This window comes from Mycobacterium bulgaricum (assembly GCF_041287165.2).
Classification (GTDB): Bacteria; Actinomycetota; Actinomycetes; order Mycobacteriales; family Mycobacteriaceae; genus Mycobacterium; species Mycobacterium bulgaricum.
This window is the reverse complement of the sequence record NZ_JBGGKV020000008.1, coordinates 1-57,241: the sequence shown is the minus strand read 5'-3', so window position 1 is coordinate 57,241 and position 57,241 is coordinate 1. Positions and strand designations below refer to the sequence as shown.

52 protein-coding genes, 1 tRNA gene, 3 rRNA genes and 1 pseudogene (1 of these 57 cut by a window edge) are annotated in these 57,241 nt (G+C 65.8%); 22 read left to right on the top strand and 35 right to left on the bottom strand.

Annotated elements, in window-relative coordinates:
• A protein-coding gene (locus ACAG24_RS20425; protein ID WP_370474244.1) for a cobalamin B12-binding domain-containing protein crosses the window boundary here: on the bottom strand, positions 1–254 show its 5' portion. 145 nt of this gene lie to the left of the window's left edge; the window shows 254 of its 399 coding nt (coding positions 1–254); the start codon lies at positions 252–254; its stop codon lies off the left edge, out of view.
• A 19-nt stretch (positions 255–273) separates the two neighbouring features.
• Complete coding sequence (locus tag ACAG24_RS20420) at positions 274–1,863, bottom strand: methylmalonyl-CoA mutase family protein (RefSeq protein ID WP_370474243.1); 1,590 nt, start codon at positions 1,861–1,863, stop codon at positions 274–276.
• Positions 1,864–2,038: 175 nt separating this feature from the next.
• Between ACAG24_RS20420 and ACAG24_RS20415 the strand changes: the two genes are divergently transcribed.
• The 4 genes from ACAG24_RS20415 (at position 2,039) to ACAG24_RS20400 (ending at position 6,385) form a co-directional block, all read left to right on the top strand.
• Positions 2,039–2,905 (top strand): SDR family oxidoreductase, encoded by an 867-nt coding sequence (locus tag ACAG24_RS20415; protein WP_370474242.1) that lies wholly within the window; start codon positions 2,039–2,041, stop codon positions 2,903–2,905.
• Complete coding sequence (locus tag ACAG24_RS20410; RefSeq protein WP_370474241.1) at positions 2,902–4,413, top strand: class I adenylate-forming enzyme family protein; 1,512 nt, start codon at positions 2,902–2,904, stop codon at positions 4,411–4,413. The genes ACAG24_RS20415 and ACAG24_RS20410 overlap by 4 nt, the downstream gene beginning before the upstream one ends.
• 9 nt (positions 4,414–4,422) lie before the next feature.
• A complete protein-coding gene (locus tag ACAG24_RS20405; protein WP_370474240.1) occupies positions 4,423–4,725 on the top strand; it encodes a hypothetical protein in 303 nt (100 codons plus the stop codon).
• A gap of 199 nt (positions 4,726–4,924) precedes the next feature.
• Positions 4,925–6,385, top strand: a complete 1,461-nt coding sequence (locus ACAG24_RS20400) for an adenylate/guanylate cyclase domain-containing protein (protein ID WP_370474239.1) — start codon at positions 4,925–4,927, stop codon at positions 6,383–6,385.
• A 72-nt stretch (positions 6,386–6,457) separates the two neighbouring features.
• Here the strand turns inward: ACAG24_RS20400 and ACAG24_RS20395 are convergent, their stop codons facing one another.
• The 3 genes from ACAG24_RS20395 to ACAG24_RS20385 are packed head-to-tail and all read right to left on the bottom strand — an operon-like array spanning position 6,458 to position 8,717.
• A complete protein-coding gene (locus ACAG24_RS20395; protein ID WP_370474238.1) occupies positions 6,458–7,270 on the bottom strand; it encodes an SDR family NAD(P)-dependent oxidoreductase in 813 nt (270 codons plus the stop codon).
• Positions 7,267–7,680: a nuclear transport factor 2 family protein gene (locus ACAG24_RS20390; protein WP_370474237.1), complete on the bottom strand. Its 414-nt coding sequence runs from the start codon at positions 7,678–7,680 to the stop codon at positions 7,267–7,269. The genes ACAG24_RS20395 and ACAG24_RS20390 overlap by 4 nt, the downstream gene beginning before the upstream one ends.
• Positions 7,680–8,717 carry an alcohol dehydrogenase catalytic domain-containing protein gene (locus ACAG24_RS20385; RefSeq protein ID WP_370474434.1) on the bottom strand — a complete coding sequence of 346 codons (1,038 nt, stop codon included), beginning with the start codon at positions 8,715–8,717 and terminating at the stop codon, positions 7,680–7,682. The genes ACAG24_RS20390 and ACAG24_RS20385 overlap by 1 nt, the downstream gene beginning before the upstream one ends.
• 97 nt (positions 8,718–8,814) lie before the next feature.
• Between ACAG24_RS20385 and ACAG24_RS20380 the strand changes: the two genes are divergently transcribed.
• Positions 8,815–9,732 (top strand): helix-turn-helix domain-containing protein, encoded by a 918-nt coding sequence (locus tag ACAG24_RS20380; RefSeq protein ID WP_370474236.1) that lies wholly within the window; start codon positions 8,815–8,817, stop codon positions 9,730–9,732.
• Here ACAG24_RS20380 and ACAG24_RS20375 read toward each other — a convergent pair.
• The 4 genes from ACAG24_RS20375 to ACAG24_RS20360 are packed head-to-tail and all read right to left on the bottom strand — an operon-like array spanning position 9,662 to position 14,534.
• Positions 9,662–10,078 (bottom strand): Zn-ribbon domain-containing OB-fold protein, encoded by a 417-nt coding sequence (locus tag ACAG24_RS20375; RefSeq protein ID WP_370474235.1) that lies wholly within the window; start codon positions 10,076–10,078, stop codon positions 9,662–9,664. The two genes, ACAG24_RS20380 and ACAG24_RS20375, sit on opposite strands and share 71 nt — an antisense overlap.
• Before the next feature lie 2 nt (positions 10,079–10,080).
• A complete protein-coding gene (locus ACAG24_RS20370; protein ID WP_370474234.1) occupies positions 10,081–11,289 on the bottom strand; it encodes a thiolase family protein in 1,209 nt (402 codons plus the stop codon).
• A 12-nt stretch (positions 11,290–11,301) separates the two neighbouring features.
• A complete protein-coding gene (locus ACAG24_RS20365; protein WP_370474233.1) occupies positions 11,302–13,524 on the bottom strand; it encodes an acyl-CoA dehydrogenase family protein in 2,223 nt (740 codons plus the stop codon).
• Positions 13,521–14,534, bottom strand: coding sequence for an NAD-dependent epimerase/dehydratase family protein (locus ACAG24_RS20360; RefSeq protein ID WP_370474433.1), 1,014 nt, complete (start codon positions 14,532–14,534; stop codon positions 13,521–13,523). The genes ACAG24_RS20365 and ACAG24_RS20360 overlap by 4 nt, the downstream gene beginning before the upstream one ends.
• Positions 14,535–14,640: 106 nt before the next feature.
• Here ACAG24_RS20360 and ACAG24_RS20355 point away from each other — a divergent pair, with 106 nt between their 5' ends.
• Complete coding sequence (locus tag ACAG24_RS20355) at positions 14,641–15,228, top strand: TetR/AcrR family transcriptional regulator (protein ID WP_370474232.1); 588 nt, start codon at positions 14,641–14,643, stop codon at positions 15,226–15,228.
• 30 nt (positions 15,229–15,258) lie between these two features.
• Here ACAG24_RS20355 and ACAG24_RS20350 read toward each other — a convergent pair whose 3' ends face one another.
• On the bottom strand, positions 15,259–16,521 hold the full coding sequence (locus ACAG24_RS20350; protein ID WP_370474231.1) for an amidohydrolase family protein: 1,263 nt from the start codon (positions 16,519–16,521) through the stop codon (positions 15,259–15,261).
• Between the two features lie 54 nt (positions 16,522–16,575).
• Here ACAG24_RS20350 and ACAG24_RS20345 point away from each other — a divergent pair, with 54 nt between their 5' ends.
• Positions 16,576–17,418: an AraC family transcriptional regulator gene (locus ACAG24_RS20345; protein ID WP_370474230.1), complete on the top strand. Its 843-nt coding sequence runs from the start codon at positions 16,576–16,578 to the stop codon at positions 17,416–17,418.
• Between the two features lie 3 nt (positions 17,419–17,421).
• Here the strand turns inward: ACAG24_RS20345 and ACAG24_RS20340 are convergent, their stop codons facing one another.
• Complete coding sequence (locus tag ACAG24_RS20340; protein ID WP_370474229.1) at positions 17,422–18,057, bottom strand: TetR/AcrR family transcriptional regulator; 636 nt, start codon at positions 18,055–18,057, stop codon at positions 17,422–17,424.
• Positions 18,058–18,152: 95 nt separating this feature from the next.
• On the opposite strand from ACAG24_RS20340, the gene ACAG24_RS20335 reads away from it, so the two are divergent.
• A complete protein-coding gene (locus ACAG24_RS20335) occupies positions 18,153–18,425 on the top strand; it encodes a WhiB family transcriptional regulator (protein WP_370474228.1) in 273 nt (90 codons plus the stop codon).
• 4 nt (positions 18,426–18,429) lie between these two features.
• Here ACAG24_RS20335 and ACAG24_RS20330 read toward each other — a convergent pair whose 3' ends face one another.
• Entirely contained in the window at positions 18,430–19,320 is an 891-nt protein-coding gene (locus tag ACAG24_RS20330; protein ID WP_370474227.1) for an alpha/beta fold hydrolase, read from the bottom strand.
• Positions 19,321–19,531: 211 nt separating this feature from the next.
• Between ACAG24_RS20330 and ACAG24_RS20325 the strand changes: the two genes are divergently transcribed.
• Both ACAG24_RS20325 and ACAG24_RS20320 read left to right on the top strand, forming a co-directional pair.
• Entirely contained in the window at positions 19,532–19,783 is a 252-nt protein-coding gene (locus ACAG24_RS20325; protein ID WP_370474226.1) for a hypothetical protein, read from the top strand.
• Positions 19,784–19,914: 131 nt separating this feature from the next.
• On the top strand, positions 19,915–20,529 hold the full coding sequence (locus ACAG24_RS20320) for a hypothetical protein (RefSeq protein ID WP_370474225.1): 615 nt from the start codon (positions 19,915–19,917) through the stop codon (positions 20,527–20,529).
• A gap of 137 nt (positions 20,530–20,666) precedes the next feature.
• On the opposite strand, the gene ACAG24_RS20315 is transcribed toward ACAG24_RS20320, so the two are convergent.
• Positions 20,667–20,752 (bottom strand) — tRNA-Leu (locus ACAG24_RS20315).
• 191 nt (positions 20,753–20,943) lie between these two features.
• Between ACAG24_RS20315 and ACAG24_RS20310 the strand changes: the two genes are divergently transcribed.
• The 3 genes and pseudogenes from ACAG24_RS20310 to ACAG24_RS20300 all read left to right on the top strand — a co-directional run.
• Positions 20,944–21,336 carry a hypothetical protein gene (locus ACAG24_RS20310; RefSeq protein WP_370474224.1) on the top strand — a complete coding sequence of 131 codons (393 nt, stop codon included), beginning with the start codon at positions 20,944–20,946 and terminating at the stop codon, positions 21,334–21,336.
• Entirely contained in the window at positions 21,333–21,677 is a 345-nt protein-coding gene (locus ACAG24_RS20305) for a DUF3817 domain-containing protein (protein ID WP_370474223.1), read from the top strand. The genes ACAG24_RS20310 and ACAG24_RS20305 overlap by 4 nt, the downstream gene beginning before the upstream one ends.
• A gap of 41 nt (positions 21,678–21,718) precedes the next feature.
• Positions 21,719–22,840 (top strand): annotated as a pseudogene (locus tag ACAG24_RS20300) (acyltransferase family protein); the annotation flags it as partial.
• Positions 22,841–22,866: 26 nt separating this feature from the next.
• Here ACAG24_RS20300 and rdgB read toward each other — a convergent pair.
• Genes rdgB through clpS form a run of 11 tightly spaced genes read right to left on the bottom strand, consistent with a single transcriptional unit; the run spans position 22,867 to position 30,286 of the window.
• Positions 22,867–23,475 (bottom strand): RdgB/HAM1 family non-canonical purine NTP pyrophosphatase, encoded by a 609-nt coding sequence (gene rdgB / locus ACAG24_RS20295; RefSeq protein WP_370474432.1) that lies wholly within the window; start codon positions 23,473–23,475, stop codon positions 22,867–22,869.
• Positions 23,472–24,254 carry a ribonuclease PH gene (gene rph, locus ACAG24_RS20290; protein WP_370474222.1) on the bottom strand — a complete coding sequence of 261 codons (783 nt, stop codon included), beginning with the start codon at positions 24,252–24,254 and terminating at the stop codon, positions 23,472–23,474. Before rph ends, rdgB begins: the two co-directional genes overlap by 4 nt.
• A 34-nt stretch (positions 24,255–24,288) precedes the next feature.
• A complete protein-coding gene (locus tag ACAG24_RS20285; RefSeq protein ID WP_370474221.1) occupies positions 24,289–25,062 on the bottom strand; it encodes a cyclic nucleotide-degrading phosphodiesterase in 774 nt (257 codons plus the stop codon).
• A 58-nt stretch (positions 25,063–25,120) separates the two neighbouring features.
• A complete protein-coding gene (murI, locus tag ACAG24_RS20280; RefSeq protein ID WP_370474220.1) occupies positions 25,121–25,945 on the bottom strand; it encodes a glutamate racemase in 825 nt (274 codons plus the stop codon).
• A gap of 2 nt (positions 25,946–25,947) precedes the next feature.
• Complete coding sequence (locus ACAG24_RS20275) at positions 25,948–26,625, bottom strand: rhomboid family intramembrane serine protease (RefSeq protein ID WP_370474219.1); 678 nt, start codon at positions 26,623–26,625, stop codon at positions 25,948–25,950.
• Entirely contained in the window at positions 26,622–27,584 is a 963-nt protein-coding gene (locus ACAG24_RS20270) for a cysteine synthase (protein ID WP_370474218.1), read from the bottom strand. The genes ACAG24_RS20275 and ACAG24_RS20270 overlap by 4 nt, the downstream gene beginning before the upstream one ends.
• A gap of 10 nt (positions 27,585–27,594) precedes the next feature.
• Positions 27,595–27,876 (bottom strand): MoaD/ThiS family protein, encoded by a 282-nt coding sequence (locus ACAG24_RS20265; protein WP_370474217.1) that lies wholly within the window; start codon positions 27,874–27,876, stop codon positions 27,595–27,597.
• Between the two features lie 21 nt (positions 27,877–27,897).
• Positions 27,898–28,311 (bottom strand): M67 family metallopeptidase, encoded by a 414-nt coding sequence (locus ACAG24_RS20260; protein WP_370474216.1) that lies wholly within the window; start codon positions 28,309–28,311, stop codon positions 27,898–27,900.
• Between the two features lie 22 nt (positions 28,312–28,333).
• Positions 28,334–29,356: a P1 family peptidase gene (locus tag ACAG24_RS20255; RefSeq protein ID WP_370474215.1), complete on the bottom strand. Its 1,023-nt coding sequence runs from the start codon at positions 29,354–29,356 to the stop codon at positions 28,334–28,336.
• The gene (gene aosR, locus ACAG24_RS20250; RefSeq protein ID WP_370474214.1) at positions 29,353–29,937 is read right to left on the bottom strand and encodes an oxidative stress transcriptional regulator AosR; all 585 of its coding nucleotides are present in this window, start codon (positions 29,935–29,937) and stop codon (positions 29,353–29,355) included. The genes ACAG24_RS20255 and aosR overlap by 4 nt, the downstream gene beginning before the upstream one ends.
• A gap of 34 nt (positions 29,938–29,971) precedes the next feature.
• Positions 29,972–30,286, bottom strand: coding sequence for an ATP-dependent Clp protease adapter ClpS (clpS, locus tag ACAG24_RS20245; protein ID WP_370474213.1), 315 nt, complete (start codon positions 30,284–30,286; stop codon positions 29,972–29,974).
• A 52-nt stretch (positions 30,287–30,338) separates the two neighbouring features.
• On the opposite strand from clpS, the gene ACAG24_RS20240 reads away from it, so the two are divergent.
• From ACAG24_RS20240 to ACAG24_RS20230, 3 genes are all read left to right on the top strand, one after another.
• On the top strand, positions 30,339–31,703 hold the full coding sequence (locus tag ACAG24_RS20240; RefSeq protein WP_370474212.1) for a nicotinate phosphoribosyltransferase: 1,365 nt from the start codon (positions 30,339–30,341) through the stop codon (positions 31,701–31,703).
• A gap of 6 nt (positions 31,704–31,709) precedes the next feature.
• A complete protein-coding gene (locus ACAG24_RS20235; protein WP_370474211.1) occupies positions 31,710–33,689 on the top strand; it encodes an ATP-dependent DNA helicase in 1,980 nt (659 codons plus the stop codon).
• Positions 33,690–33,811: 122 nt separating this feature from the next.
• On the top strand, positions 33,812–35,269 hold the full coding sequence (locus tag ACAG24_RS20230) for a neutral zinc metallopeptidase (protein WP_370474210.1): 1,458 nt from the start codon (positions 33,812–33,814) through the stop codon (positions 35,267–35,269).
• 97 nt (positions 35,270–35,366) lie between these two features.
• On the opposite strand, the gene glgP is transcribed toward ACAG24_RS20230, so the two are convergent.
• Positions 35,367–37,997 (bottom strand): alpha-glucan family phosphorylase, encoded by a 2,631-nt coding sequence (gene glgP / locus ACAG24_RS20225; protein WP_370474209.1) that lies wholly within the window; start codon positions 37,995–37,997, stop codon positions 35,367–35,369.
• A 237-nt stretch (positions 37,998–38,234) separates the two neighbouring features.
• Between glgP and ACAG24_RS20220 the strand changes: the two genes are divergently transcribed.
• Both ACAG24_RS20220 and glgB read left to right on the top strand, forming a co-directional pair.
• Complete coding sequence (locus ACAG24_RS20220; RefSeq protein ID WP_370474208.1) at positions 38,235–40,325, top strand: alpha-1,4-glucan--maltose-1-phosphate maltosyltransferase; 2,091 nt, start codon at positions 38,235–38,237, stop codon at positions 40,323–40,325.
• 4 nt (positions 40,326–40,329) lie between these two features.
• Complete coding sequence (gene glgB, locus ACAG24_RS20215) at positions 40,330–42,543, top strand: 1,4-alpha-glucan branching protein GlgB (protein ID WP_370474207.1); 2,214 nt, start codon at positions 40,330–40,332, stop codon at positions 42,541–42,543.
• Positions 42,544–42,564: 21 nt separating this feature from the next.
• On the opposite strand, the gene ACAG24_RS20210 is transcribed toward glgB, so the two are convergent.
• From ACAG24_RS20210 to ACAG24_RS20200, 3 genes are all read right to left on the bottom strand, one after another.
• Positions 42,565–43,461: a tetratricopeptide repeat protein gene (locus ACAG24_RS20210; RefSeq protein ID WP_370474206.1), complete on the bottom strand. Its 897-nt coding sequence runs from the start codon at positions 43,459–43,461 to the stop codon at positions 42,565–42,567.
• Between the two features lie 13 nt (positions 43,462–43,474).
• Positions 43,475–43,861 (bottom strand): DUF3817 domain-containing protein, encoded by a 387-nt coding sequence (locus ACAG24_RS20205; protein WP_370474205.1) that lies wholly within the window; start codon positions 43,859–43,861, stop codon positions 43,475–43,477.
• Positions 43,862–43,923: 62 nt separating this feature from the next.
• Complete coding sequence (locus ACAG24_RS20200; RefSeq protein WP_370474204.1) at positions 43,924–45,105, bottom strand: acetyl-CoA C-acetyltransferase; 1,182 nt, start codon at positions 45,103–45,105, stop codon at positions 43,924–43,926.
• Between the two features lie 102 nt (positions 45,106–45,207).
• Here ACAG24_RS20200 and mce point away from each other — a divergent pair, with 102 nt between their 5' ends.
• Positions 45,208–45,687 carry a methylmalonyl-CoA epimerase gene (gene mce / locus ACAG24_RS20195; protein ID WP_370474203.1) on the top strand — a complete coding sequence of 160 codons (480 nt, stop codon included), beginning with the start codon at positions 45,208–45,210 and terminating at the stop codon, positions 45,685–45,687.
• Here the strand turns inward: mce and ACAG24_RS20190 are convergent.
• Positions 45,684–45,977 carry an Rv1322 family protein gene (locus ACAG24_RS20190; RefSeq protein WP_370474202.1) on the bottom strand — a complete coding sequence of 98 codons (294 nt, stop codon included), beginning with the start codon at positions 45,975–45,977 and terminating at the stop codon, positions 45,684–45,686. The two genes, mce and ACAG24_RS20190, sit on opposite strands and share 4 nt — an antisense overlap.
• Entirely contained in the window at positions 45,977–46,648 is a 672-nt protein-coding gene (nucS, locus tag ACAG24_RS20185) for an endonuclease NucS (RefSeq protein WP_370474201.1), read from the bottom strand. Before nucS ends, ACAG24_RS20190 begins: the two co-directional genes overlap by 1 nt.
• Positions 46,649–46,695: 47 nt before the next feature.
• On the opposite strand from nucS, the gene ACAG24_RS20180 reads away from it, so the two are divergent.
• Positions 46,696–48,306, top strand: coding sequence for an adenylate/guanylate cyclase domain-containing protein (locus ACAG24_RS20180; protein WP_370474200.1), 1,611 nt, complete (start codon positions 46,696–46,698; stop codon positions 48,304–48,306).
• Here ACAG24_RS20180 and ACAG24_RS20175 read toward each other — a convergent pair.
• Positions 48,293–48,919, bottom strand: coding sequence for a DUF3159 domain-containing protein (locus ACAG24_RS20175; protein WP_370474431.1), 627 nt, complete (start codon positions 48,917–48,919; stop codon positions 48,293–48,295). The genes ACAG24_RS20180 and ACAG24_RS20175 overlap by 14 nt on opposite strands.
• Positions 48,920–49,006: 87 nt before the next feature.
• On the bottom strand, positions 49,007–49,639 hold the full coding sequence (locus tag ACAG24_RS20170; RefSeq protein WP_370474199.1) for a TetR/AcrR family transcriptional regulator: 633 nt from the start codon (positions 49,637–49,639) through the stop codon (positions 49,007–49,009).
• 134 nt (positions 49,640–49,773) lie between these two features.
• Here ACAG24_RS20170 and ACAG24_RS20165 point away from each other — a divergent pair, with 134 nt between their 5' ends.
• Together ACAG24_RS20165 and ACAG24_RS20160 are read left to right on the top strand one after the other, a co-directional pair.
• On the top strand, positions 49,774–51,261 hold the full coding sequence (locus ACAG24_RS20165; RefSeq protein ID WP_370474198.1) for a DNA-3-methyladenine glycosylase 2 family protein: 1,488 nt from the start codon (positions 49,774–49,776) through the stop codon (positions 51,259–51,261).
• A complete protein-coding gene (locus ACAG24_RS20160) occupies positions 51,261–51,764 on the top strand; it encodes a methylated-DNA--[protein]-cysteine S-methyltransferase (protein WP_370474197.1) in 504 nt (167 codons plus the stop codon). Before ACAG24_RS20165 ends, ACAG24_RS20160 begins: the two co-directional genes overlap by 1 nt.
• A 62-nt stretch (positions 51,765–51,826) precedes the next feature.
• Here ACAG24_RS20160 and rrf read toward each other — a convergent pair.
• The 3 genes from rrf to ACAG24_RS20145 form a co-directional block, all read right to left on the bottom strand.
• Positions 51,827–51,939, bottom strand: a 5S ribosomal RNA gene (gene rrf / locus ACAG24_RS20155).
• 110 nt (positions 51,940–52,049) lie between these two features.
• Positions 52,050–55,168: ribosomal RNA gene (locus ACAG24_RS20150) — 23S ribosomal RNA — on the bottom strand.
• 392 nt (positions 55,169–55,560) lie between these two features.
• Positions 55,561–57,068, bottom strand: a 16S ribosomal RNA gene (locus ACAG24_RS20145).
• Together the 16S, 23S and 5S rRNA genes form the textbook arrangement of a ribosomal RNA operon.
• Positions 57,069–57,241: the final 173 nt, after the last annotated feature.

Below are 57,241 nucleotides of genomic sequence, written 5' to 3'. Positions count from 1 at the left end.
ATGTCGCCTGCGTCGGCCGCCCGCAGTGCGTCGACCGTCCGGGCCGTCAGCGTGACATGGGCCCCCGAGAGGATCGAAAGGCCGACCAGCGCAACATCTTCCTGAAGGGCGATCGACACGATGTCTTCGATGCGCTGCCGGATGCCGGTGTAGATCACCTCGAAACCCGCGTCGCGCAGCGTGCGCGCGACGATCTTGGCTCCCCTGTCGTGGCCGTCCAGACCTGGCTTGGCCACCAGAACTCGAGCACTCATCGTTAGAACAGCTCCTCCATTAAAAGACGACAGGCTGCTGGAACTCGCCCCACACCGACTTCAGGGTCGACACCATCTCTCCCACTGTGCAGTAGGCGTTCGCGCAGTCGATCAGCTTGTGCATCAGGTTGTCATCGCCTTCGGCGGAGCGGGCCAACGCGGCCAGTGCTTCCTTCACCGCCACGTCGTCGCGCTCGGCCTTGACCTTCGCAAGACGCCGGAGCTGCTTGTCGCGCCCCTCCGCGTCGAGCTCATAGGTGGCCAGGTCGGGCGGCGGTTCGTCGACGACGAACTTGTTGACGCCCACGACGGGGCGCTCCCCCGATTCCACCTCCTGATGGATCTTGAACGCCTCGTCGGCGATCAGGCCCTGAAGGTAGCCATCCTCGATGCAGCGCACCATGCCGCCGTGGGTCTCGAGATCGTGCATGATCTCGATGATCTTCTCCTCGGTGGCGTCGGTGAGCGCCTCCACGAAGTAGGAGCCGCCCAGTGGGTCGGCCACCTTCGTCACACCCGTCTCGTAGGCCAGGATCTGCTGGGTGCGCAGCGCCAGCGTCGCCGATTCCTCCGAGGGCAACGCGAACGGCTCGTCCCACGCGGCGGTGAACATCGACTGCACGCCGCCGAGCACAGCGGCCATCGCTTCGTAGGCGACACGGACCAGGTTGTTCTGCGCCTGCGGGGCATACAGCGACGCTCCACCGGCGACACAGCCGAAGCGGAACATCGAGGCCTTGTCGGTGGTGGCGCCGTAGCGCTCCCGCACGATCGTCGCCCAGCGCCGGCGCCCGGCCCGGTACTTGGCGATCTCTTCGAAGAAGTCGCCGTGGGTGTAGAAGAAGAACGAGATCTGCGGCGCGAACTTGTCGATGGTCATGCGGCCGCGCTCGACCACGGTGTCGCAGTAGGTGACGCCGTCGGCCAGCGTGAACGCCATCTCCTGCACGGCGTTGGCACCTGCGTCGCGGAAGTGTGCGCCGGCCACCGAGATCGCGTTGAACCTCGGCACCTCGGCGGCGCAGAACTCAATGGTGTCGGCGATCAGGCGCAGCGACGGTTCCGGCGGCCAGATCCACGTCCCGCGGGACGCGTACTCCTTGAGGATGTCGTTCTGGATGGTGCCCGTGAGCTTCTCGCGGGGCACCCCCTTCTTCTCGGCCGCCGCGACATAGAACGCGAGCAGGATGGCAGCGGTGCCGTTGATCGTGAAGCTCGTGCTGATCTTGTCCAGCGGTATGCCGTCGAACAGGATCTCCGCGTCGGCCAGGGTGTCCACGGCGACACCGACGCGGCCGACCTCCTCGCCGAACTCTTCGTCGTCGGAGTCATAGCCGCACTGCGTCGGCAGGTCCAGGGCTACCGACAGTCCCGTACCGCCTTGATCCAGCAGGTAGCGGTAGCGGTTGTTCGACTCCTCGGCGGTGCCGAAGCCCGAATACTGACGGAAGGTCCACGTCTTACCGCGGTAACCGGACGCGAAGTTACCGCGCGTGAACGGATACTCACCGGGTGGCGGCGGTTCGGCCGCCCGCTCGCCCGGCCCGTACACGGGTTCCAGCGGGATACCGGAGGGGGTCTCGACCCGAGGCACGACTTGCTCGCTCATCGTTGGATAACGTACTTGCAAAAAATGAGAATGCCAATACCGTCTGAGGGAAAGCCGCACGCTGCAGCATGTGCGACACCCCCAATAACCGAGTCGAAGCCCCGGTACACAGCGATTATGGGATTCGCCTAAAATGAGAACGGCACTATCTAGCGCCGACGAGGAGGGCCGACGTTTGCCTGGACACGACACGACGGACAGCACGACGGACCGGACGTCGTTCGCCGACCGGACCATCGTGGTCTCCGGAGGGAGCCGAGGGATCGGTCTGGCCATCGCCTTGGGCGCCGCCCGCCGCGGCGCCAACGTCGTGCTGCTGGCCAAGACGGCCGAGCCGCACCCCCGGCTTCCCGGCACCGTGCACACCGCCGTGGCAGAGGTCGAGGCGGCCGGCGGCAAGGGCGTCGCGGTCGTCGGCGACGTCCGCAAGGAAGAAGACGTGGCGCGCGCGATCGACACCGCCGTCGAGCACTTCGGCGGCGTGGACATCGTCGTGAACAACGCCAGCGCGATCGCCACCGAGGCGACCGATCAGCTGTCGGTCAAGAAGTTCGACCTCATGATGGACATCAACGTCCGGGGCACCTTCCTGTTGACCAAGGCCGCGCTGCCGCATCTGCAGCAGTCGCAATCCGCGCACGTGCTCACGCTCGCGCCGCCGCTGAACCTGTCGGCCAAATGGCTGGGCGCCCACCCCACCTACACGCTGTCCAAGTACGGAATGACGCTCCTGTCGCTCGGCTGGGCTGCCGAATACGCGGACGCGGGGATCGGCTTCAGCTGTCTGTGGCCGGAGACGTACATCGCGACCTCGGCGGTGACGAACCTCGCGGAGGGGGACGCGCTCGTGAAGGCGTCCCGGAGCCCGGAGATCATGGCCGACGCCGCGGTGGCGATCCTGTCGCAGCCCTCGGCCGACGTGAACGGGCAGACCTTCATCGACTCCGAGGTCCTCACCAAGGCGGGCGTGACCGACCTGTCCCCCTATGGCGGCGGTGACGACCCGATCCTGGACATCTTCGTCGACGAGCGCACCTCATGAGCATCTCGCTGCTGCTGGAGATGGCGTGCGACGCCGGTCCCGACCGGACGGCCATCGTGGCCGACGACTTGCGCCTCACCACGGCGGAACTCAGCGGCCTGGCCGACGGCGGCGCCGGCGTCATCACGGCATCAGGGGCCCAGCACGTGGCCTATGTCGGCACGGGCGGCGCGCTGCTGCCGCTGCTCCTGTTCGCGTCCGCGCGAGCCGCGATACCGGTCACGCCGCTGAACTACCGGTTGTCGGCCGACGGTCTGCGCGCGCTGCTCGACCGGCTCCCCGACCCTCTGGTGGTGGTCGACGACGAGTATCGCGACGCGGTCGGTGACGGATACCGGACGATCGGCTCGGCGGAGTTCCTCGAGCAGGCCCGAACGGCCGAGCCTGCCGCGGAGTTCGCCGACCCCGACAGCGTCGGCGTGGTGCTTTTCACCTCGGGGACGACGTCCAAGCCCAAAGCCGTCGAGCTCACCCACAGCAACCTGACCAGTTACATCATGGGCACCGTCGAATTCGCCTCGGCCGAGCCCGACGATGCCGCGCTGATCTGTGTGCCGCCGTATCACATCGCCGGGGTCAGCGCCGCCCTGTCCAACCTGTACGCGGGCCGAAAGATGGTCTACCTCACCAACTTCGACGCACAGAAGTGGGTGCGGTTGGTGGCCGAGGAGGGCGTCACGTCGGCGACGGTGGTGCCCACCATGCTCGACCGCATCGTGACGGTCCTGGAGGCGGAGAACGCCACCCTGCCCACGCTGCGCACCCTCGCCTACGGCGGGTCCAAGGTTCCGCTGCCGCTGGTCCGAAAGGCGTTGTCGCTGCTCCCGGCGGTCGGGTTCGTCAACGCCTACGGTCTCACCGAGACCAGCTCGACCATCGCCGTGCTCACCCCCGACGACCACCGCGCCGCGCTGGCCGCCGCCGACGACGCCGCGACGCGGCGGCTGGGCTCGGTGGGACAGCCCGTGCCGGGTATCGAGGTCGAGATCCGCGGCGAGGACGGCACCGTGCTGGGCCCCGGCGAGACCGGTGAGCTGTTCGTCCGCGGGGAGCAGGTGTCCGGGAAGTACACCGACATCGGTTCCGTGCTCGACGAGAACGGGTGGTTCCCCACCAAGGACGTCGCCCACCTCGACGAGGAGGGCTATCTGTTCATCGGTGGCCGCTCCGACGACACGATCATCCGCGGCGGCGAGAACATCGCACCCGCCGAGATCGAGGACGTCCTCGTCGAGCATCCCCACGTGCACGACTGCGCCGTCGTCGGCGTCGACGACCCCGGGTGGGGCCAGATCATCGTCGCCGTCGTCGTGCCGCAGCAGGGCACCGTCCCCGATGTGGAGGACCTGCGCTCCTATGTGCGCTCTCAGTTGCGCGGCTCCCGGACTCCCGACCGGGTGGTGTTCCGAGAAGAGCTGCCCACCAACGCGACCGGCAAGGTGCTGCGCCGCGAACTCGTCAGCGAACTGAACCAGGACCGATTGCCGGCGCAACCGGCCGCGACATAAGGAGCCCGCATGATCAAGAACGGCACCCGCCTGCAGAGCCAGGTCTGCGACACCCAGGTGATCGTCGTCCGCAGCGCCGAGAGCCTCGACGACCTGAGGGTCGGAGGGGCGCCGGTGATCCCGGTGGGCGGCGAGGTTGATTCGAGCCTCTCTTTGGACGACTCGCTGGCCGACGGCAATCTGATGGGCAAGCGCTACGTCGACGACGGCGGCGCCGAGGTTCTCGTCACCAAGGCGGGCAAGGGCACCATCAGCATCGGCTCGACCCCGCTCTCACTCAAGGAAGCCAAGCCGCTGCCCGCCAGCGACTAGACACGCCGGCCATGACGGTGTCGCCACCGCGTTGTGGAGCGCCACCGGGTCCGGTAAGGCGATCGCCGCGTATGTGATTGCGGTGTCGGTGGTCTCGGCCGTGGCGGTCTGCTTCCTGCCCGGCAGCTGGCGAGCGGCGCCCGACACGGCTCGTCGCGAAGCGCATTCCATTCCGGCACCCGACTGATACGTTCGGCCGGTGAGGCCACGCCGCCTGCTCGTCAAGTACGCCGCAGGCCTCACGTTCGCCTACCTGCTGACGGTCGCCGAAGTCGTGGGCATCGTCGTCGCGCTGGCCGGCCGCGGCGTCGTCACCCTCGGCAACATCGTCACCCTGTCTGCGGTCGGACTGATCGGCATCACCACGGTCAGCCTCGGGGCCGTACTGATCCTGCGGCCGTCCCTGCGGTGGCTCAAGGCAGGCAGACGTCCCACCCCGGCCGAGATCCGGACGACGGCGCGGATCATGCGACGGCAATCCGCCATCACACTTGCGCCCTGGCTCCTGACGGCGGCGGTCCTCGTCCCGCTGAACTTGCACGCGGAGGCGACGGTGTTCGTCGTGCTGACCACCGCGTTGCTGTTCGGTGCTATCGCGACGGTGTGCACCGGATTCCTGTTCACGCTCCGCACACTTCGGCCTGTGCTGTCCGCAGTGCCCGCCGATGCCGAACGACCACCCGCGCCGGGGGTTCGGGCCCGGCTGCTGATCATGTGGGTGGTCTGTACGGCCCTGCCGGGGTCCGCGATCGCGGTCCTGCTGGTCATGAGATACCGGGAATGGCTGCTCGACCGATCGTCACCTATCGAACTCGCGCTGCTCGTCCTGGCACTCGTCGCCGTCGTCCTGGGCCTGCGAGCGATGATCCTCGTGTCGATGTCCATCTCCGATCCGGTCAACCAGGTGGTCGACGCGATGGCCGACGTCGAGAGGGGCAAGATCGACCGCACCATCGACGTGTACGAATGGTCCGAGATCGGCCGGCTGCAAAGCGGTTTCAACCGCATGGTGGCCGGTCTGCGGGAACGGGACAGGGTGCGCGACTTGTTCGGGCGCCACGTCGGTGAGGAGGTCGCCCGCCGGGCCGTCGACGAGGCCGCCGAGCACGAGGCCGCCGGTGATGAGCGCGAAGTGGCCATCCTGTTCATCGACCTGGTGGGTTCGACGGGGCTAGCCGTGGAGCGAGAACCCCACGAAGTGGCCGAGATCCTCAACGACTTCTTTCGGATCGTTGTCGCGGAGGTCGACGAGAGGCATGGCCTTATTAACAAGTTCCAGGGTGACGCCGCGCTCGCCGTCTTCGGTGCACCACTGCGAATCCCCGACCCGGCAGCGGCGGCGATGGCCACCGCACGGGCCCTCGCCCTCGAACTACGCAGGCTTCCGGTCGATTTCGGAATCGGCGTGTCCGCGGGACCGGTGTTCGCCGGCAACATCGGCGCCGAGAACCGCTACGAGTACACCGTCGTCGGAGATGCGGTGAACGAGGCGGCACGACTTGCCGACCACGCCAAGCAGTTTCCCGGTCGAACCCTGTGCTCTGGCACCGCGCATGCACAGGCACACGACGACGAGCAGTCGTGCTGGGCAGCAGATGGCCGGACCATCCTGCGCGGACGTGCACAGGCCACCGACATCTTCACGCCGTCGGCACGTTAGTCCGGCGCAGGCCAATCTGGTTGTCCCGCCGCATGACGACACTTCGAAGCCGCTGTCGGACATGACTGAGCGTCAGTCCCCCATGGCTGCTGCGCTCGCCTGCATGATGAAGCGGACCGCGTCGTTGCGTGAGATCGAGCCCATCATCTGCGCGGCCGCGCGCATCTCCTCCCCCACGATCCAGGTCGGGCCGTTGGTCAGGTTGTCGAACGCCTCGGTGATGACGTCGTCGACGGACGCGGTGCCCTTCGGGCGCTCGTCCACGGTCGCGATGGTGCCTCGTGAGTGCTCGAGGCGACGCAGCGCGGGTGTGTCTGTCTTGCTCAGGATCAGCCCGAGCACGTCGACGCCCTTGCCGTGCAGTTCGGTCCACAGCGCTTCGGCGAACACCATGTCGAAGGCTTTGGTGGCGCTGTAGGCCACCATGTTCGGGCCTCCCGCAAAACCCGCACCGGAGCCGAACAGGACGATGCCGCCGCGCCCTCGCGACACCATGCCCTCGGCGAAGTGATGACTGAGTTGCATCGGTACCAGGCTGTTGCGTCGCAGCATGGCCTCCGCGGCGCTGATCGGTTGGGACAAAAAGGGTTTGAAGTCGGGGTCGGCGCCTGCGCAGTAGACGAGCATGCCGACCTCGAGGTCACGCGTCGCGTCGATGACCGTTGCCGCGGCGGCATGGGAGGCGAGATCGGCCGGCAGCACGCGCGTCTGGACACCGAATCGGTCCTCGATGGTGGACGCCAGTTCGGCCAGCACAGACTCGCGCCGCGCGACGAGGACCACGTTGAGTCCCCGCTGCGCGAGCGCCTCGGCGAAGGCGGCCCCCACCCCATCGGAGGCACCGGCGACGAGCGCCCACGGACCGTACCTGTCGGCGAAGCTCATCCCGCCGTGACCGTCCGCACGATCACCGTCGTGAACCGTCTGCGCCGGATCCGCCAGCCCGTGTCGGTGCGGACGAACTCGTCGTCGTAGAAGCCCGCCGCGTTGACTCCGGACGTGTTGTCCTGGGACATGATCAACGCATCGACATATGCTCGCGCCGTCGCGGTGTCGCCGTCGACCGTCACCGCCTGGTTGCTGATCCGGTGCAGGGTGTGCCCGGCCATCTCGTGCGCGGCCACCATGAAGTCGACGACGGCGTCGACTCCGTGCCAGCGGCCGATCTCGCCGTAGTCGAGTTCACAGTCGTCGGCGAACACCGTGCGGAACAAAGTCCAGTCGCGGCTGTCGATTCCGGTGCCGTAACGCACGAGGACGTCGCTGATGTCCTGGCGGTCTTCGCGGTTACTCATCAGATGTCTCCGTTCGGGTGGACCACGATCCGCGGCGGACCGTCGGACCTGCGTGCGAGGTCGATGGCGTCGGGCACCTCGTCGAGGCCGATGACCTTGCCCACACACGGCAGCGGATCCAGGCGCCCGTCGACGACCGCGTCCAGCGTGCCGTACCAGTCTTGCGGCATCGGCCCGCCACCGAACTGGATGGTGACACCTGCTCGGGTGGCCGCGGTGATGTCGAGACTGTCGCCGGTGTACCACCCTCCGGCGCAATAGATCCGAGTGGCCATGTCCGACGAGTCGACCAGCTTCTGGATCAGTCCGGCCGCGCCGACGCACTCGAAGATCGCGAGGGCTCCCCACAGGTTGTGCTCGATGCGCGCTTCGCGCCACACGTCGAACGGTGATCGCTGCGCCGGGTCGACGGCGATGTGCGCGCCGAAGTGGGTGGCCAGTTCGCGACGGTCTGCCTTGTAGTCGGACACGATGATCGGTTCGACGCCGCGGCTGCGCAGCGCCGCGATCGCGGACAGGCCGATGGCTCCCGCACCGATGACCAGGGGTACTTCCCCTGGCTGCAGCCGGGCCGATCGAACGTAGAATTCGCCGACGGCGAATGCGTCGACCACCGCGATCGCGTCGCTGGAGACCTCACCGGGGGCGGACCTGGCGATCGCCTCGGCCACGACGACGAGTTCCCCGAAGCTGCCCTGCGCTTCGGGGTGCTGACCGATGATCCGTGCACCACCTCTGCCGCCGTCCACCAGACGGATGGGTATCGACGTCACGCGGGTTCCGACGGGGAATTGGTCGGTGCATCCAGGTCCGTGGCCGATGACCTCACCGACGAATTCGTGGCCCAGGACGATGTCCTGCTCGGCGTCATAGAGTGAGCGGCCCGTCGGATCGTCCACGCCGGCTTCCGGGTGATCCATGAAGTGCACATCGGAGGCGCAGATCGCGGTACTCAGCGTTCTCAGCAGCAATTCGCCCGGCCCGGGCACAGGATCCGAGACCTCGCGAGCCTCGAGGCGGCCCCGCCTCAATGCCACTGCCCGCACAAGCGCTCCTTGCATCTCTCGAATATTCGAGATATGTTCTCGACAATCTGGCGTCACTATAGGAAGGCGCTCGGCGAAAGGTCAAGGGATGGCCGGTTCCGCTCCGACTGGACGGGTGGTCGACATCGTCGAGCTGCTCTCACATCCGGGCCACGAGCAGCTGCGCTTCTCGGACGTCGTCGACAAGCTCGGTCTGACCCAGGCCACCGCGCACGCGATCCTGACGACACTGTGCGAACGGAACTGGATCACCCGCGACCCCGCATCCAAGACCTACTCGCTCGGCCCGGCACTGGCGGCGGTCGGCGCTCGCGCGGATCTCGCGCGCCCGCTCATGCATGCCGCGCGCTCTGCCACCCATCAGTTGCGCACCGAAACCGGCTATGCCAGTTCAGTTCTCGAACGTCTCGACGACACCCTGATTGTCGCGGCACACGTGAGCGTGGACGCCGCCACACCGGCGCTGGGACCCGGCGACCGTATTCCGCACACGCCTCCGTTCGGGGTCGCACTGGCCGCCTGGGACACCCCGGCCGGACAGCGGGAATGGCTGCGACGCGCCGGTGACGACGCCGAACTCGTCGCGCGGCTGGAAGCGGTGTTGACCAAGACGAGACAGCGTGGCTTCGACGTCGACTGGACCACGCCGGCGATGGCTCAGGCCGCCGCGCTGGTGGTCAGGTTGCAGCGAGAGGGCGTACCGGCGCAGGTCGCCGAGGTCATGAACCGGCTGCTGGTCGAGTGCACCGCGGTGGGCCTGCTCGACGACGACGACGAGACCGCGCGGCTGGCGCATCCGGTGGCGACCGTCGCCGCTCCCATCCTCGACGAGCAGGGGTTTGCGACGCTGATCCTCGCCGTTCATCCTCTTCAACCGTTGCGCGGCAGGCAGATTCGCTCACTGGGTGAGCGCGTCAGCGCCGTTGCCGCCTCACTCAGCGGTCAGCGGGCGCGTACCGCAGCATCGTCACGTCGTGATCGGGATAGTCGAAGAACACCGGCTTGACCCGCATACCGATCGTGACGTCCTCGGGTTCGACGTCAACGAGCTCGGTCGAAAATCGCGGCCCTTCGTCCCATTCGACGATGGCGAGCAACTGCGGCACCGCATCAACGAAGTGCAGGCCGACGGGCCGCCGGGCCACTGTGAACGAGTAGAGCGTCCCCATTCCGGAGATCTCTCGCCACTCCAGGTCGTCAGCGAGCGTGCGGGGCGCACGAACACGCGGATAGAACACGTACGACTGCGATGACGGGGAGTACTGGATGACCACACGATGCTCGGCCAGTCCATCCCAGAATGGGGCTGTCGTCGGCGTTTTCACGGGCATCGGCCGCTCAAGACCGGTCACGGTCAGTCCCCTTCCAGAACGAGCGTGGTCTGCTCGGACAAGATTCCGCCGTTGCCCGAAACGAACGCCCGGTGGCAATCGGCAACCTGGGCGGCCCCCGCGCGCCCCATGATCTGCCTGGTCGCGTCGCACACATGGTGCATGCCCCCGGCGTTGCCCGCCTGGCCGAAGCCCAACTGCCCTCCGGCGGTGTTGAGGGGGAAGTCGCCGCGAAAGGTCAGATCGTGCTCGGTGACGAACTCCATGCCCTTCCCTTTCTCGCAGAAGCCCGCATCTTCGAGGCTGAGCAGCACGGTGATCGTGTAGCAGTCATAGATGGAGACCATGTCCATCTGCTCGCGCGTCAGGCCGGACATCGAGAATGCGGTGTCGGCAGCCCGCGCGATCGGAGTCTGCAGCAAGTCCTCGGCGTAGGTCGGCGTCTTGTAGGGCACCTGCTCGCCGAATCCCTTGATCCACACCGGCCTGTTCTTGGCCTTGGCGGCCACATCCGCGCCGGCCACCACCACCGCCGCGCCCCCGAGGCACGGCATCACGATCTCCAGCATGTGCAGAGGGTCGGCGATCACCGGGCTGGCCAGCACATCCTCGATGGTGAGCGGCTTGTCTTTCCAGATCGCGCCTTCGGTGTGGTTGGCGTTGACGCGCTGATCGACCACGATCTTGGCCATCGCCCGCTCGTCGTAGCCGTACACCGAGGCATAGCGCTGCGCGACCTGCCCATACGGCCCGTTCTGGCCCAGATTGCCGTAGGGAATCTCGAATTCGGCCTGTGGAGAACCGAACTGGTTGCTCGATGCGCCGAAGTAGACGGCGTCGATGAGCGGCTTGGGTTTCTTCTCCGATGTCGGGGTGAGGTAGCGCGCGGGAATGGCGCACAGCACCACGTCACAGATACCGAGTTCGATGGCGGCGGCCGCACGCCACACCATGCCGACCGCGCTGGCGCCCCCGAGATCGACGAGTTCGGCGAAACCGGCACGCACACCCAGGTATTCGGCGACGGTCGACGGCACGAAGATTTCGGACTCGGCCAGGTGGGAGGTCACGATACCGTCCACCTGCTCGCCTGAGAGCCCGGCGTCGTCGAGCGCAGCGGATCCGAGTTCGGCCCACTGCTCCAGCGTGAACGGCGCGACGCCGGCCTTGTTCAGCCGTTCCGGCGGCAGTTCCACATAGCCGACGATCGCGGCTTCACCGCGCAAACCCATGTGCTGCTCCTGTCATTTGCGGGGCAATCCGAGAATCATCTGGGCGATGATGTTGAGCTGAATCTCTTTGGTACCGCCGCCGATCAATTCGGCGGGTAGATGGAAGTACGGTTCGACGATCGCCGGATCGGAATCCTCCACGAGCGCCGACGGTGCCGTGAGCCCCAGGGTTGCCGTGAAGGTGCGCCGCAGCATCACATTCATCGCGACCTTGGCGATACTGGATGCCGGCCCTGCCGCCTGCCCGTCGAGGAGTCTCAGCACCTCGCGCACGGCGAGCACCTTGATCGCGTTGGCGTAGGCGTCGGCCTCACCGAGAGCCGCGAGCACCCGGGCTCTGTCCGGCCGTTCTTCCTCGGCGAGACCGCGCAGAATGCTCGCCCTGTCGAAGTTCACGTAGCCGCTGATCGCAACCCGCTCCTGGGCCATCGTCGCGATCGCGAGGTTCCAGCCATCGGTGGGGCCGCCGAGAAGAAGTTCGTCGGGGACGAAGACGTCCGACAGGAACACCTCGTTGAAGTGCGCCTCCCCGGTGGCCTGGCGAATGGGTTGCAGCTCAATGCCTTCGGAGCGCATGTCGACGATGAAGTAGCCGATGCCCCGGTGCTTGGCCGCGTCCGGGTCGGTGCGCGCCAGCAGGGCGCCGAAGTCCGCGGTGTGGGCCGACGACGTCCAGATCTTGTGGCCGTTGATCCGCCAGCCGCCCTCCACCTTGGTGGCGCGCGTCGCGAGGGCGGCAAGATCGGAACCCGCGCCCGGCTCGCTGAACAATTGGCACCAGCCGAGCTCACCGCGTTGAGTCGCCGGGATGAACCGCTCCTGAAGGTGTTCCGGCGCCGAGCTGATCAGCGAAGGGAGGATCCACTCGGAGATCCCCAGCGACGGCCTGACCAGATCGGGTCTTTTCGCGAACTCCTCGTCGATGATCAGCTGCTGCAGCTGGGTCGCTTCGACACCCCACGGTCTCGGCCAGTGCGGCGCGATCAGACCCGCGTCGGCGATCAGGGTGCGCTGGGGTCCGGTGGCGAGATTCGGGTAATCGCCCTGCCTGCCGGGTCGGTCGTTGGACAGCGTGAGCGCCTCGTCGAGCACCGCCGCGACGTCTCGGCGGAAGTCGGCGTCGAGGTCGCCGAGTTTGACCGACACGTCCCGGGTTTGGGTCCGTGTCAGATCTCCGAGCTGTTCGGCGAAACGTCCAGCGGGGCCGATCGATGCGGCCAGGCTCGTCGCCTTCCGCCAGTACAGATGGAGGTCGTGCTCCCACGTATAGCCGATCGCGCCGAACATCGTGAGGGTGTCGAGGACCAGATCCGGTGCGGGCGCGACGGCCATCAGCGCGGCACCGGACGCGGCGATCCGATACTGCGCTGGATCCTCCGACAGCGAGCGCACGGCATCCCACGCCGCCGAAACCGCCAATTCGCTGCTGACCAGCAGCATGGCGGCCTGGTGCTGCAGGGCCTGGAACGTGCCGATGGGCTTGCCGAACTGTTCGCGCGTGCGCAGATGCTCGGTGACGGCCTGCACGCACCAGCGGATCGTGCCCGCGGCCGCACTAGCCGTCAGAGCCAGTGCGACGCAGCGGGCGTGGTCGTCGTCGATACCCTGCAGGACAGCTTCTTTCGGACACGTGTACCCGTCGAGGCGAATGACTCCGATGTCGACCGTCTTGTCGGTGCCGTTGCGCGCTTCGACCTCGACCCCGCCCTGCGACGGATCCACGATGAGCCACACGGGTTGGCCGTCTGCATCGGCGGCGGCGAGGATCACCTGTGCCGAGCATGCGGCCGGTGTCGGCCCGCAGGTGCCGGTCACCGACCAGCCATGCGCTGTGGACGTGACCCTGAAGCTATGGTCGCCGGGCAGGATGACAGCGGCCGGCGCACCGCCGGCCAAGCGCCTGAGAAGTTCCACACGCGCCGGGGTGTCGTCGGCGAGCAGGGCGATCGCGCTCGCCGTCACGCTCTGCAGCACCGGCCCGGGCAACATGGCGAGCGCGGCAGCCTCCAGTACGCACGCGGTGTCCACGAGAGTGCCGCCCTGCCCACCCATCTCCTCGTCCAGATGGACAGCGTGAAAACCGTTGGCGACGAAGTCATCCCACCACTGGGGTAGCTCACCTGCGGCCAGCGCCTCGAACGACCCGCGGGTCTTGTCGATCGGAGCGTGTCGTGCGGCGAACTGGGTGACAGCGTCGGCCAAGTGAAGTTGCTCGGGCATCAGTCCGATCGTCATCGCGCCCCCTCGGCGGCAGGGCGCCGCAGGCCCCGGAAGAAGTGGGCGGCGGCCACAACGGCCTCCGCTGTCGGCCGTGGCGTCCAACCGAGCTCACGTTCGGCCTTCGTGTGGTCCAGAGGGGTCATGATGTGCATGAGGCGGATATTGAGCGGCGTGAGCATCGTGTCCTTGTTCCGGATTCGCGCTATGGCCGCGCTGACGTGACCTGCCGCCGACATCGCCCGGATGGGGATCCCGATCTTGGGCGCGGCGATTCCGACTGCGGCACAACCGATTTGATGGATCTCCCGGGTACTCATGAACCGTTCGGACACGATGTAGCGCTCCCCCACCCGACCGTGCTCACCGGCGAGAATCATGGCGCGAGCCGCGTCTTCGATGCCGACGACCTCGGCCTCGTATCCGTCGATGTAGAAGGGAAGCTTGCCTCTGACCGCGGCCGCGAGCATGCCACCGTGCGGGGTGGGCAGGAAGTCGCCGGCACCATAGGTGTTCGCGACGCACATCGCCACCCCGGGCAGCGCCCTCTCCGCGCAGTAGCGCATCACGAGTTCTTCGGCGGCGACCCTCGATCGAATGTATTCGCCTCCGATGTCGAGCCAGTTGTGGCGGGTCGTCTCGTCGGCGAGCCCGCCGTCGACGAGACCGATCGTGCCGATGGAGCTGGTGAAGACGAAGCGGTAGAGGTCGGCGTCGGCGGCGACGTCGAGTACGTTGCGCAGGCCGTCGACGTTGGTCCGCCACAGCGGCCGCGGGTCGCGCAGCCAGGGGCGCGCGTCCACGACGCAGTAGTAGACGATGTCGCATCCCGCCATCGCGTCGCGCAGCGCCTGGACGTCGAAGATGTCGCCGTAACGGATGTCCACGGGAAGCCCGTCGATTGCCCGCGTGGAGCTCGTGGTTCGGATGAGCACACGGATGTCCGTCTCGCCGTCGGCGAGCAGCTGTTTGACGACGTGCGAGCCCAGGAAGCCGCTGGCGCCGATCACCAGCTTCGTTCCCACCACCGCGACCTCCAGCTTCATCCAACTGCAGTCAAACGAGACGCAACGTCTCGTCTTGTGGCACACTACGGGCGATGATCGGGCGTGTAAAGCCGGGCGGGGGCCCCTGATGGCCGCCGACACCACGGCGCCTAGACGGCGCAGCGAGCGTTCACGCATGGCCATTGTCGGCGCGACCCGAAAGCTGCTGCTGGAACGCGGCTTCGACAAGCTCACCATCGAGGCCGTCGCTGCGCGGGCCGGCGTAGGAAAACAGACGATCTACCGCTGGTGGCCCAGTAGGCACGCGCTGGTCGCCGACGTCATCCTCGAAGACGCCGACCGAATCCTGCGCCCCGTCACGCCCACCGAGGACGTCGCCGCAGACGTCTGCGCCTGGGCCGTCAAGCTCGCCACGGCACTCACGACGACGCGAGGCAACGCGATGCTGCGCATCCTGACGACCGCGGGAATGGAGCACCCCGACACGGCGGCCCGGCTCCATGAGGGCTTCACCATGCCGCTGCACGACACCGTGCGAAACCGATTGACAGCAGCCGGATTCGGGACCGCAGCCGCCCAGGACGCCGCCGATGCCATCGTCGGGGGCATCGTCTACGCCATTCTGAGCGAGGGCCGCGCATTCGCACCCCATCGGGCCGAATCCATCACCAGAACCGTCATCGCAGGCGTTGCGGCGATCCGGAGCCAGGCCTGATCAGGATCAAGCGGTCTCGCCAGGGCTGAATCAGGCTCGGGCGAACTGCTTCTCGTCGTATAGGCGAGCCCATTCGGCCCGAGGCCGGATCGACACGTCGACGTCAGCTCCCTTGATCCGAAGCGCTCCCGCGGTGGCCTGCTCTTTCGGCGTCAACTTGAAGGGGTCCCACCCGAAGAACCGGCACGAGTTCTCCCAGGTGATCTTGTTGATGTCGGAGTCTGAAGCCCCCGCGGCGTTCAGCTCCGCCAACACCTGCTCGGGCGCGTCCGGCCAGAAGCAGTCCGAGTGCGGGTAGTCGCACTCCCACGCGATGTTGTCGATACCGATCTCATGACGCAGCTTCAGCGACGTCTTGTCGGTGACATAGCAGGCCAGCGAGTGCTCTCGGAACACGTCGCTGGGCAGCTTGTCGCCGAAATCGCGGCGCAGCCACTTCTGGTTCGTGTAGTGGCGGTCGCTGCGATCGAGATAGAAGGGGATCCAACCGATTCCGCCTTCGGAGAACGCGAACTTCAGGTCCGGATAGTTGCGCATGGCCGGGCCCCACAGCAGGTCCTGCGCGCACATGGCCGACACCTGCGTGGCCAGGATGATCAGGTTGTCGATCGGTGCATCCTTGGCCATCGAGATCGCGCCGAAGCCCGTCCCGATGTGCAGACACATCACCACGTTCTCTTCGGACAACGTGCGGAACACCGGACCCCAGTAGTCCTCGTCGAAGTAGCTCGGAAGGCCTTCGAGATGCGGCAGTTCCGGCATCGTGACCGCGTGGCAACCCTTCGCGGCGACCCGGCGGATCTCCTGGCACATCGCCTCGGGGTTCCACGTCGGCAGGATCGCGATCGGGATGAAGCGGTCCGGGTAGGAGCCCGCCCACTCGTCGATATGCCAGTCGTTGTACGCCGAGACCATGACGAGAGTGGCCTCCTCGCGGTGCATGTTGAGGTGGCGGGCCGAGAAGCCGGTGAACGTCGGGAAGCACATCGAGGCGAGGATGCCGTTGCGGTTCATGTCGCGGACCCGCTCGTGGACGTCGTAGACGCCGGGGCGCATCTCGGCGAAGCCGGCGGGATCACGGCCCCACTCCTCGGCGGGCCAGGACACCACGGCGTTGAGGCCGCTGACACCTTGTGGGCGCCCCTGGTACATCCATTGGTCGACGCCCTTGTCGTCCGTGACGACGATCGGCGCCTCCTCCTTGTACTTCGCCGGGACGTGGCGCAGGAACATGTCGGGCGGCTCCACGACATGGTCGTCGATGCTCACCAGGATCAAGTCGTCTTTGTTCACTTCTGCTCCTCACATCCGCCGGCGTACCTGACTCCAGTAGTACCGTCTGTAGGCGTGACCGTCTCCGCGTCTTCGGACAAGCTCTTGTCCGAATCGGCCAAGATGCCCGCCCGTCGGGTGATAGAACTGCGCCGCGGCGGATGTGCGCTCGGGGGCAGCTATCTCTATGAGGGCGACGCGCTGATCACCGGATGGCACTCGCACGAGGTGCACCAGATCGAGTACGCGCTGCACGGGGTGGTCGAGGTCGAGACCGATTCGGCCCACTACCTCCTGCCGCCCCAGCAGGCCGCGTGGATTCCGGCCGGACTCGAGCATCAGGCCGTGATGAACCCTGACGTGAAGACCGTCGCGGTGATGTTCGACAGCACACTGATTCCCGATGGCGGTGACCGGGCGCGGATCCTCGCGGTGTCCCCCCTGATCCGAGAAATGATGATCTACGCGCTGCGGTGGCCGATCGACAGAGCCCGCGGCGACGAAACCTCCGACGTCTTCTTCCGCACGCTCGCGGCACTGGTGTCCGAAGCGCTCGACCACGAGGCTCCGTTGAGCCTGCCGACGTCGGACAATCCGATCGTCGCCGCTGCCATGGATTACACCAAGCAGCACCTCGACACCGTCACTTCGGACGAGGTCTGCCGCGCCGTCTCGGTGTCCGAACGGACATTGCGCAGGCTGTTCGCCGACACTCTCGGCCTGCCGTGGCGAACGTACCTGCTGCATGCGCGCATGCTGCGCGCGATGGCGCTGCTCGCCGCGCCCACACAGTCGGTTCAGGAGACTGCGACGGCCGTGGGCTTCGACAGCGTCAGCTCGTTCACGCGTGCCTTCGCGCAATTCTGCGGTGAGACGCCGTCGGCGTACCGCAAAAGGGTTGCCGACGGCGCGGAGTGAGCGTTATTCGGCGCCGGGACGCCGGAACAGTCCTTCGCGCAACAAGGAGTCGACCGCGCGCTGCCACCGTTCGAGCTGAGCCGGCGAGGTGAGCGGTTCGGCGAGGTGCCGGTCGAGATGCGGCTTGAGGCTGATCGCACCGAGCGCGAGCACCAATCCGTTGATCGCGGCCCAGGTGATGTCGACGTCGGGGCGCACTTCGCCCCGGTCGATGCGCTGTTGCCACCGCGCGACACCGACGGCGAGCAGGGTGTCGAAGATCCTGGCGCCGACCGCACTGCCGTCGGCCAGGGCGCGTCCCACGTACGCGGCCATGTCCGGATATTCGGAGAAGAGGTGGGTGACTCGGCTGCCGATCTCGGCCACCGAGTCGACGGGAGGCTCGGGCAGCGGTCGCGACATCGTCGTCACGAGCAGGTCGACGACGTAGTCGTCGACGGCCTTGGTCAAACCCGCTTTGGTGGCGAAGTGGTGTTGCACCAGCCCCAGGGAGACGCCCGCCCCCGCGGCGACTCCTCTCATCGTCGTCGCCGCGGCGCCGTGCTCGCCGAAGCTGCGCAGTGCGGCGGCGCGGATTCTCTCGATGGTGCGCGGTTCGCCGGTGCGCAGCCGGTTGGGCTCAGGTACCACAGTGGCCACGGTAGACAACGTCACTCCCTGGCACGTTCGACAATACAGCTGTATCGCCACTACGATACAGCCGTATCGCCGAGCACGGAAGGGAACGGGGGTCCATGTATCCGCTATCGATCGACGAAGAACCATGGACCGCGCCGTGTACGCGCGATCCGGACCGCTGGATGACCACGGCCGACGACGGCGCGAAAGCACTCTGCCGGGCGTGCCCGCGGCGGTGGCAATGCGCCCGGGAAGCCTGTGTCACGCCCGGCGCAGTGGGGCTGTGGGCGGGCATCGTGCTGCCCGAAGGCGGCCGCAACCGGCAGTTCGCACTGAAGCAGCTGAGGTCGTTGGCCGAGCGCAACGGGCTGTCGGTCAAGAGACGCTGAGCCGTCAGACGATCGGCGATCGGACGACCGCCGTCGAGGTGTCGTTCGACGTCGTCGCGATGAAATCGTCGATGAGGTCGACGACGTCGTTCGGCGTTTCGACATGCGGGAAGTGTCCGACGCCGGGAAGCACCTCCAGACGGCACCCCGGACGGTGTTCGTCGAGCGCGTAGCCGTGCTCGACCGGGATGATGCGGTCCTGGTCGCCCCAGATGACCAACAGCGGCAGTTCGGATGTCAGGTGCAGGCGGTTCAGAGCGCTCACCGCCTGCCCTCGGTAGTCGACGACCGACCGCAGCGTGCGCAGGAAGGCGTGACGCGTCTGCGCATCCGACAGCGACGAGTAAGCACTCCACATCTCGGCGCCCCGGGGCGACTGGATGTTGGCGGCGGAAAACCACGAGCGGACCTTGTTGCCGAGCCGGACCACCGGGGGCGGTGCGATCACCGGCATCAACAACTCGGCACCGGGCGCCGACAGTAGCCGTAGCGTCCACCCGACATCCTGGCCGAGCCCTCCGCTGCTGATCAGCACCAGACGTTGGCAATAGTCGGGATGCTGGTACACGAACTGCATCGCGACACCGCCGCCGAGAGACTGCCCGACGACGGTGACGCGCGAGATACCGAGTTCGTCGAGCAGGTCTCGCAGCCATACCGCGAACGCGCCCAAGGAGTAGTCGCCCCTCGGCTTCGCGGACTGGCCGTGGCCGAGGAGATCGGGCGCGACGACGCGGTACCGCTTCGCCAGCTGCGGAATCACGGCCCGCCAGGTGTCGGAGCTGCCGGCCATCCCATGGAGGAGGAGCAGCGTTTCGCGCCCCTCTCCACCGGACCCGACATCTCGATAGGCGACGCGGTCGCCGTGCAGATCGAGATACTGCAGATCACTCATGAGAAACGTGTCCCCCGTATTCAGCGGATTACTCGCCATGGTGGCAGAGGGACCGTCCCGGCAGGCAGCCCAGTGCCCAGTCCCACCGCGGTGCGCCGCAGTGAGCGAGATCACCGAGCGCGGCATGCAGTTAACCAGGTTTCGTAGCACCGCCGCCGGGTAACACCGGTGTCAGTTTTCGAGCAGTCCGTCGCTCTTCGAAGGAGAAGCCATGGCCGAGATCGCCGAAGGAGCTCCCCGCTCCGACGATCCGTTCCACGAGACCGTCGCCACCACCGGGCTGTTCCTTATTTTCACCGCCATCATCTCGGTGGCATTTGCGCTCGCGAGCTGGGGGTTGTCGGAATCGGTCATCGCCATGTTCGCCGGTGCCGTGGCACTGGTGAGCTTCGCGGCCAGCATCCTGTGCTTCACGACACAGGCGACCGAGGCAGCGCCGCAAACGAACGAGGCTTCCGCCTGATCCTCGGGGGCCACACGTAACCCTCAAACCGCTGACCTGTTCGGCGTGCTCTCCATACTTAGCTGTGCGTAATATACGGTGTCGTCAATACCGACGCGCCGCTGAACGGGCACGAGATCGAAGAGGGGCGCATGGACCTGGCGGGCACCTACCTCGTCAACACCTCCGATCTGGACGAAGCCGCGACGATTCTGGGGTCGGAGTTCGGCACCATGCGGATATCGCGCGTGAACCCGCAGGCTCCGCCGTGGATCCGAATCTGGCGGACCCGGGTGGGCCCGACGACGCTGGACGATTGCGACATCATCTCCGATGTCCGCTACGAGATGGATGCGCCCGCGGGAATCCTCGTATGCCGGGTTCGTGCCGGCGCCGTGGAATTCACCGCAGGCGAATCCTGCAGAACCTTTCGGCGCGGTGACATGGTGGCCGTCGTCGGCGACGGCACCGCGATGACCGCGGTCATGCGGGAAGCCCGGTGCGACCTCATCACCGTCGCTCCCTGGCTTCTGACCGAGATGGCGGCCATGGACGACGAAAGTCGTTGTGGCACAGCATTGAATACGTTCTCGGACCCGATCAGCCCATCCGCCCAACAGCAGGCCGCCGATGTGATCGACCACATCCGCACGTTCATCGCCAACAACCCGCTCGCGGCGCACGATCCGCTCGTGGCGGGTAGTGCAGCCCGCTACCTTGTCGCCTCCATATTGACCGCGTTTCCCCTGGAGGCACTCGCCTCGTGACACGCTCGGGCTCGCCGCGGCGCGTCCGCCCCGAGGGCCCGAGACCGCGGTCGTGAGTCCGTGGCGGTGAACGCCTCACAGGTGATGTGGCATAACGTCGAAATTCGGATCAGCGCGACGATGAGTCGTGCCGATCATGGTGCGGGCGGGGGGATTCGAACCCCCACGCTCTTTCGAACACGGACACCTAAAGACCGCGCGTCTGCCATTTCGCCACGCCCGCAGCGGCTGCGATCGTACCAATCGCGACCTGTCGGAGTCGGGCCACAGCTTGGTGTGAAGGACTCGGGTGACCACAGCTCGGCATACCGTGGCGGCGGCCGAACAGGTACACGGTGTCCATCAGCGCAAGGGCCGCGACCGCGCGCTTGGACGAGTTCATCGGACCGAAAGATCGCGCGGTACCGTTGACGAATGTCCACTACACGGCGTAGGAGGCCGGCGCTCATCCTGCTGGTGACCGCCGCCGCCCTCGGCTGCCTTGCGCTCGCGTGGTGGCAGTGGACGCGCTGGGAGTCCAGTTCGGGCAGTTTCCAGAATCTCGGCTACGCCATGCAGTGGCCCTTGTTCGCCGGGTTCTGCTTCTACGCGTATTTCAAGTTCGTGCGCTACGAAGAAGCCCCGCCGGAGCCGCACCCGCAGGACACTGTCACTGAGATCCCTGCCGGGCTGTTGCCCGAACGACCCAAGGCAGGTGCGGCGCAGGATGTCGACCCGACCTTGCGCGACTACAACGTCTACCTTGCCGACCTGGCCAAGGCCGACGCAGACGCCGACGACCACAAACACAGAGGAACCGGTACGTGACCGCACCCGAATCCCCCGCCCCCCTCACGCCCGTCGAATCGATCCGCAAGGCGCTGACCGGCTACCGCGTCCTGGCCTGGGCGACAGGCCTGTGGCTCATCGCGCTCTGCTACGAGATGGTGATGAAGTATGGCTTCAACGACGACTCCCTGGGATGGATCGCCGTGGTGCACGGCTGGGTGTACTTCGTCTATCTGCTCTTCACGGCGAATCTGGCCGTGAAGGTCCGGTGGCCGATCGCCAAGACGGTCGGGGTTCTTCTGGCAGGCACGATCCCGTTGGTCGGCATCATCGTCGAGCACTTCCAGACCCAGAACATCAAGGAACAATTCGGGATTTAGCCCGGGGCCGAACACCGCGTTCGTCGCTAGACTCGAATCCGATGTCAGCCAGCCTCGGCGAGCGCTGCGGCGCCGCCCCGGCAACACCGTGCAGTGCTACTCGTCCTTGTGAAGCGGGGCCTTCCCGAGATCCCGCGCTCACAGGCCTGCGCGCGGTCGCGGCTCTGCTTGTCGTCGGCACCCATGCAGCCTTCGCAACCGGGTATCTCGCGCACGGATATCTCGGCGGGATATACGCGCGCCTTGAGATCGGCGTCGCCATCTTCTTCGTGCTCTCCGGTTTTCTGCTGTTCCGCCCATGGGTGCGCGCCGCCGCGCACGGCGGGCGGGCGCCGTCCGTCGGCCGCTACAGCCGGCACCGGTTCCGTCGCATCGTGCCCGCCTACCTGGTCACGGTCATCGCGGCATTCGAGATCTACACCGTGTTCACACCCGGCCCCAATCCCGGGCAGACCTGGCACGGGTTGCTGCGCTACCTGACCTTCACGCAGATCTACGAGGACGACTACCTGGGCACCATGCTCCATTCGGGCCTGTCCCAGATGTGGAGCCTGGCTGTCGAGGTGTCGTTCTACATCGCATTGCCCGCGCTGGCGTACCTCATCCTGCGGGTGCTGTGCCGCGGGCAATGGCGACCCGGCAGAGCTCTGACCGGCATCGCGATACTCGCTGCGGTTTCGCCGATCTGGATCCTCGCAGTACCCATGCTCGACGGTCTGCCGAGCTCGGCCGGCATGTGGTTACCCGCTCATCTCGCGTGGTTCGCAGGGGGGATGGCGCTGGCCGTGGTGGAGGTGAGCGGTGCGCGCTGTCCCGCACTCTTCGCCATCCCCGTGGCGGTCGCGCTCTACCTGACGGTGTCGACGTCGCTCGGAGGCACACTGGCCGGACCCGATCCGGTGTGGACACCGGTGGTCAAGTCGCTGCTGTACGCCGTGATCGCCACGCTCGCGGTTGCCCCCGTAGCGCTGGGCCGGGATTCCTATACGCGCGTGCTCGCGAGCAGGCCGATGGTATGGCTGGGCGAGATCTCGTACGAGATCTTTCTGGTGCACGTCGTCGTGATGGCTCTGACGATGGACCTGGTGCTGCGCTGGCCGCTGTTTACCGGCTCGATGCCGGGCCTCATCGTCGCGACACTGGCCATCACGGTTCCGGTGGCCTGGCTTTTGCACCGCGTGACGCGACCTCAGACGAGTGCGCGCAATGACGGAAGCAGCGCCGCCAGCGCTCTTCCCCGGTGCGAGGCAGCGTCTTTCTCCGCCGGGGTCAGCTCGGCGGCGGTCCTGTCCGACCCCGTCGGCAGGAACACCGGGTCGTAACCGAATCCGCCGTCCCCGCGCGGTTCGTGCACGATGCTGCCCGGCCACTCTCCGCGAACCACCGCGGAGTCTGATTCGCCGGGTCCGAAAACCAATGCGCACGCCGACACGAATGCGGCGCCGCGGCGCTCCACCGGGACGTCGCGCAACTGACCGAGAAGCAACTCCGTGTTGGCGGGATCGTCACCGTGGCGCCCGGACCATCGCGCGCTGAGCACACCTGGCATCCCGTTGAGCGCGTCCACTTCGATGCCCGAATCGTCGGCCACCGCGGGCAGTCCCGTTGCCGTATGCGCGTCACGGGCTTTGGCCAATGCGTTCTCCTCGAACGTCGCGCCTGTCTCCGGCGCCTCGTCAAACGCGGGCACATCGTCCAGGGACAGCAGTGTCAGCCCCGAAACCCCGGCCGCGTCGAGGACGCGGCGCAGCTCGGCCAACTTCTTCGGGTTGCGCGAGGCGACCAGTAGGCGGGTCAGCTTCCGAACGCCTTCTTCGCGGGCTCTCCGGATTCCGGCAGCACCCCCGGGTACGGCTGTTCCAGCGCGGCGCGCTGGACCTCGAACAGCTGATCGCACGCCGCCATCGCGGCATCGAGCATCTTGTCCAGAGTCGACCTCGGGAACGTCGCGCCCTCGCCGGTGCCCTGGATCTCGACGAGCGTGCCGGTATCGGTGGCCACGACGTTCATGTCGACCTCGGCGCGCGAATCCTCGGTATAGGGCAGATCGACCCGGACACGACCGTCGACGACGCCGACGCTGACAGCGGCGATCGCGCAGGACAGCGGCCGCGGATCGGACAGTTTCCCCGCCGCGCCCAGGTAGGTGACGGCGTCCGACAGGGCGACGTATGCGCCCGTGATGGCGGCGGTGCGGGTTCCGCCGTCGGCCTGCAAGACGTCGCAATCGATCGCGATGGTGTTCTCGCCGAGCGCGCCCAGGTCGATGCAGGCGCGCAGCGACCGGCCCACAAGACGGCTGATCTCCTGTGTGCGTCCGCCGACGCGGCCCTTGACCGACTCCCGGTCCGAACGGTCGTGGGTGGCGGCGGGAAGCATCGCGTACTCGGCAGTCAGCCAGCCCTGACCGGAGCCCTTCCGCCAGCGCGGCACGCCTTCTGTCACGCTCGCGGTGCACATCACCCGGGTCTGGCCGAACTCCACCAGCACCGAACCGGCTGGATGAGTGGTGAAACCGCGCGTGAGGGTGACCGGGCGCAGTTCGTCGTCGAGGCGGCCGTCTTCTCGTCTGGACACGGGCCAACCCTAGCCGGTCACCCCGACACGCCCTTCAGGAGCGGGAGACCTCGAAGGTCTCGTTGCACACCACGGCGTGCACCGGACCGTCGAATTCGGCTTTGGCCTCACTGATGACGTCTTCGCGCGACGTCCACGGCGGGATGTGGGTGAGCAGCAGCTCTCCGACGCCGGCGCGCGCCGCCGCACGGCCTGCCTCGGTGCCCGAGAGGTGCAGTCGCGGCGGACGTGACGGCGAATGCGTCCACGACGCTTCGCACAGGAAGACGTCCGCGTCGCGTGCCAGGTCGATCAGCTGATCGCAGTACCCGGTGTCGCCGCTGTAGACGAGAGTGGCTCCCGACGGATCGGTGATCCGCATGCCGTAGGACTCGGTCGGGTGGCACACCTGGCGGGCGAGCACACTCAGCGCGCCGATCTCGACGGACTGGTTGTCCACCCAGTGCCGGATCTCGAAGATGTCGGTGAAGTCGTCGATCTCGCCACCCTCGGGCGACGAGGCGGCGCCGAGCCGCGCCCAGGTGTTCGCCGGTCCGTAGACGACCCCGCGCTCCTGGGCCGGTGTCGGGTGATAACGCCGCCATACGAACAAGCCGGGCAAATCCAGGCAGTGGTCGGCGTGCAGATGCGACAGCAGCACGTGCACCGCGTTCGGATCCGCATGGCGTTGCAGGGCGCCGAGAACGCCCCCGCCGAAGTCGAGAACCAGGGGCGGCGTGTCAGGCGCGGTGACGAGATATCCGGACGCAGGCGAATCGGGACCGACAACACTGCCGGAGCAACCGAGTACGGTGATTCGCACGCTCACTAGCTTGCCATGCCCAGGAACGCCATGGCGAAAACATCGCAGCTTTGGGCGACGAACGTCATCTTCCTGCGCCGGCGTGACGTTGAACAGGCCGGATACGGTCGAGTGTGGGTCCGAGAAACCGGGCCGCGAGGGCGGTGAACGCGTCCGGATCGCCCGTCGCCTCGAAGACCCGGCGCACGGGCGATGCGGAGCCGTCGGGATGCGGTTTCAGCAACTCCCGTTCGCTGAGCACACGCAGCAGGTCCTTGGCCGTCTCCTCGGCGCTGGAGACCAGCGTCACGTGATCGCCCATGGCCAGCTGAATCAGACCCGACAGCATCGGATAGTGCGTGCAGCCCAGCACCAGCGTGTCGACCTCGGCGCGCTGAAGGGGTTCCAGATAACCCTCGGCCAGACCGAGCACCTGACGCCCACTGGTCACGCCGCGCTCGACGAAGTCCACGAACCGTGGACACGCCACCCCGAAGACCTCGATGTCACGCGCCGCGGCGAACGAATCCTGATAGGCGCCCGAGGCAATGGTGGCAGCTGTGCCGATCACGCCGATCCGGCCGTTACGGCTCGCGGCCACTGCCCGGCGCACGGCGGGCAGGATCACCTCGACGACGGGGATCGGTGCGTAACGCTCCCGGGCGTCCCGCAGGCACGCCGACGACGCCGAGTTGCACGCGATGACCAGAGCCTTCACGCCGCGTCCGGCCAAATCGTCGCCGATCGCCAACGCATGGGCGCGGATCTCGGGGATTGTCAGCGGGCCGTACGGACCATTCCCGGTGTCGCCGACGTAGATGATGTCTTCGTCGGGCAGCTGGTCGATGACCGCTCGGGCCACCGTCAGCCCTCCCACACCGGAATCGAAGATCCCGATCGGCGCGCCCATGTTCACGTGTTCAGCGACGGCGGCTGCACTGGGCGCCGCAAGGCGCGGCTCTTACGTTCGGGACCCGACAGCAGATAAGCCGCCACGAGGCCGGCCACCGCGCCGCACAGGTGGCCCTGCCAGGAGACGCCGAACGTACCGGGCAGGACACCGAGCAGAATGCTGCCGTAGATGAACAGCACCACGACACCGGTGACGATCTCCCAGATCTTGCGGGTGAAAAACCCGAACACGATCAGGAACGTCAGCCATCCGAAGATCAGCCCGGATGCCCCGATGTGATTGGTTTCGACGACCATCCCGTTGTAGGTGGGCGCACCGATGTTGCCGATCAGCCAGGTGCCGAGGCCGCCGAGGATCCAGATGATCGCGGTCGCGAACAGGAAGCGCGACAGACCCGCCAGCGTCATCAGGAACCCGAGCACCAGTGCGGGACCCGTGTTGGCGACCAGATGTTCCCAATTCGAGTGCAGCAGCGGCGCGAACAGGATGCCCGTAAGGCCGTCGGTCTCCAACGGGCGAATCCCGTTGCTGTCGAGGCGATGTCCGGTGACCGAGTCGTAGGCCTCGATGACGTAGAGCAGGGCGACGAACGACAGGATGGTGAGACCGCCGACCATCCACGCGGGCCGCTTCTTGGGCTGTGCGGGAAGCGCGGAATACCCACCGATGTTCGTCATGCCCAAAGTTGCCCTTCCAGCGCGTCCTCCGCGTCATCCAGGCTACCGGCGTACGCACCGGTCGACAGATACTTCCACCCGGCGTCGCACACCGTGAACGCGATGTCGGCGCGCTCGCCCGCCTTGACGGCCTTGGCCGCCATGCCCAGCGCGGCGTGCAGGATCGCGCCCGTCGAGATACCTGCGAAGATGCCCTCGACCTGGACCAGCTCGCGGGTGCGCTTCACGGCGTCGTACGAGCCGACCGCAAAACGGGTGGTCAACACGTCGGCGTCATAGAGCTCGGGGATGAAGCCCTCGTCGATGTTGCGCAGCGCATACACGCCCTCGCCGTAGCGGGGTTCGGCGGCGACGATCTGCACACCCGGCACGTTCTCACGCAGAAAACGGCCGGTACCCATCAACGTCCCGGTCGTGCCGAGGCCGGCCACGAAATGCGTGATCTCGGGCAGGTCGGCCAGCAGCTCCGGTCCGGTGCCGTCATAGTGCGCGGCCGCATTGGAGGGGTTGCCGTACTGGTACAGCATCACCCACGAAGGGTTCTGCGCCGCAAGGTCTTTCGCGTGTGCGACGGCGGTGTTCGAGCCGCCCTCGGCAGGTGAGTAGATGATGCGCGCGCCGTAGAGCTCAAGGAGCTGCCTGCGCTCGATCGACGTGTTCTCGGGCATCACGCAGATCATCTGATAGCCCTTGATCAGGGCGGCCATCGCCAGCGAGATTCCGGTGTTCCCGCTCGTCGGCTCCAGGATGGTCGCCCCCGGCGCCAGCCTGCCTTCGCGCTCGGCGTCCTCGATCATCCGCAGCGCGGGCCGGTCCTTGATGGAGCCGGTCGGGTTGCGATCCTCCAACTTCGCCCACAACCGGACGTGCGGAGCGCCGTCCCAGGCAGGTGACAGCCGCGGCAGCCCGACCAGGGGCGTGCCGCCGAGCGCCTGGAGCAGGGAGTCGTACCGGGTCATGGCCTCCGACTCACCCGCCTGCCACGGCGGGGAGGATCGTCACCGAATCCCCGTCGGCTATCGCAGTGTCCATTCCGCCGGAAAAGCGCACGTCTTCGTCGTTGACGTAGACGTTGACGAACTTGTGAAGTTTGCCTGCGTTGTTGGAGTCGACGAGGCGCTCCGAGATCCCCGAGTAGTTGGCTTCGAGGTCGGCGATGACGGCCTTCAGGGTCTCGCCGGAAGCCGACACGCGCTTCTCGCCGCCGGTGTGGGTGCGCAGGATCGTGGGGATGGACACCGAAACAGGCATGGACAGGCTCCTTTGATTCTTTCAGTACTTCTCGACGATGGTGACAGGCTCTTCGGTGACGACCCCGTCCACGATGCGATAACTGCGCAGCTCGTGTTCGTCGGGGTCGCGGGTCGACACCAGGACGTAGTGGGCTTCTGGCTCGGACGCATACGAGATGTCGGTGCGGCTCGGGTAGGCCTCGGTGGCGGTGTGCGAGTGATAGATGACGACGGGCGCCTCGTCGGCCTCGTCCATGGCCCGCCACACCTTGAGCTGCTCGCCCGAATCGAAGCGGTAGAACGTCGGCGACCGCTCGGCGTTCACCATGGCGATGAACCGCTCGGGGCGGTCCGAACCCTCGGGTCCGGCGATGATGCCGCACGCCTCGTCCGGATGGTCGGCGCGCGCATGCTTCACCATCGCGTCGACCAGGTCGGCACGGATTGTCAGCACTGCGCTCCTCTCTCCTGCCGTCTCATTCGAACGCTCCCGGCAACAGTCCACGGTATGTCGGTATTCCTGCAACCGACTCGGCGGCCAGCACTCCGACCATCACCGCGCGCGCCAGGACGTCGGCCGCGGCGGCACCGACGGCGGTGACCAGGGGCAGTTCCGGGGTCATCGACGCCGGGGTCGTCGGGTCGGGATTCACCTCGACAGCGCCGGTGGCCAGCGCGAAGATCGTGTCGCCGTCGAGCGGCATGTGACAGGGGTTGATGGACCGCGCGAGCCCGTCCTGCGCCGCGACGGCCACCCGGCGGCAGGCCGCTTTGGTGAGCGCGGCATCGGTGGCCACCACCGCGATCGTCGTGTTCAGCGGGCTCAGCTCACCGTGCCGGTCGGCGTAGGCGGCGCGCTGGTCCGCCGGCGGCGCCACCAACCCGAATTCCTCGATGTGCGAGGCGAGCCACGGTAGACCCGTGCCGGGGTCGACGACATCGCCCGCCGAGTTCACGACAACGAGCGCGCCGACAGTGACGCCGGAGTCGAGCATCACCGACGCGGTGCCGACACCGCCTTTGAGGACGCCCGCGCGAGCCCCGACGCCTGCCCCGATGGTGCCGATGCCGACATCCGTGCTCGCCGCGACCGCCGCGCGATACCCGAACTCCGCGTCGGGACGGCACTTCCAGCCGCCGACGGGAAGGTCGAAGATCACCGCGGACGGGACGATCGGCACCACCCCACCGTCGAGTGCGACACCGCGGTCCTGTTCCTCCAGCCACGTCATCACGCCGTCGGCGGCGGCCAGACCGAACGCGCTGCCTCCGGTGAGCACCACCGCGTCGACGTGTCGAACCGAATTGCTCGGATCCAGCAGGTCGGTCTCCCGAGTACCCGGTGCGCCGCCGCGGCCGTCGAAGGCACCCACCGTCCCCGGGGGTGTCAGGACGACGGTCGTCCCGGTCGCCCACCCGGAGCCGAGTTCCGCGTCGGGGTCGATCTTGTGATGGTGGCCGACCCGAATGCCGCCGACGTCGGTGATCGATCCGCTCACGATCGTCTGTTCATCAGGCAGATCACCAGATACTCCTGCAGAACCGTCAGCCACTGGTACACATCGAGATGTCCGGCCATCGGGTGGTCACCGGGCAACCGGTCAGGGCCGTCGGACCCGATGTCGAGCATCGTGCCCAGCGCCAACCGGACGTCGTTGACCGCCGACGCCCATGCGTGCGCGTCCGCCTCGGACAGTTCGAACTTGCCACCCCCCGACGGAACGGTGTCCAACAAACGTTGCGCCGCTTCACGTTTGGCGTCGAGGATCTCGGGCTCGTGGAGGCTGCGCAGGGCGCTGTTGAGGCTTTCCGCGGTGCCCGACCCGGCGGGGTGCTCGGTGGCGGGACGATAGAAGTCGGGCAGCAGCCGCTTCATCGTATCGTCTTGTGGCGGAACCGAATTGCCCGTCCGCATACCGGTGAGCTCAGCCAGTTCGTCGACCGGCGCGGATGACTCCCGATCGTCGAGCATTCCCAGTAGCGATGCGACCAGACTGCTCAGCAGTTCGGCTTCGTGGGCGGCCAGCGCCGATCGGAACCGAGGGCCGCCGGGGCTCTCGACCCGCTTCCATTTACGCACAGTGTCTTTTTCGCTCCTCGCGTGCGCGGTGTCTTCAGCGGTCCTGTTGTAGCGTCGCCCACAACCCCGCGGCGTGGAGCTTGGACACGTCGACTTCCATCGACTCTCGACTGCCGGCGGAGACCACGGCCTTGCCCTCGTTGTGCACCTGCATCATCAACTTGGTCGCGTGCGGTTCGCTGTAGCCGAACAGCTTCTGGAAGACGTACGTCACGTAGGTCATCAGGTTCACCGGGTCATCCCAGACGATCGTCACCCAGGGGGTGTCGGCGGCCTCATCCGTGTGGTGGCCCTCGTGGACGGCAGTCTCCTCACGAGTCCCCGGTCGTGCCTTCGCCGGCGTCACCATGGGGCCAGACTACCGGGGCCGAACCTGTACTCCGAACCGATACGGTTGGGCTGTGAACCCCTCGCCCCGCGAGACACCGTCGCCGGCAGCTGCCCCTCCTTCACCTTCTGTGGCGTTGCTGACCGACAAGTACGAACTGACGATGCTGGCCGCGGCGCTGCGCGACGGCACCGCATACCGGCGAAGCTCCTTCGAAGTGTTCGCCCGCCGCCTTCCCGAAGGCAGACGCTACGGCGTCACCGCAGGCACCGGGCGGTTCGTGGAAGCGTTGCAAGCGTTCAGGTTCGGCTCCGCCGAACTGCGGTCGCTGGAAGATTTCCTCGACGCGGACGTCCTCGAGTACCTGGCCGCCTATCGCTTCACCGGCGATGTGGACGGCTACGCCGAGGGCGAGCTCTACTTCCCCGGCTCTCCCGTGCTGTCCGTGCACGGAACATTCGGCGAGTGCGTGATCCTGGAGACGCTGGCGCTGTCGATCTTCAACTACGACACCGCCGTTGCCTCCGCCGCGGCACGCATGGTCAGTGCCTCGGCGGGACGTCCGCTGATCGAGATGGGCTCGAGGCGAACCCATGAGCAGGCCGCAGTCGCCGCCGCCCGCGCGGCCTACCTCGCGGGCTTCGCCGGCTCGTCGAACCTCGAGGCCCAGCGCCGGCACGGGGTGCCCGCACTGGGCACCAGCGCCCACGCCTTCACGCTGTTGCACACCGCAGACGGCACACCGTCGGACTGGGAGAAGGCGGCGTTCCGCGCCCAGTTCGACAGGCTCGGCGTGGGCACCACCCTGCTCGTCGACACCTACGACATCACCGCGGGCGTGGCCAATGCCGTGGAGGTGGCGGGTCGCGAGCTGGGCGCAGTGCGGATCGACTCAGGTGATCTGGGCGTCCTGGCCCGGCAGGTCCGCGAGCAACTCGACAGCCTCGGCGCGACGAAGACCCGCATCGTCGTGTCCGGCGACCTCGATGAGTTCGCGATCGCCGCGTTGCGCGCCGAACCCGTCGACCTCTACGGGGTCGGCACGTCGGTGGTCACCGGATCCGGCGCCCCGACTGCGGGCATGGTCTACAAGCTCGTCGAGGTGGACGGCATCCCCGTCGAGAAACGCAGCAGCCACAAGGAGTCCCACGGTGGACGCAAACAGGCGCTGAGACTGTCCAGGCGTTCGGGCACCATCGTGGAAGAGCTGGTTCATCCCGCCGGCCACTCGCCGGACGTCCCGGCGGAGCTCGAGAGGCGACCTCTGACCGTTCCGCTCGTCCGCAACGGCGAAGTCGTCGCGGATCTGGGGCTCGATACCGCGCGCAGCACCGTCAAGGAGGGGCTGCTGAGCCTGCCGTGGGACGGCCTCGCACTGTCGAAGGGCGATCCCGCGATCCCGACGCGCATCATCGCGCCGACGCCCGGCCGAGGCTAGACGTCCATGGAGGTCACCGATCTGCTGGCCACCGCGGTCACCGCACTGGGCGGCGCCGAACGTCAAGGCCAGATCGCGATGGCGCAGGCCGTGGCTCGCGCCTTCGCCACCGGTGAGCACCTCGCCGTCCAGGCGGGAACGGGTACCGGCAAGTCGCTCGCCTACCTGGTACCTGCGATCGCGCACTCGCTCGCGGACAACCGTCCCGTCGTGGTGTCGACGGCCACCATCGCGCTGCAGCGCCAGCTCGTCGACCGCGATCTGCCCCGGCTTGCGGACTCCCTCACGGGGACACTGCCGCGGCGGCCTGTCTTCGCGTTGCTGAAGGGCCGGGGAAACTATCTGTGCCTGAACAAGATTCACAACGGTTCGGCCGGCGGTGAACCTGACGACGTGCCGCAGGAGGAACTGTTCTCACCCGTGGCCGCCAGCGCGCTGGGACGCGACGTTCAGCGCCTGACCGAGTGGTCGGAGTCGACCGACACCGGTGACCGCGACGAACTGAAACCCGGCGTGCCGGACCGGTCGTGGTCACAGGTCAGCGTGTCATCCCGGGAGTGCATCGGGGTGTCGCGCTGCCCGTTCGGCACGGACTGCTTCTCGGAGCGGGCCCGGGAACGCGCGGGGCAGGCCGATGTGGTCGTGACCAACCATGCGTTGCTCGCCATCGACGCCATAGGGGACCTCAACGTGCTGCCCGAGCACGAGCTGCTCGTCGTCGACGAAGCACACGAACTGGCCGACCGGGTCACCAGCGTCGCGACGGCGGAACTGTCGGCCACCTCGATGGGCGTCGCGCACCGTCGGGCCGCCCGCGTGATCCCGGGCGAGCTCGCCCAGCGGCTCGAGGCCGCGATCGCCACATTCTCCTCGGCGATCTTCGACGCCCGCCCGGGACGCATCGACGTGCTGGATCAGGAGATGGCCAGCTACCTCACGGTGCTGCGCGACGCCGCGCACGCCGCGCGCAGCGCGGTCGACACCTCTCGCAACGACCCCAAGACAGCGTCGGCCCGCGCCGAAGCCGCCACCGCGCTCTCCGACCTCGGTGACACCGCCGCCCGTGTGCTGGACTCATTCGTCCCTGCCATTCCCGACCGCACCGACGTCGTCTGGATCGATCAGTTCGACGACAACCGGTCCGGCAGCCGCACGATCCTGCGTGTCGCACCTCTCTCGGTCGCAGGGCTGTTGCGTGCCAGGCTCTTCGGGCACAACACCGCGGTGCTGACGTCGGCGACGCTGACCATCGGCGGCAGCTTCGACGCGATGGCATCGGCATGGGGTCTGGCGGGCGGCGACACCCCTGAGGCGGGATGGCGCGGGCTCGACGTGGGCTCGCCGTTCGACCATGCCAAATCCGGCATTCTCTATGTGGCAGCCCATCTGCCCCCACCGGGGCGCGACGGCACCGGCTCGGCCGAGCAGCTCGACGAAATCACCGCGTTGATCGAGGCGGCAGACGGCCGCACCCTCGGCCTGTTCTCCTCCATGCGCGCAGCCAAGGCAGCCGCGGAGGTGCTGCGCGAGCGACTCTCGACGCCTGTGCTCTGCCAAGGCGACGACACCACCTCCGCACTGGTTCAGCGATTCGCCGACGACGAACAGACGTCGTTGTTCGGCACGCTGTCGTTGTGGCAGGGGGTCGACGTCCCCGGACCGTCGTTGTCGCTCGTGCTGATCGACCGGATTCCGTTCCCGCGCCCCGATGATCCCCTGCTGACGGCCAGACAACGGGCGGTCGCATCCAGGGGCGGTAACGGCTTCATGGCGGTCGCGGCCAGTCATGCCGCGTTGTTGCTCGCTCAGGGCGCAGGGCGGCTGCTGCGCCGCGTCGACGATCGCGGAGTCGTCGCCGTGCTCGATTCGCGGATGGCCACCGCGCGTTACAGCGGATTCCTGCGTGCTTCCCTGCCGCCGTTCTGGGCCACCACCGACAGCGCGGCGGTACGTGCGGCGCTGGTGCGGCTACGCGGCACGGGCTGATCCCCCGAGTCGTCCGATATGCGCAGCAGGCGACGCGGATTCACTATTCTGTCCGGAAAGTTCGGCGCGCGCCCTCGCGGATGGCCGTCCGCGTCTGCGCCCACTACCGAAAGGCGGCGTCCATGAGCCCGTCGAGAAACCCGAGGCGCCTGCTTGCCGCCGCGATCGCCGCCTGCACCGCCCTGGCGGGCACCGGATGCTCAACGACTTTGCAAGGCAACGCCGTATCGGTCTTCGCCGATCCCTTCAGTGTGGCCGGCATGCCGGCGACGGATGGTCCGACGGGTCTTCGCCCGGACGCGGAACCACCCGCGCGCGACGTCGAGGGGACCGACGGCGGGGAGATCGACGAGCTGGCCGCGAGCGCGATCAGCGATATCGAGGACTACTGGGCGGTCGCCTACGAAGAGGCGTTCGACGAACCCTTCAAACCGGTGGCCGAGCTGATCTCCTGGGACGCCAACGGCTTCGACGGCGAGTTCTGCGGCGACGACACCTACGGACTGGTCAACGCGGGCTACTGCTATGGCGACAGGACGATCGGCTGGGACCGCGGCGAACTGCTGCCCGGTCTGCAGCGCGCGTACGGGGATATGGGTGTGGTGATGGTGTTGGCGCACGAGTACGGGCACGCGGTCGGCCGCCTCGCCGCGCTGTCCAAGAACGACACCCCGACGCTGGTCGCCGAGCAACAGGCCGATTGCTTCTCGGGTGCCTACATGCGCTGGGTTGCCGAGGATTCGTCGCAACGTTTCACGCTGAGCACCGGCGAGGGCCTCAACAACGTGCTCGCAGGCGTCATCTCGTTTCGCGATCCCCTTCTCACCGAAGGTGATCCCGATGTCGGCTACGACGAGCACGGTTCGGCTTTCGAACGCCTCTCGGCGTTTCAGTTCGGCTTCGCCGACGGCCCCTCGGCGTGCGCCACCATCGACCTGCGCGAGATCGGCCAGAGGCGCGGCGATCTGCCCGTGCTGCTGCCCGAAGACCAGACCGGCGAATTGCCGGTCACCGAGGACTCCGCCCGCTCCATCGTCGACGCGATGGGAATCCTGTTCTCGCCCAAGACCCCCCCTGCGCTGAGCTTCGACACGGACGAGGCCAAGAACTGCGTCGACGCACGGCCGAGTCCACCCGCGTCGTTCTGCCCGGCGACCAACACGATCATCGTGGATCTGCCCGGGCTGCAGGATCTGGGCGCGCAGTCGGATCCCGATGACGGGGCCACTCTGGTGACCGGTGACAACTCCGCGTACTCGGTGCTGGTGTCCCGCTACATGCTGGCGATCCAGCAGGAACGCGGCGGGGTGGCACTCGACAACGCCGAGGCCGCGCTGCGGACCGCGTGCCTGACGGGCGTGGCCACGGTCAAGATGACCAAGGAGGTCGAGACGCCCGACGGCAACACCATCGCACTGACGGCGGGCGACGTCGACGAGGCTGTGTCCGGCATACTCGTCAACGGCCTCGCCGCCAGCGACGTCAACGGCGACTCGGTCCCGTCAGGCTTTTCGCGGATCGACGCGTTCCGGCTCGGAGTCCTCAGCGACGCGGACCGGTGCTTCAAGCGCTTCCCCTGAGCCGCGGGGCGCCCGCCCGCCGCCCGCGAAATATCATTCCGGGTCGCGGTCGGCGCTGAAACGACAGCCGGGAATGATATTTCGCGGCAAGCCTGGGTCAGGCCAACGCGACGAGCCCGAGTTCGTTGTCCCCGGCCAGCAGTCGGTGATGCGGTAGCACCCGCACGGTGTAGCCGACCGAACCGGCAAACGGCAACGGCGTCGTCATGGCGAAGATCTCATTGCCGGTCTCCGCCGTGCCGCTGTGGCTCATCGGCAGTGCGGCCGGGTCCACCAGCACGTCCCCGCCGTCCACGCGCCCGAGCACCGCCTGGACCGTCACCTCGTCGGGACGAAGCCCGCCCAGATCGACCAGCGCCGTCAGCGTCAGGTCCGCGCCGAGGAGGGGAACGTCGGGCAGCCCGGAACTGTCCACGTCGGTGATCTTCACCTGCGGCCACGCCGTCGCCACCCGGTGCCGGTACTCGGCGAGTTCCCGCGCCGCCCCGAACGGCACCGCGTACTCGGCGACACCGGGCTCGCCGGGTTCGATCACCTTGCGCAACGCCTGCGCCGCGGGCAGGTAGTACTTCTGCGTGTAATCGCGAACCATCCGCGATGCCAGCACCTTCGGGCCCAGCACCTGAAGCGTGTGGCGCACCATCTCGACCCAGCGGGTCGGCACCCCGTGCTCGTCGCGGTCGTAGAACTTCGGTGCCACGGCACGTTCCAGGAGGTCGTACAGCGCGGCGGCCTCCAGGTCGTCGCGGCGGCCCTCGTCGGCCAGACCGTCGGCAGTTGGGATCTCCCAACCGTTCTCGCCGTCGTACCACTCGTCCCACCACCCGTCGCGGATCGACAGGTTCAGGCCCCCGTTCAGCGCGCTCTTCATCCCCGAGGTGCCGCAGGCCTCCAGGGGACGAAGCGGGTTGTTCAGCCACACATCGCAGCCGTGGTAGAGCTTGCGCGCCATCGACATGTCGTAATCGGGAAGAAAGGCGATGCGGTGGCGCAGATCCTCACGGTCGGCGAAGCGCACCACCTGCTGGATCAGCGCCTTGCCGCCATCGTCGGCGGGGTGCGACTTGCCTGCGACGATCAGCTGGATGGGTCGCTCGTCGTCGAGGAGCAACCGGGCCAACCGGTCGGGGTCGCGCAACATCAGCGTCAACCGCTTGTAGGTCGGCACTCTGCGCGCGAATCCGATGGTCAGCACTTTGGGGTCGAAAGCTGTTGCTATCCAACCCAACTCGGCGTCGGATGCCCCGCGTTCCAACCAAGATCGGCGGATTCTGGCGCGGACGTCGTCGATCAGCTCTTCGCGCAACTGGGAGCGGATCCACCACATGTGCCCCGGATCCACCTCCTGCAGGCGCTGCCAGGTCTCCGGCTCGCTCAGCGAGCTCAGATCCGCACTGCCGATCAACTCCCGTCCGAGTTGCAGCCACTGCGGCGCCGCCCAGGTCGGTGCGTGCACACCGTTGGTGACGGACCCGATCGGCACCTCCTGCGGATCGAATCCCTCCCACAGCTCGTTGAACATCTCTCGACTGACCCGTCCGTGCAACAACGACACACCATTGGCGCGCTGCGCCAACCGCAGTCCCATGTGCGCCATGTTGAACTTCGACGGGTCGTCCTCCGCCCCGAAGGCGACGATCCGGTCCAACGACACTCCCGGCAGCAGTCGCGAGCCGCCCACGGACGTCCCCCCGGGCTCCGGGCCGAAATAACGCTCCACCATCTCCACCGGGAAACGGTCGATGCCCGCGGCCACCGGCGTGTGCGTGGTGAAGACCGTCGATGCCCGGACGACGGCCAGCGCCGTGTCGAAGTCGAGGCCCGCCTCGATGAGCTCACGGATCCGCTCGGCACCCAAGAAGCCGGCGTGTCCCTCGTTCATGTGGAACACCTCGGGCGCCGGAAGCCCCTCGATCTCGGTGAAGGCCCGGATCGCGCGGACCCCACCGATGCCGGCGAGGATCTCCTGACGGATGCGGTGTTCCTGATCACCACCGTAGAGGCGGTCGGTCACCGAACGCAGATCGTGCTCGTTCTCCGGAATGTCAGAATCGAGCAGCAGCAACGGAATTCGGCCAACTTGGGCAATCCAGACCCGCGCGAACAGCTGGGCGCCGTCGGGCAGCGCCAAATGGATCAACACCGGTATGCCCTGCGCGTCGGTCAGCAACCGCAACGGCAGACCCTGCGGATCCAGGGACGGATAGCTCTCATGCTGCCACCCGTCGGCGCTCAACGACTGACGGAAGTAGCCGGAGCGGTAGTACAGGCCGACGGCGACCAGCGGCAGACCCAGATCCGACGCCGACTTGAGATGATCGCCGGCGAGGATCCCCAAGCCGCCCGAATAGTTCGGCAGCACCTCGGCGACGCCGAACTCCATCGAGAAGTACGCGATTCCCCTCGGCAGATCGGTGGTCCCTTCGTCCGCGAGTTGCTGGTACCACAGCGGCCTGGTCAGGTAGTTGTCCAGATCGGCGGCCAGGGCGTCGAGGCGCCGCACGAAAGATTCGTCGCGGGCCACCTCCTCCAGGCGCGCGGGGGCCACCTGCCCCAACAGCGCGACGGGATCGCCGCCGACGTGCGCCCACACCTGGGGGTCGATGGCCTCGAACAGGTCCTGGGTCGGTTTGTCCCAGGACCAGCGCAAATTGACGGAGAGTCGCTCAAGAGCGGCCAACGGCCCGGGGAGATGCGCGCGGACGGTGAATCGGCGGAGTGCTTTCACGCGTCTTCACGTTACTGCCGTCGGCCGTTCGGATGTGGTGCGTTCCCCACCCTGGTTCGACCGTTCGGTATCCAACGGAAGGTTGAGTCGGACACTACGGTGGGTATAGGCGCGACTAGGGCAGGGTCGGCGCCGACTCGGTGCCAGATCGCCACCCAGAGAACCGCGCAGACGAGACCAGACAACGACGCGTGCGGCGTATGCCGCAGCACGCTCGAGTGGTAGGGAGAGTCGACAGTGACCGCCGGTCGTATCGAGATCGATGACGTCCAGCCCGTCGTATCCAACGGGCGCTTCCCCGCCAAGGCTGTGGTGGGTGAGGTGTTACCTGTATCGGCGACCGTATGGCGGGAGGGCCACGACGCCGTGGCGGCCACGCTGGTGGTGAGATATCACGGCGCTGCCTACCCGCCGCTGGCGGAGGAACCGCCGGGACGCGTGAGCGCGCCGGAACCGGTACCGATCCAGGACGTCGTCAACGCCAAAGGCCGAGGAAAGCCGACGGCGCTGCCGATGGCCATGGGCCGCACTCCCGATGTGTTCCACGGGCAGTTCAGTCCTGACGAGGTGGGCTTGTGGACCTTCCGAGTCGATGGCTGGGGCGACCCCATCGCCACCTGGCGCAAGCACGTCATCGCCAAACTGGACGCGGGCCAGAGCGAAGGCGAACTGAACAACGACCTCCTCGTCGGTGCGCGACTGCTCGACCGGGCCGCCACCGGTGTGCCGCGGCAGGACCGGTATCCCCTGGCCGAGGCAGCCGCCCGCCTGCGAGAACCCGGTGACCCGTTCTACCGCGCGGGCGCGGCCCTGGCCCCCGACATCACCGCGCTTCTCGACCAGTTCCCGCTGCGCGAGCTCATCACCCGCGGAAACCAGTACGGCGTCTGGGTGGATCGCCCCCTTGCGCGTTTCAGTTCCTGGTACGAGTTCTTCCCCCGCTCGACGGGCGGCTGGGACCAGTCCGGCAACCCCGTGCACGGCACCTTCGCAACCGCGACCAAGGCGCTTCCGCGTGTCGCGAGAATGAACTTCGACATCGTCTACCTGCCGCCGATCCACCCGATCGGCAAGGTGCACCGCAAGGGCCGCAACAACAGCGTCACTGCAGCACCGGGCGATGTCGGATCGCCGTGGGCCATCGGCAGCGACGAAGGCGGGCACGACGCGGTACATCCTGACCTCGGCACCATCGACGACTTCGACGATTTCGTCGCCGCCGCCCGCGATGAGGGTCTCGAGGTCGCGCTCGACCTCGCATTGCAATGCGCGCCGGACCACCCGTGGGCGCGCGATCATCCCGAGTGGTTCACCGTCCTGCCCGACGGCACGATCGCGTACGCCGAGAACCCTCCGAAGAAGTACCAGGACATCTATCCGCTGAACTTCGACAACGACCCCACGGGGCTGTACGAAGAGGTCCTGCGGGTGGTGAAATTCTGGGTTTCGCACGGCGTCAAGGTCTTTCGGGTCGACAACCCGCACACGAAACCACCGAACTTCTGGGCCTGGCTGATCGGCGAGGTCAAGAACATCGACCCCGACGTGCTGTTTCTGGCCGAGGCCTTCACCCGGCCGGCGCGGTTGTTCGGGCTGGCCAAGCTCGGCTACACGCAGTCCTATACGTATTTCACGTGGCGCACCGCCAAGTGGGAGCTCACGGAGTTCGGTGAATCCATCGCCGAGCACGCTGATTACAGCAGGCAAAGCCTGTGGGTCAACACCCCCGACATCCTTCATGAGAGCCTGCAGCACGGTGGGCCCGGCATGTTCGCCATCCGCGCCGTGCTGGCCTCGACGATGAGTCCGACCTGGGGTGTGTACTCGGGGTTCGAGCTCTTCGAGCACCGCGCTGTGCGGGAAGGCAGCGAGGAGTATCTGAACTCCGAGAAGTACGAGCTGCGGCCGCGCGACTTCGAAGCCGCTCTGTCCGACGGCGAATCGCTGGAGCCGTTCCTCACGCGGCTCAACGAGATCCGCCGGGTGCATCCTGCGCTGCACCAACTGCGCACCATCAAGTTCCACCACATCGACAACGACGCATTGTTGGCTTACAGCAAGTTCGACCCGATCTCCGGCGACCAGGTGCTGGTGGTGGTGACCCTGAACGCGTTCGGTCCGGAAGAGGGCATCCTCTGGCTCGACATGGGCGCACTCGGCATGGATCAACAGGACCGATTCTGGGTACGCGATGAGATCACGGGCGAGGAATACCAGTGGGGACAGAGCAATTACGTACGGATCGATCCGGCGCGGGCCGTCTCTCACGTGCTGAACATGCCCCACGTTCCGGCTGACCAACGATTGAACCTACTGCGTAGGGAGTGACGAGATGACCAAGGCGTCCAACCTGAACAACCAGATCGACAGTCCGCATCTGCGTCCGCACACCTCGGACCTGAACCGCTTGCTGTCTGGTGAACACCACGATCCGCATTCCGTGCTGGGTGCGCATGAGTACGACGACCACACGGTGATCCGCGCGTACCGTCCGCACGCTGCGGAGGTCGTCGCCGTGATCGGTGGTGTGCGCTATCCGTTGCAACACGTCGAGGCCGGGGTGTTCGCCGTCGCGGTGCCGTTCACGAACCTGATCGACTACCGGTTCGAGGTCAAGTACTCCGAGGACGAATCGGCTTTCGTGCACAGCGTCGCCGACGCGTACCGGTTCCTGCCCACCCTGGGCGAGATCGACCTGCATCTGTTCGCGGAAGGGCGCCACGAGCGCCTGTGGGAAATCCTGGGCGCGCACCCGCGCAGCTTCACCACCCCCGACGGCGAGGTCACCGGGGTGTCATTCGCCGTGTGGGCGCCGAATGCCAGGGGTGTCAGCGTGACCGGCGACTTCAACCATTGGGGCAACGAAGCACAGATGCGGGTGCTGGGCTCGACGGGTGTGTGGGAGCTGTTCTGGCCCAACTTCCCCGAGGGCGGGTTGTACAAGTTCCGCATCCACGGCGCCGACGGATCTGTCACCGACCGCGCCGATCCGATGGCGTTCGCCACCGAGGTGCCACCTCAAACCGCGTCGCGCGTCTTCGAAAGCAACTACACCTGGGACGACGCCGAGTGGATGGACGGTCGCGCGCTGCGCAACCCCGTGTTCGAGCCGATGAGCACCTACGAGGTTCACCTGGGGTCGTGGCGCCCCGGGCTGAGCTACACCGAGCTGGCCGAACAGCTGACCGACTACCTGTTGGAGCACGGCTTCACCCACGTCGAGATGCTGCCCGTGGCCGAGCACCCGTTCGGGGGGTCCTGGGGCTACCAGGTGACCTCGTACTACGCGCCGTCGTCACGGTTCGGTTCCCCCGACGAGTTCCGCCATCTCGTCGACACCCTGCATCGCGCCGGAATCGGCGTCATCGTCGACTGGGTTCCTGCGCACTTCCCCAAGGACGCATGGGCACTGGGGCGTTTCGACGGCACGGCGCTCTATGAACACGGCGACCCGCGACGTGGCGAGCAGTTGGACTGGGGCACCTATGTTTTCGACTTCGGTCGCGCCGAGGTCCGCAACTTCCTGGTCGCCAACGCCCTGTACTGGCTGCAGGAGTACCACGTCGACGGGCTGCGGGTGGACGCCGTCGCATCGATGCTTTACCTCGATTACTCACGCCCGGAAGGCGGCTGGTCGCCGAACATCTACGGCGGACGCGAGAATCTCGAGGCGGTGCAGTTCCTCCAGGAGATGAACGCCACCGTCCACAAGATCAACCCCGGCATCGTCACCATCGCCGAGGAGTCCACGTCGTGGCCTGGCGTGACCCGGCCGACCAACCTTGGCGGACTTGGCTTTTCGATGAAGTGGAATATGGGCTGGATGAACGACACGCTCGAGTTCATCAAGCGCGACCCCATCCACCGCAGCTATCACCATGGTGAGATCACCTTCTCGATGATCTATGCGTTCAGCGAGAATTTCGTGCTGCCGATCAGTCACGACGAGGTGGTGCACGGCAAGGGCACGTTGTGGGGCCGCATGCCCGGCAACGACCACATGAAGGCCGCGGGCATCCGGAGCCTGCTCGCTTATCAGTGGGCCCACCCCGGAAAGCAGTTGCTGTTCATGGGCCAGGAGTTCGGCCAGCGCGCCGAATGGTCGGAGGAGCGCGGTGTCGACTGGTTCCAGCTCGACGAGCAGGGGTTCTCCGACGGCATCCTGCGCATGCTGACCGACGCCAACTCGATCTACTCGAGCCGGCGCGCGCTCTGGTCACGCGACACCCAACCCGAGGGCTACTCCTGGATCGACGCCAACGATTCGGCGAACAACGTGTTGAGCTTCATGCGCTTCGGTGACGACGGCTCCATGATGGCGTGCGTGTTCAATTTCTCCGGGGCCGAACATTCGCGCTACCGGCTGGGCCTTCCGCACGCCGGCACCTGGCGCGAGGTGCTCAACACCGATTCAGACAACTACCACGGTTCCGGTATCGGCAACTACGGTGCCGTCGAGGCGACGGACGAACCGTGGCACGGCCGCCCGGCTTCCGCGGTGATGGTGATCCCGCCGCTGTCGGCGCTCTGGTTCGAACCCGCCTGAGCGTCGCGGGCGCAGCGCACCTCAGTAGAGCGCGTTGGCCAGATTGCGCCGGCCCGCGATGACCTCCGGATCGGCGGGATCGAACAGGTCGAACAGCTCGATGAGCCGCGTGCGCACCCTGGTGCGATCGTCGCCCGCGGTGCGTTTCACGAGGTTGGTGAGGCGCGTGAACGCGGCGTGAACGTCTTGCTGCAGGATCTCGACGTCGGCAGCTGCGAAGGCCGCGTCGATGTCATCCGGCGCGGCGTCGGCGAGCGCCGCGGCATTCTGCGGGTGGCTCGTCGCGCGCTGTAGGAAACCGATCTGCCGGACAGCGCCCTTGGCCTCGGGGTGGTTGGGGTCAGCGTCCAGGATCGCCTGATACGCAGAGCGGGCGGCATCGAAATCGCCCGCGTCGAGGAACGCCCTGGCCTGTTCGACCTGAGGGTCGGCCTGCTCGGCACCGTCTTCCTCGCCCGCACCGTTGAGCTTCCCGGCCACGGCGTTCAGCAGCGAGTCGATCCATCGGCGCAACTGCTCGGGCGGCTGCGAGCCCTCGAAGCTGGACACCGGCCTGCCCGCTGCCAGAGCGACGACGGTGGGCACCGCCTGGACGCCGAACATCTGCGCAACCCGGGGCGTGGTGTCGACGTTGATGGTCGCGAACGTCCACTTGCCGCCGTCGGCCGCCGCCAGCGATCCCAGCGCGTCGCCGAGCTGAATGCTGGAGTCGCTCCGGGGCGACCACAGCAGGACGACGACGGGCACCTCGGTGGAGCGGACCAGCACCTCGGCTTCGAGATTGGCCTCGGTGACCTCGACGCCGCCCGGGCTGCCGGTCGGGGCAGCCCCGCCGGAAGCGGCAGGTCGTTGTTTGAGCGCCGACAGATCGACGGCACCCGCCAGGGCCGGTGAGATTCGGGGTCCAGGACGCGTCACGTGAACAAGTCTGTCACGTCGTTTCGGGTACCGAAGCCCCTGCCTGACCCTGCCCGGCCGCGACCGGCGAAGCGCCTGTCTGCGGGCCCATCCGACCCGTCCGATCTGCCCATATGAGGAAGATCACACTGCCAAGGGGCACGATGCTGCCCAGCAACGCCAGCAACCATGTGCCGATCCGCCACCTGAGCTTGATGCCGACCACGAGCGCGGCGACGACGAACGCCATGAAAATGCCGCCGTGGATGGGACCGAACACCTTGACCCCGATTTCGGTTTGCGGGGTGCCGAGGTATTTGAAGTACATCCCGATCAGCAGGCCGGCCCAACTGACGGCTTCTGCGAAGGCGATCAACCGGAACCATCCCGCGGCGGTGCGGAGGTCGTAAGCGCTAGTCATGCCGTCATTGTGCCGGACGACGACCCACAGCTACTACACAGCGTCGTTGACTGCGGCGAAGGTCACGGCCTGCGGAGGATGAGTGCGTCACCCTGCCCACCGGCGCCGCACAGCGCGGCCACGGCGTAACCGGAGCCCTTGCGGGCCAGTTCGAGCGCCGCGTGCAGCGTGATCCGGGCTCCGGACATGCCGATCGGGTGCCCGATCGCGATGGCGCCGCCGTTGGTGTTGACCTTGTCGGGATCAATGCCCAACTCCTGCGTGGACGCCAGCGCAACTGCCGCGAACGCCTCGTTGATCTCGATGACATCGAGCTGGTCGAAGGAGATGCCCTCCTTGGCGACAGCCTTCTTGATCGCGTTGGCCGGCTGACTCTGCAGCGTCGAATCCGGCCCGGCGACCACGCCGTGTGCCCCGATTTCACACAGCCAGGTCAGGCCCATCTCCTCGGCCTTCGCCTTGTTCATGACAACGACCGCGCACGCGCCGTCGGAGATCTGGGAGGCCGAGCCCGCGGTGATCGTGCCGTCCTTGCGGAACGCCGGCCGCAGCCCGCCCAGGGACTCCGCGGTGGTGTCGGCGCGGATGCCCTCGTCCTCAGCGAACTCGATCGGGTCGCCCTTGCGCTGGGGAATCTTCACCGGGACGACCTCGTCGGTGTAGACGCCGTCTTTCCAAGCCCTTGCCGCCTTCTGGTGCGACGATGCGGCGTATTCGTCCTGCTGGGCGCGGGTGAACTTGTCGACGTCGTTGCGCTGCTCGGTGAGCGCGCCCATGGGCTGATCGGTGAACACGTCGTGCAGGCCGTCATAGGCCATGTGGTCGAGCACGGTGACGTTGCCGTACTTGTAGCCCGAGCGGCTGTTCATCAGCAGGTGCGGCGCCTGCGTCATCGACTCCTGTCCGCCGGCGACGATCACGTCGAACTCACCGGCGCGGATCAGCTGATCGGCCAGCGCGATCGCATCGATGCCCGACAGGCACATCTTGTTGATGGTCAGCGAGGCAACGTCCCAGCCGATGCCCGCGGCGACGGCGGCCTGACGGGCGGGCATCTGCCCCGCACCGGCCGACAGCACCTGGCCCATGATCACGTACTCGACCGCAGAGGCCGCCACGCCGGCTTTGTCGAGGGCACCCTTGATCGCGACGGCACCCAGATCGCTGCCGGAGAAATCTTTCAGCGAACCCATCAGCTTGCCGACCGGGGTACGGGCTCCAGCAACAATCACGGACGTCGTCATGGCTACCTCCACAGCAGAAATTGGGGGCTTAGAAAGCCCAGAGAAAGGCTATACAAGCCACCGACCTATTCGAAATCGATCTTGTTAGGTTACTTTTTCTTTATGACCGCCGAGCAGACAGACGCCCGTCCGGTACTGGCCACCGCGCTGGTGACCGCCATCGATCACGTCGGCATCGCCGTCCCCGACCTGGACGCGGCCATCAAGTGGTATCACGACCACCTGGGCATGATCGTGCTTCACGAAGAGGTCAACGAGGAGCAGGGCATCCGCGAGGCGATGCTCTCGGTGCGCGGCGCAACGGTCGGCAGCACCCAGATCCAGTTGATGTCGCCGATCGACGACAGCTCGACCATCGCCAAGTTCCTCGACAAGCGCGGCCCCGGGCTGCAGCAGTTCGCCTACCGGGTCAGCGACCTCGACGCGTTGAGCGACCGTCTGCGCGAGCAGGGCATCCGCCTGATCTACGACGCGCCCCGTCGCGGCACCGCGAACTCGCGGATCAACTTCATCCATCCGAAGGACGGTGGTGGCGTGCTCATCGAGCTCGTCGAACCGGCCTCGGACGCGTCCTCGCACTAGGACCACCGTCGGGTCGGACTGCGTGTCGCGCGGTTCGTCCAGCACGGCGTGTGCCAGTGCCTGCGATCCTCCACGCCGCCCGAACTGTCTGTCGGCCACACCACCACATGGGCGACGCCGGGTTTGATCTCGTGGTCGCAGCCCGGGCAGCGGTAGATCTTGATGGCCCTGGCGGCGGCCACCGGTCGCACCTCGTAGTCGTAACCGTCGGCGCCGACCTCTGTTCGCGTCGGCGTGGGCAGCGGTTCACGCACCGGCGGGCGTTTGCGCGGTGCGCGACGTTTCACCATCAGAAGAGGCGGAACTCGTCGCTGTCCATACCCCGCATCTTGTCGTAATCAAGTGTCAGACAACGAATTCCGCGATCGGTGGCCAGGGTGCGAGCCTGGGGCTTGATCTGCTGGGCGGCGAAGACCCCCGCGACCGGGGCCAGCAGCGAGTCCCGGTTCATCAGCTCCAGGTAGCGCGTGAGCTGCTCGACACCGTCGATCTCGCCACGCCGCTTGATCTCGACGGCCACCGAACGGCCCTGCTCGTCGCGGCACAGCAGGTCGACGGGTCCGATGGGCGTCATGTACTCGCGGCGCACCAGCGTGTACCCGGCTCCCAGCAGTTCGACGTGCTCGGCGAGGAGAGCCTGCAGGTGGGCTTCTACGCCGTCCTTCACGAGGCCGGGGTCGATACCCAACTCATGGCTCGAATCGTGCTCGATGTCCTCGACCGTGATACGCAGCTGCTCCCCTGCCTTGTTCTCCACCACCCACACGGGGACGTCCCCGTCGGGCTGCTCGACGAGCCAACACGGCGGACTCATCCAGTTCAGCGGTTTGTAGGCACGATCGTCGGCATGCACGCTCACCGAACCATCGGACTTGAACAACAGCAGTCGTTTGGCCGATGGGAGATGGGCTGTGAGCCGTCCGACGTAATCGACGGTGCACTGGGCGATGACGAGCCGCACCGAACCACCATAGATGGCGGCATGGGTATCACTAGGCTGACGTACCAATGAACGCCACCAAGAGCGTGCCGCATCGGTTGGGCCGGGTGCTGGAGAGGCTGACGCGCCAAAGCGGTCGGCTGGAAACACCCGATTACGGCTCCTGGTTGCTGGGCCGCCCCGAGGAGAGCCAGAGCCGCCGGCGCATCCGCATCCAGATCATCCTGACGTTCTTCATCCTGTTCACCAACATCCTCGGCATCGGGGTTTCGCTGCTGCTCAACACCGTCGCGATCCCGGTGCCGAGCGTGTTCACCGACGCGCCTGCCTGGTTGACCTTCGGCGTCGTGCCCGCGTACATGCTCCTCGCACTGGTTTTCGGCACCGCGTGGATCACCTCCACCACGGTCGGGTCGCTGCGCTGGGCCATCGAGGAGCGTGGCCCCACCCGCGACGACCAGCGCAATGTGTTCCACGCACCAGCGCGCGTCGCGAAGAAGATGCTGCTGCTCTGGGGCGTCGGCACGGCGCTGCTGACGCTGTTGTACGGCCTACAGGATTCGGCATTCATTCCCCGCTTCCTGTTCGCGGTCGGTTTCCCGGGGATCGTCGTCGCCACGGCGTGCTACATGATCACCGAGTTCTCGCTTCGGCCGATCGCGGCGCAGGCCCTGGAAGCGGGCCGACCGCCCCGCCGGTTGGCGCACGGCGTCATGGGCCGGACCATGACGGTCTGGTTGCTGAGCTCCGGGGTGCCGGTCCTGGGCATCCTGCTGCTCGCGGTGTTTGCGCTGTCGCTGCAGAATCTCAGCGCAACGCAGTTCGCCGTTGCGGTCATGATCATCGCGCTTGTCGCACTGATCTTCGGCTTGGTCCTGATGTGGCTGTTGTCGTGGCTCATCGCGACGCCGGTCCGGGTGGTGCGGGCTGCGCTCAAGCAGGTCGAGGGCGGGGATCTGGACTGCAATCTGGTGGTGTTCGACGGCACCGAGCTCGGTGAGCTGCAACGTGGATTCAACTCGATGGTGCACGGGTTGCGGGAACGCGAACGGCTTCGCGATCTGTTCGGCCGCCACGTCGGGCGCGAAGTCGCCTTGGCCGCCGAGAAGCAACAGATCGAGCTGGGCGGCGAAGAACGCGATGCCGCGGTGATCTTCGTCGACATCATCGGCTCGACCGAGCTCGTCACCAGCAGGCCGGCCGTAGAGGTCGTGGAGCTGCTCAACAGGTTCTTCGACGTCATCGTCGACGAGGTCGATAAACACCACGGACTCGTGAACAAGTTCGAAGGCGACGCCGTCCTGGCTGTGTTCGGCGCACCGGTGTCGTTGGACAACGCCGAGGCCGAGGCACTCGCCGCGGCGCGCGCCATGGCCCGGCGGCTGCGCGCCGAGGTCCCCGAATGCGACGCGGGTATCGGGGTGGCATCGGGCCAGGTCGTCGCGGGCAACGTCGGCGCGAAAGAGCGGTTCGAATACACGGTGATCGGCGAGCCCGTCAATGAGGCGGCACGGTTGTGCGAACTGTCGAAGAAAGTCGAAGGACATCTGGTCGCGTCTTCGAATGCTGTGGACCGCGCCACCGAAAGCGAAAGGGAGCACTGGGTTTTGGGTGAGTCGGTGACGCTGCGCGGCCATTCAGAGCCAACGCGTCTGGCGACACCGGTCAGTCCGAGCTGAGTCGTCGCCTCGAATAGCGGACCGCCCAGTAGCTCACCACCAGCGCCACCACGAGCAGCGGGTAGCCCATGGCGATCCTCGCGACGGCCAGCCAGCCCGTCTGATCTCCGTCGTAGAGCCAGCGCTGCACGACGAACCGAGCCACGAACACGACGACGAAAGTGAGCGTCGCCACGTCGTACGCGTACAGGGAGCGTGTGTCGTCACGCCAGGCGTGTCCGGCGCCGTTGAGGCTGTTCCAGATGACACCGACGAGCGGCCATCGCAGGAGCACCGACGCGAGGAAGATGACGGCCAGCACAAGGCTCATCCAAATGCCAAGCAGGAAATAGTCTTTCGCTTCCCCGGTCTGCCAGGCGATGTATGCCGCGATGGCGACGCCCAATGCTCCCGACACCGCCGGCTGCACCGCTTCCCTGCGGAGCAGCCGGATCACGGCGATCGCCGCGGCGGTGCCCAGTGCGACGGCGATGGCACCCGCGAGTCCGAATACCGCGTCACCGGCGACGAAGGCAATGCTCGGCAGGGCCGCATGCACCACGCCCGCGGTTCCGCCCATCTGCTGGAGAATTGTGGGCGCCGGCTTCGTCGACTGAGGCATGGTGCGGCTTATTCCTTTCGTCTGCAGCGTTCAGGCATGCGCGATCGCCGGGCCATCGGGCCCGCGGCGCTTTATCCGGTTGTGAGTGTCAGGTTTCGGTCAGGTGGCGACAGGCCCTCCGAGTCGACCGTTGGTGGCATCGCCGATAGCGCGATCCATCAGCTCCAGGCCCTCTTCCTGCGTGAATTTCTCCTTGCGGACGATTACCGCGATGCTGACTTCCTCGTCGACGACGCGGAAAGCTGCGGCCACGGCGGCCGCATACAACTTGACCGTCAGGTCCGAGTCGGGCAGTTCGAGTCGCTCCGCGAACACCGGGATCAGGCCTTTCTCCATGTAGTCGTGGACCATCAGGTACGACGTCCGCAGCACCGGATCCGACACCGAGAGGGTGGCGATCCGCATCGCGCTTCTCTCGTCGGCGATGTCGCGCTCGGAAAGCGGGTAGGCGATCGTGTCCGCTGCCAGATGTTCGGACAGCGACATTTCCGCGGGCCACCGGCGCATGGTGGCCAGGAACCGATCAGCCGACTTCGCGAGCACCGGCTCGACACAACTTTCCTTCGACCGGAAGTATCGCCAAATGGTTCGGGTCGAAAGCCCCGCGGCCGCCGCGATCTCATCGCCGCTGGTGGCCGCGACCCCCTTGTCCCAGAAAAGTTCACAGGCATGCCTCGACACCTGGAGGCGCGCCTGCGCCGCGTCCGGCCGAGCCTGCGCGATGACACTCACCTCCTTACACTGTCACTTAGTGACAGGATCACATTGTCACTTAGTGACAGCGCTGTCAAGGATGCTTCACTCCGATGACCACCGTGTCGCTTTTCCGCCAGTCCTGTCGGTGGTCGCGTGTAATTGTCGATGCCATGCACACCGATTTCGACCGCTGCCACCGGGCAGTCCAATCCAAGGACCTGCGGTTCGACGGATGGTTCGTCACGGCGGTGCTGACCACGAACATCTACTGCAGGCCGAGTTGTCCGGTGCGCCCACCCTATGCGCGCAACATGCGGTTCTATCCCACCGCGGCGGCTGCGCAGCGCGCAGGCTTCCGCGCCTGCAAGCGGTGCAGACCGGACGCCTCACCCGGTTCGCCGGAATGGAATGTGCGCGGCGACGTCGTCGCGCGCGCCATGCGTCTCATCGCCGACGGGACGGTCGACCGCGACGGCGTGACGGGCCTCGCCGCACGGGTGGGCTACACCGTGCGGCAGTTGGAACGCCTGATGCACTCCGAGGTCGGCGCCGCGCCCCTTGCGCTCGCGCGGGCTCAGCGTGCCCAGATGGCGCGCATCCTCATCGAGACCACCGAAATGCCGTTCAGTGACGTCGCTTTCGCGTCCGGCTTCTCCAGCATCCGGCAATTCAACGACACGGTCCGAGCGGTATGCGACCTGACACCGACGATGCTGCGCAATCGAGCTCGGACGCGCTTCGGCCAGACCGGCTCCGCAGGCACGGGGGTGATGTCGCTGCGGCTCCCGGTGCGGGCACCGTTCGCTTTCGAGGGCATCTTCGGACATCTGGCAGCCACCGCAGTTCCTGGGGTGGAAGAGGTGCGTGACGGAGCGTTCCGGCGAACCCTGCGTCTTCCGAACGGCACCGGAATCGTCAGCCTGGCCCCGTACCCGGATCACGTCCAGTGCCGGCTGGTCGTCGACGACTTCCGCGACCTGTCCGCAGCGATCGCCCGGAGTCGGCGGCTGCTCGATCTCGACGCGGACCCCGAAGCAATCGTGGAGGCCCTGGGCAGCGACCCGCACCTCGCAGCGCTGGTCGCCAAGGCGCCGGGCCAACGCATCCCGCGCACAGTCGACGAACACGAACTCGCGCTGCGTGTCGTCCTGGGCCAGCAGGTTTCGACTGCCGCGGCACGTACTCATGCCAGACGGCTCGCGGGTGCGTATGGGAAGGCGATCGACGACCCGGAGGGCGGGCTCACGCATGTCTTTCCCGGCGTCGACGAGCTTGCCGAGATCGATCCACAGCACCTGGCCTTTCCGAAGTCTCGCCAGCGCTCGCTGAACGCTCTGGTGGCGGGGTTGGCCGGCGGCAGCGTCGTTCTAGATCCCGGATGTGACTGGGATGCGGCCCGCGCGCAGCTCCTGGCGATACCCGGCATCGGGCCATGGACGGCGGAGATGATCGCCATGCGCGGACTCGGCGACCCCGACGCGTTTCCCGGAACCGACCTCGGAGTGTGTGCCGCGGCGGAGCAGCTCGGACTGCCCGCGGCCCCGCGTCCGCTCATCAAGCACAGCGCCGCGTGGCGGCCCTGGCGTTCCTATGCGACGCAACATCTTTGGACAGCACTCGACCACGCCGTGAACCACTGGCCACCGAAGGAGAAATGATGGACGCCGTGCAGTACCGCACGATGGACAGCCCCGTCGGCCTGCTCACGCTCGCCGGCTCGGGCGGTCGGTTGCAACACCTTCGGATGGTGGACCAGACCTACGAGCCGGACCGATCCGAATGGGTGCGCGACGACTCAGCGTTCCCCGATGCCGTTGAACAACTCGGGGAGTATTTCAGCGGCGCCCGCCGCGACTTCCATCTAGAGCTCGACCTGGTCGGGACGGAGTTCCAACGCAAAGTCTGGAAAGCTCTGCTGACAATTCCCTACGGGGAGACGCGGTCCTATGGAGAAATCGCTCTACAAATCAACGCGCCCGGCGCATTTCGGGCCGTCGGATTGGCCAATGGACACAATCCGATCGGAATCATCGTGCCCTGCCATCGCGTCATCGGTGCGAATGGCAGTTTGACCGGTTACGGCGGCGGCTTGGACCGCAAAAGAATGCTGTTGGGAATGGAGCGAAGCGATGACACGGCCATTCCGACCCTGTTCGACTGAATAAATTCCCCACAAATGCCTGTGCCCCCCGATTGAATCGAGGGGCACAGGACTTAAATTGTGTTCGGCGGTGTCCTACTTTTCCACCCGGGTGGGTAGTATCATCGGCGCTGGTAGGCTTAGCTTCCGGGTTCGGGATGGGTCCGGGCGTTTCCCTGCCGCTATTACCGCCGTAACTTTATTCACTTTTTTAGTGATCCCCTTTTTTGTGGGGAAGTTTGTAGCCCCTGTTTTTTGGTGGTGGGGGTGGTGTGGTTTGTGGTTGTGGTTGCGAGGTTTTGTTGTTGTTGTAAGTTTTCGGCCGGTTAGTGCCAGTTCCCTGCGCGCATTGCTGCGTTTCTAGGTCTGGTCTATCGATCCCGTGGTCTGCGGGGGGCCTTATCCCACTGAATGGGTGAGAAGCCTGGTCTTGGAGGGGGTTTCCCGCTTAGATGCTTTCAGCGGTTATCCTGTCCGAACGTGGCTATCCAGCGGTGCCCCTGGTGGGACAACTGGTAGACCAGAGGTTCGTCCGTCCCGGTCCTCTCGTACTAGGGACAGGTTTCCTCAAGCTTCTGACGCGCGCGGCGGATAGAGACCGAACTGTCTCACGACGTTCTAAACCCAGCTCGCGTGCCGCTTTAATGGGCGAACAGCCCAACCCTTGGGACCTGCTCCAGCCCCAGGATGCGACGAGCCGACATCGAGGTGCCAAACCATCCCGTCGATATGGACTCTTGGGGAAGATCAGCCTGTTATCCCCGGGGTACCTTTTATCCGTTGAGCGACACCCCTTCCACTCAGAGGTGCCGGATCACTAGTCCCGACTTTCGTCCCTGCTCGACATGTCCGTCTCGCAGTCAAGCTCCCTTGTGCACTTACACTCAACACCTGATTGCCGTCCAGGTTGAGGGAACCTTTGGGCGCCTCCGTTACATTTTAGGAGGCAACCGCCCCAGTTAAACTACCCACCAGGCACTGTCCCTGAACCGGATATACGGTTCGAGGTTAGAGGCCCAATACGATCAGAGTGGTATTTCAACAATGACTCCACAATCACTGGCGTGACTGCTTCACAGTCTCCCACCTATCCTACACAAACCGTATCGAGCACCAATACCAAGTTGTAGTGAAGGTCCCGGGGTCTTTTCGTCCTGCCGCGCGTAACGAGCATCTTTACTCGTAATGCAATTTCGCCGAGTCTATGGTTGAGACAGTTGAGAAGTCGTTACGCCATTCGTGCAGGTCGGAACTTACCCGACAAGGAATTTCGCTACCTTAGGATGGTTATAGTTACCACCGCCGTTTACTGGGGCTTAAATTCTCCGCTTCACCCAAGGGTTAACGGGTCCTCTTAACCTTCCAGCACCGGGCAGGCGTCAGTCCGTATACATCGTCTTGCGACTTCGCACGGACCTGTGTTTTTAGTAAACAGTCGCTTCTCACTGGTTTGTGCCACCCACGCCCGCTGCCCACCGCGAAGGTGTTGACGGTATGTGGGTCCCCCTTCTCCCGAAGTTACGGGGGCATTTTGCCGAGTTCCTTAACCATAGTTCACTCGTACGCCTCGGTATTCTCTACCTGACCACCTGTGTTGGTTTGGGGTACGGGCCGTGTGTGCACTCGCTAGAGGCTTTTCTTGACAGCATAGGATCACCGAATTCGCCTCACTCGGCTATGCATCACCTCTCAGGATATGTGAAACCCGGATTTGCCTAGGTTTCTCCCTACCGGCTTGCCCCAGTATTACCACTGACTGGTACGGCTACCTTCCTGCGTCACCCCATCGCTTGACTACTACCACCGAAGGTCCCGCGCAGCCGGCGACGGTCCTTTCCCGAAGGATCAGATCTGTCGCCTTTTGGGCGGTTAGTACCGGTGATTCATCAGGGACGCTCACACACGGGTACGGGAATATCAACCCGTTGTCCATCGACTACGCCTGTCGGCCTCGCCTTAGGTCCCGACTCACCCTGGGCGGACTGGCCTGGCCCAGGAACCCTTGGTCTTTCGGCGGGCAAGGTTCTCACTTGCCTTATCGCTACTCATGCCTGCATTCTCACTCCCACACCCTCCACAACTCCATTACCAGGCTGCTTCACCGGAGTGCAGGACGCTCCCCTACCCAGCGTATAAATACGCTGCCGCGGCTTCGGCGGTGTGCTTGAGCCCCGCTACATTATCGGCGCACAATCACTTGACCAGTGAGCTATTACGCACTCTTTCAAGGGTGGCTGCTTCTAAGCCAACCTCCTGGTTGTCTTCGCGACTGCACATCCTTTTCCACTTAGCACACGCTTAGGGGCCTTAGCCGGCGATCTGGGCTGTTTCCCTCTCGACGCACGGAGCTTATCCCCCGCCGTCTCACTGCCGCATTACACCGTGTCGGCATTCGGAGTTTGGCTGACGTCAGTAACCTTGTGAGGCCCATCGGCCATCCAGTAGCTCTACCTCCAACACGAACACTGCGACGCTGCACCTAAATGCATTTCGGGGAGAACCAGCTATCACGGAGTTTGATTGGCCTTTCACCCCTACCCACAACTCATCCCCTCAGTCTTCAACCTAAGTGGGTTCGGGCCTCCACGCGGTCTTACCCGCGCTTCACCCTGGCCATGGGTAGATCACTCCGCTTCGGGTCCAGAACACACCACTACACCACACACTGTTGTGTGGATACGCCCTATTCAGACTCGCTTTCGCTACGGCTACCCCACCCGGGTTAACCTCGCGACATGTCCCTGACTCGCAGGCTCATTCTTCAAAAGGCACGCCATCACCCCACCACAAAGGGAGGGCTCTGACGGATTGTAAGCGCACGGTTTCAGGTACTATTTCACTCCCCTCCCGGGGTACTTTTCACCATTCCCTCACGGTACTAATCCGCTATCGGTCACTGAGAAGTATTCAGGCTTACCGGGTGGTCCCGGCAGATTCACAGCAGATTCCACGGGCCCGCTGCTACTCGGGAACAATCCACGAAAGCCGTTGAGTTTTCGTCTACGGGGCTCTCACCCTCTACGGACAGACCATCCCAGGCCACTTCAACTAACCCAACGGTTTATCACTTCCGCTCCTGCCGGCGGGCAGAAGAAGGAAAGTCCCACAACACCGCACACACAACCCCCGCCGGGTATCACATGCACACGGTTTAGCCATCCTCCGCTTTCGCTCGCCACTACTCACGGAATCACTTTTGTTTTCTCTTCCTACGGGTACTGAGATGTTTCACTTCCCCGCGTTCCCCCCCAACGCCTATATATTCAGCGTTGGGTGACACGACATCACTCGTGCCGGGTTTCCCCATTCGGACATCCTCGGATCCACGCTCGGTTGACAGCTCCCCGAGGCATATCGCAGCCTCCCACGTCCTTCATCGGCTCCCAGTGCCAAGGCATCCACCATGCGCCCTTAAACACTTACAACACAAAACCAAAAAATGAGTCACCCACACACACTCCCCCGAAAGAAAGCACATGCGGGCATCAGAAAAATTTGCATTACACCGAACACACAAGCCACAAAACCTATGCGTTCAGATGCTCGCAACCACTATCCACAAATCAAACACCACACCCCACCACCAAAGCAGGGCAACAACACGCCTCCCACCCCACACAGGGGCCAGGGAACTGCGGGCCTGTTGTCTCAAAGCCCAATAGTGTGTCTGATGATCTAGCCCCCGAAAGAGACCGACATGTTTGTTGACTGCACCAGACCTGCATCCACTACAGACACAGGCCATCTTCACGATTCGACCAAGGTCACCGAACTCCCACACCATGCGGGCGGGCCTGGTTCTCGTGGTGCTCCTTAGAAAGGAGGTGATCCAGCCGCACCTTCCGGTACGGCTACCTTGTTACGACTTCGTCCCAATCGCCGATCCCACCTTCGACGGCTCCCTCCACAAGGGTTAGGCCACCGGCTTCGGGTGTTACCGACTTTCATGACGTGACGGGCGGTGTGTACAAGGCCCGGGAACGTATTCACCGCAGCGTTGCTGATCTGCGATTACTAGCGACTCCGACTTCACGGGGTCGAGTTGCAGACCCCGATCCGAACTGAGACCGGCTTTGAAAGGATTCGCTCCACCTCACGGCATCGCAGCCCTTTGTACCGGCCATTGTAGCATGTGTGAAGCCCTGGACATAAGGGGCATGATGACTTGACGTCATCCCCACCTTCCTCCGAGTTGACCCCGGCAGTCTCTCACGAGTCCCCACCATAACGTGCTGGCAACATGAGACAAGGGTTGCGCTCGTTGCGGGACTTAACCCAACATCTCACGACACGAGCTGACGACAGCCATGCACCACCTGCACACAGGCCACAAGGGAATACATATCTCTAGGCACGTCCTGTGCATGTCAAACCCAGGTAAGGTTCTTCGCGTTGCATCGAATTAATCCACATGCTCCGCCGCTTGTGCGGGCCCCCGTCAATTCCTTTGAGTTTTAGCCTTGCGGCCGTACTCCCCAGGCGGGGTACTTAATGCGTTAGCTACGGCACGGATCCCAAGGAAGGAAACCCACACCTAGTACCCACCGTTTACGGCGTGGACTACCAGGGTATCTAATCCTGTTCGCTCCCCACGCTTTCGCTCCTCAGCGTCAGTTACTGCCCAGAGACCCGCCTTCGCCACCGGTGTTCCTCCTGATATCTGCGCATTCCACCGCTACACCAGGAATTCCAGTCTCCCCTGCAGTACTCCAGTCTGCCCGTATCGCCCGCACGCCCACAGTTAAGCTGTGAGTTTTCACGAACAACGCGACAAACCACCTACGAGCTCTTTACGCCCAGTAATTCCGGACAACGCTCGGACCCTACGTATTACCGCGGCTGCTGGCACGTAGTTGGCCGGTCCTTCTTCTCCAGGTACCGTCACTTGCGCTTCGTCCCTGGCGAAAGAGGTTTACAACCCGAAGGCCGTCATCCCTCACGCGGCGTCGCTGCATCAGGCTTGCGCCCATTGTGCAATATTCCCCACTGCTGCCTCCCGTAGGAGTCTGGGCCGTATCTCAGTCCCAGTGTGGCCGGTCACCCTCTCAGGCCGGCTACCCGTCGTCGCCTTGGTAGGCCATCACCCCACCAACAAGCTGATAGGCCGCGGGCCCATCCCACACCGCAAAAGCTTTCCACCACACACCATGCAGTGCGTAGTCCTATCCGGTATTAGACCCAGTTTCCCAGGCTTATCCCAAAGTGCAGGGCAGATCACCCACGTGTTACTCACCCGTTCGCCACTAACCCGAAGGTCCGTTCGACTTGCATGTGTTAAGCACGCCGCCAGCGTTCGTCCTGAGCCAGGATCAAACTCTCCAAACAAAAACCCCGGGACACACCCGGAAGAATCCGAATCAGAAAAATCCGATCACAAACAACAGACACCACAAACTGGCATCCAAAAAAACATCGCACCCCACAAACGGGAAAATCCGGGGCACGACAAAAACAACAAACAAAAACCACCAAACACACTATTGAGTTCTCAAACAACA

Excerpts from the sequence above, each read along its gene's own strand:
- ACAG24_RS20420 (WP_370474243.1), bottom strand. The coding sequence starts at position 1,863 with ATGAGCGAGCAAGTCGTGCCTCGGGTCGAGACCCCCTCCGGTATCCCG.
- ACAG24_RS20410 (WP_370474241.1), top strand. The coding sequence starts at position 2,902 with ATGAGCATCTCGCTGCTGCTGGAGATGGCGTGCGACGCCGGTCCCGAC.
- ACAG24_RS20405 (WP_370474240.1), top strand. The coding sequence starts at position 4,423 with ATGATCAAGAACGGCACCCGCCTGCAGAGCCAGGTCTGCGACACCCAG.
- ACAG24_RS20395 (WP_370474238.1), bottom strand. The coding sequence starts at position 7,270 with ATGAGCTTCGCCGACAGGTACGGTCCGTGGGCGCTCGTCGCCGGTGCC.
- ACAG24_RS20390 (WP_370474237.1), bottom strand. The coding sequence starts at position 7,680 with ATGAGTAACCGCGAAGACCGCCAGGACATCAGCGACGTCCTCGTGCGT.
- ACAG24_RS20380 (WP_370474236.1), top strand. The coding sequence starts at position 8,815 with ATGGCCGGTTCCGCTCCGACTGGACGGGTGGTCGACATCGTCGAGCTG.
- ACAG24_RS20370 (WP_370474234.1), bottom strand. The coding sequence starts at position 11,289 with ATGGGTTTGCGCGGTGAAGCCGCGATCGTCGGCTATGTGGAACTGCCG.
- ACAG24_RS20365 (WP_370474233.1), bottom strand. The coding sequence starts at position 13,524 with ATGACGATCGGACTGATGCCCGAGCAACTTCACTTGGCCGACGCTGTC.
- ACAG24_RS20355 (WP_370474232.1), top strand. The coding sequence starts at position 14,641 with ATGGCCGCCGACACCACGGCGCCTAGACGGCGCAGCGAGCGTTCACGC.
- ACAG24_RS20335 (WP_370474228.1), top strand. The coding sequence starts at position 18,153 with ATGTATCCGCTATCGATCGACGAAGAACCATGGACCGCGCCGTGTACG.
- ACAG24_RS20330 (WP_370474227.1), bottom strand. The coding sequence starts at position 19,320 with ATGAGTGATCTGCAGTATCTCGATCTGCACGGCGACCGCGTCGCCTAT.
- ACAG24_RS20325 (WP_370474226.1), top strand. The coding sequence starts at position 19,532 with ATGGCCGAGATCGCCGAAGGAGCTCCCCGCTCCGACGATCCGTTCCAC.
- ACAG24_RS20320 (WP_370474225.1), top strand. The coding sequence starts at position 19,915 with ATGGACCTGGCGGGCACCTACCTCGTCAACACCTCCGATCTGGACGAA.
- ACAG24_RS20310 (WP_370474224.1), top strand. The coding sequence starts at position 20,944 with ATGTCCACTACACGGCGTAGGAGGCCGGCGCTCATCCTGCTGGTGACC.
- murI (WP_370474220.1), bottom strand. The coding sequence starts at position 25,945 with ATGGGCGCGCCGATCGGGATCTTCGATTCCGGTGTGGGAGGGCTGACG.
- ACAG24_RS20275 (WP_370474219.1), bottom strand. The coding sequence starts at position 26,625 with ATGACGAACATCGGTGGGTATTCCGCGCTTCCCGCACAGCCCAAGAAG.
- ACAG24_RS20270 (WP_370474218.1), bottom strand. The coding sequence starts at position 27,584 with ATGACCCGGTACGACTCCCTGCTCCAGGCGCTCGGCGGCACGCCCCTG.
- ACAG24_RS20265 (WP_370474217.1), bottom strand. The coding sequence starts at position 27,876 with ATGCCTGTTTCGGTGTCCATCCCCACGATCCTGCGCACCCACACCGGC.
- clpS (WP_370474213.1), bottom strand. The coding sequence starts at position 30,286 with ATGGTGACGCCGGCGAAGGCACGACCGGGGACTCGTGAGGAGACTGCC.
- ACAG24_RS20235 (WP_370474211.1), top strand. The coding sequence starts at position 31,710 with ATGGAGGTCACCGATCTGCTGGCCACCGCGGTCACCGCACTGGGCGGC.
- ACAG24_RS20230 (WP_370474210.1), top strand. The coding sequence starts at position 33,812 with ATGAGCCCGTCGAGAAACCCGAGGCGCCTGCTTGCCGCCGCGATCGCC.
- glgB (WP_370474207.1), top strand. The coding sequence starts at position 40,330 with ATGACCAAGGCGTCCAACCTGAACAACCAGATCGACAGTCCGCATCTG.
- ACAG24_RS20205 (WP_370474205.1), bottom strand. The coding sequence starts at position 43,861 with ATGACTAGCGCTTACGACCTCCGCACCGCCGCGGGATGGTTCCGGTTG.
- ACAG24_RS20200 (WP_370474204.1), bottom strand. The coding sequence starts at position 45,105 with ATGACGACGTCCGTGATTGTTGCTGGAGCCCGTACCCCGGTCGGCAAG.
- mce (WP_370474203.1), top strand. The coding sequence starts at position 45,208 with ATGACCGCCGAGCAGACAGACGCCCGTCCGGTACTGGCCACCGCGCTG.
- ACAG24_RS20190 (WP_370474202.1), bottom strand. The coding sequence starts at position 45,977 with ATGGTGAAACGTCGCGCACCGCGCAAACGCCCGCCGGTGCGTGAACCG.
- ACAG24_RS20180 (WP_370474200.1), top strand. The coding sequence starts at position 46,696 with ATGAACGCCACCAAGAGCGTGCCGCATCGGTTGGGCCGGGTGCTGGAG.
- ACAG24_RS20165 (WP_370474198.1), top strand. The coding sequence starts at position 49,774 with ATGCACACCGATTTCGACCGCTGCCACCGGGCAGTCCAATCCAAGGAC.
- ACAG24_RS20160 (WP_370474197.1), top strand. The coding sequence starts at position 51,261 with ATGGACGCCGTGCAGTACCGCACGATGGACAGCCCCGTCGGCCTGCTC.